Here is a 56,880-nt window from a genome sequence, read left to right as displayed (position 1 = left end):
GGGCTGACCATGGCCGCGGCCGGCATCGACGCCAGCAACGTGGAGGCGGGCTCGGTCGTGCTGCTGCCGGTCGACCCCGATGCCTCCGCGCGGCGGCTGCGAACCGACGTGCTCGACCGCACCGGCCGCAACGTCGGCGTCGTCGTCACCGACACCGCGGGCCGCGCCTGGCGGGAGGGGCAGACCGACATCGCGGTCGGCGCCGCGGGCCTGCTCGTGGCCGAGACCTTCGCCGGACGATTCGACGCGCACGGCAACCCGCTCGTCGTGACCGCCCCCGCCGTCGCCGACGAGATCGCCGGCGTCGCAGAGCTCGCCTCCGGGAAGCTCGGCGCGCGCCCCTTCGCGATCCTCCGCGGGCGCGCCGACCTGGTGCTCCCGGCCGGCGAGGACGGGCCCGGCGCGCGGGCGCTCGTGCGGGCCGAGGGCGCCGACCTGTTCGGGTACGGCGCCCGCGAGGCCGTCGTACGCGCCGTGCTCGGGCAGCCGGCCGATCAAGCGCCGTTCGGCACCGCCGTACCTGTCGAGGACCTCGCCGCCGTGCTGCGGCTCGTCCCGGGGACCGAGGTGGTGCTCGAGGACGGCGTGGTCGACGCGGTCGACGTCCGCAGCGACCGGTCCGACGCGGTCGCGGCGCTCGCGTTCGCGCACGGGTGGCGGGTGGAGAGCCCGGCTTCCGCCGCGGGATCGGCCGTCGTGGCACGGCTGCGCCCGGCCACGACCTAGACTCTGCCGCGCATCCCCGACCGTCGTACCCACCGCGAGGAAATCCGAACCGTGGCCAAGCCCGCCAAGAACGACCGCCAGGCGGTCATCGACTCGATCCGCAAGAAGCAGAAGGGCGCCGACAAGCGCCGGGGCTTCGCGATCGTCGGTGTCTGCTCGCTGGTGGCCCTGCTCCTCATCGGCGCGGCTGCGTACCAGCCGATCAAGGACTGGTGGGACCTGCGCAAGTTCAACGACATCGACATCTCCTCGATCGGCGCGCCGGCCTCGGCGTGCCAGGACATCACGACGAAGGCGGCCAACGGCAGTTCTGAGCACGTCCCGACCGGCCAGACCGTCGACTACGAGGACTCGCCGCCGGCCTTCGGCGCCCACTGGAACGAGGCGAACGTCGCCCCCGACCCGATGGAGCGCAAGCTCTACACCGCCGAGGACCGGCCCGAGGTCGAGGCGCTCGTGCACAACCTCGAGCACGGCTACACGGTGCTCTGGTACGACGAGACCGCCGCCGCGGACGACGAGATGATGGACGACATCCGCGGCATCGCCACGAAGTTCAAGGGCACCTCGAACCTCCGCCTGAAGTTCAAGGCCGTCCCGTGGACCGAGGAGGACGGCGAGGCCTTCCCCGACGGCCAGCACATCGCCTACACCCACTGGTCCATCGGCGGCGCCGGCAACGACGTCTCCGACACCTCCACGCAGGTCGGCGTCTGGCAGTACTGCGCCGAGCCCTCCGGCGAGGCGCTCGAGGACTTCATGATCGAGTACCCCTACATGGACTCCCCCGAGCCGAACGCCATGTGACCCCGGCGCTCCCCCGCGCCACACGTCGTACGCCGTCGGGCCGGCCCCTCCTCGGAGGTGCCGGCCCGTCTGCGATCTCGGGCACGGGTCGGTGGCGGGATCCCAGGTTCACTTGGGATGTGCACGCTTCTCGGCCATCGCGATGGCAGGGAACCTCCAGCATCCCAAGTTCACTTGGGATGCTGCCGACCTCAGCAGCCCCACCAGTCACAGGCGTCCCAAGCGCGCGCGTACCACCTATAGGTGGTACGCACCCCCTTCTGGGGCAATGCATCGGCCCAGAAGGTCACGCGTACCACCAATTGGTGGTACGCGTGCGGTCACACGAACCCCCTCGGCCCCAGGAGCCACACGACCCAGGGACCAGCAGGCGACGAGCCCAGGGTCAGAGCTTGGACATCTTCGAGAACGGCGAGGGGACGCGGAGGTTGCGGTCGCCGAAGTCGACGGTGACGGCGAGCGAGTCGACCGCGATGACCCGACCGAGGCCGTGGGCGTCGTGGGAGACGCGGTCGTCGACGACGTACTCCTCGATCACCTGCTCCGGGTCGGGCTTGAAGGGACTGCTGGCGAGATGGCGTGGCCGCGCCCGGTGCGAGGAAGACATTGCTAGCAGTATGCGCCCGCGGAGGCCGACCCGTGGCTTCCCGGCGACAACGGCGCTCAGGTGAGGTCGGTCCGGCCGTCGGCGGTGAGGCCGGTGACGACCGCCTTGACGTCCTGGGCGCGAGCGCGGGTGGTGACGAGCAGCGCGTCCGGGGTGTCGACGACCACGACGTCCTCGAGTCCGACCACGGCGACGACGCGCTTGGACCGCGGGACGACCAGGCCGGTCGAGTCCACTGCACGGACCAAGGCCTCGTCGCCGAGCACGGTCACCGAGTCGGACTCCTCGCGGAGTGCGTCGAGCAGCGTCGCGAGCGAGTCGAAGTCGCCGATGTCGTCCCAGCCGAAGGTCGACGGCACGGTGACGACCCGGCCGGCGTCGGCGGCGGGCTCGGCGACGGCGTGGTCGAGCGCGATCTTCGGCAGGTCCGGCCACAGCTCGTCGAGGCGCCCTGGCTCCGCGGCGATCGTCCGCAGCGCAGCGGCGAACTCCGGGTGCCAGGTGGCGAGCAGGTCGAGCAGCACCGTCGGCCGTACGACGAACATCCCGGCGTTCCAGCGGTAGCGCCCAGTCGTGAGGTACGCCGCCGCCACCTCCGTCGACGGCTTCTCGACGAACTCCCGCACCGACGCCACCCCCGGGTGACCGGGCAGCTCCTCCCCCAGGTGCACGTAGCCGAACGCGGACGACGCGAACGTCGGCTCGATCCCCAGCGTCACCAGCCACCCCTCCCGGGCCACCCGGACCGCCGTCCGCACGCACTCGCGGAAAGCCTCCGGGTCGGCGATCACGTGGTCGGCGGCGAACGACCCCATCACCGCGTCGGGGTCACGCCGCTCCAGCACCGCGGCGGCCAGGCCGATCGCGGCCATGGAGTCGCGCGCCGACGGCTCGGCGACGATTGCGTCGTCGTCGAGAACGGCCAGCTGCTCGGCGACGGCCGAGCGGTGCGGGCGCCCGGTGACGACGAGGAACCGGTCCTCGGCCAGCGGCGCGAGCCGCTCGTGGGTCTCCTGCAGCAGCGAGCGCCCGCTCCCGGTGAGGTCGCGCAGGAACTTCGGCGACGTCCGGCGCGAGAGCGGCCAGAGCCGCGTGCCGGCGCCGCCGGCGGGGATGACGGCCCAGAAGCCCTCGAGAGCGGACGGGTCGGCGGCAGCGGAGCTCATGGGCCCGAAGCCTAGGGCCGGGCCGCTGCGCCCGGCTCCGTGTCTAGGGTGACGGGTGTGACGACCTTCCCCACCGTCCTGGCCGACCTGCTGCGCCGCGAGCCCGGCCGCCCGTTGGTGACGTTCTACGACGACGCGACCGGCGAGCGCGTGGAGCTGTCGGTGACGACGTACGCCAACTGGGTGGCGAAGGCCTCCTCGCTGCTCGTCGAGGAGCACGACCTCGAGCGCGGCGACACGGTCCGCCTCGACCTGCCGGCGCACTGGCTCGGCCCGGTCTTCCTCGGCGCCGCCTGGAACGCCGGCCTCGCGGTCAGCCTCGACGACGACGTGGAAGGCGCCGAGCCGGACGCGGTCGTGTGCGGCCCGGACGGGCTCGACCGCTGGGCCGACCGGGCCGGCGACGTACCCGTCCTCGCCTGCTCGCTGCTCCCCCTCGGCGTCCGGTTCGCCGACCCGCTGCCGGCCGGCGTGCACGACGTCGGCGTCGAGGTCTGGTCGCAGCCGGACTCGTTCATCCCCTGGGACCCGCCGCAGGACGACGACCTCGCGGTCCGCGACGGCGAGGGCGGCACCGGCGGCAGGACGCAGGCAGACCTGTGGAGCGCGGCCGCCGCCGGGAGTCTCCTCACCGACGGCGGCCGGCTCCTCTCGGAGGCGAACCCGGCTTCCCCACCAGGCCTCGCCACCTTCACCGAGCCGCTCGCGCGGAGCGGCTCGCTGGTCCTGGTCGTCCGCGCCGGACGGGAGCGGCTCGAGGCGACGTACGCCGCCGAGCGCGCGACCGCCCGCTTCCCCGCGTGACCAGCCAGGACCACGTCCTCCGGCCCAGGTCTCAGCCCACCAGGTCGTAGGCCCCCGCTCCCTCGCCGATGAGCCGCCGCGCACCGAAGCCGGTGGTGGTGCCGGGCAGCAGCCACAGCTTGCCGTCGGCCTTGCTGCGGGCGATGACGTCGGCGTGCCCGGTGAGCTGCACGTCGCTGACGCCGACGAGCCAGTCGTACGCCGCCACGTCGGTGCCGAGCGCCCGCGGCGTGGTCAGCCCGCCGGGGCCGTTGCCGGGGTAGAGCGTGAGCCGGTCGCCGACGCGGTAGAGCACGTCCGGCGCCCCGTCGGCGTCCCAGCGGCCGACTGGCACCTGCTGGGTGGCGGTCACCTTCGAGCGGATGACGTACGACGCCGCGAGACCGTCGAGGCCGCGACCCGGGTAGACCCGCATCGCGCTGCCGGCGGGCTGGCCGACCAGGTCGGGCCAGCCGTCGCCGGTGAGGTCGCCGGCGGCCGCGAGCAGGCGGACGCCGCCGAAGCCCTTCGCGAGCTGCGTCGCCTTCGAGAACCGGCCGGTCCCGTCGCCGCGGCGCAGCGAGAGCGCACCGTTCTTCTTGTTGCGCGTGACCATGTCGCCGAAGCCGTCACGGTCCCAGTCGCCCACGCTCAGCAGCACGTCGGCGTTTCGGAGGTTGACGCCGGTGGGGACCGGGGCGGTCGTGTCGAAGGTGCCGGCGTTCTCGACGACGACGAGCGCGTCGCCGCGCCGGGCCACCAGGTCGGGCGTGGCGTCGCCGACCAGGTCGCCGCCGGAGGTCAGGCCGGTCAGGCCGGCGGTCCGCTTGACCGGGCCGATCGCGGAGCCGAAGGTGCCGTCGCCGCGCCCGGGTCGCACGAAGCCGTTGCCGTTGTCGGCGCGCTGGACGAAGAGGTCGGCGTGCCCGTCGCGGTCGTAGTCGCCGCCACCGGTGATCGACCCGAACTGCTTCCAGCTGCCGGCCAGCGCCTCCCGCGCGGCGGGGTCGAGACCGGTCGAGGCGCGGTGCAGCCACAGCTTGCCGGCCGTGTCGCGGGCCAACAGGTCCGCGCGCCCGTCGCCGTCGAGGTCGCCCGGCCCGACGAGCAGGTCGTAGGCCTCCCAGCCGGTCGTGCCGGCCTGGCGGGTGAAGCCGCCCGAGCCGTTGCCGCGGTAGACGTCCAGGCGGCCGTTGGCGGCGCGGGCCACCAGGTCGTTGCGGCCATCGCCGTCGACGTCGCCGGCGGCGGTGAGCAGGTCGTGGTCCGCGGTGGCCGCGGTCGTCGTGCCGGTCGCCGCGAAGGAACCCGAGGCGTCGGCGGCCCGGACCTGCGCGCTGCCGTCGCTGCGGCGCACGACGAGGTCGGGACGGCCGTCACCGGTCAGGTCCGGCGAGACGACCGCGGTCGCGGTGGCGTCCGCGGCGCTCCAGCCGGAGGCGACCGGGCGGGCGGCGCGGAAGCCGGTCAGCCCGCCGGTCGGGATGATGTAGCCCTTGCCGTCGGTCGCGTTGCGGACCAGCAGGTCCGGGTGCGGCGTGCCGACGAGGTCCGACTCGCGCTCGCGGCCGGACCACCCGAGCTGGGCGTCCGCGGCGAGGGTGCGGATCTGCGGCACCTTCGCGTAGAGGTGGCGGCCCGGGCAGGCGGTCGAGCCGGCGTCGCGGTGGCCGTTGATGGCGCGGAACGACTTCCTGCCGACGAGCTGGCTCGGCGAGGAGGCGTCGACGCCGTGCAGGGAGAGCTTCCAGGCGAAGAGGGCGCCGTACGCCTGGACCATCGCGCTGCTCGGCTGCGCCACGTCGAAGTTGCCGATCGCCGACATCGCGAACGAGCTCTCGTTGTAGCCCAGCGTGTGCGCACCGACCACAGGTCGGTCGATGCCGCCGGCGCGGCCCTCCCAGATCCGGCCGAACCGGTCGACGAGGAAGTTGTAGCCCACGTCGGACCAGCCGCGGGACTGCGTGTGGTACGCGTAGATGCTGCGCAGGATGCCCGGCACCTGCGCCCGCGTGTAGTCGTTGGCGTTGACCGTGTGGTGCACGAAGCCCGCGTGGACCTCGTAGTAGGACGGTGCGGTCTTCCCGCGGAGCTTCTCGTTCGCACCCCACTGGGCGCGCGAGTAGATCATCGGACGAGGCGTGTACGCCGCCGCGCGCAGCGCCAGCCCGTCGCCGGCCGGCCCCGTCGTCGCTTCGGCGGCGCCCGGCTCGGTCGCGTCGGCCGTCCCGCCGGTCGCACGCAGCTCTGCCCTCTCGCGCGTGACGACACCGGCGTGACCGGGGTCGACCACGGCCAGCCGCAGGTCGTCAGGGACTCCGGCCTCGGAGCGCACCCGCACCTGCACCCGGTCGACCTCGCCGACGAGCAGCTCGTCGGTGCCCGGCCGGGCCTGCCGGGCCTCGGCGCTGTCGGGGTCCGGGCCGTGCTCGTCGTGGTAGGCCAGCTCCGACCAGCCGCTCCACGCGCCGTCGGTCTCGGTCCGCACCTCGAAGGAGATCTCGTCGTCGGCGATCACCTCGCCGCGCTGCCAGGTGACGCCGACCGCGCCGTACCCGCTCACCGGCTGCGGCTCCGCCACGACCTCCGCGGCCCGACCGGCCACCCGCGTGCGGGCGTGCAGCGCACCCTTCGCGACCCGGGCGCTCGCCGGAGCGGTCAGCGCGTACTCGGTCACCACCGGGTCGACGACCTCCGCCGGCACGACCGAGGTCTTGGCCGTCTCTGCGGCGTACGCCGACAGCCGCCCGGTGACCGCCACGCCGTTGCTCTCGCCCAGGCCCAGACCCAGGCTGTGCGCCGGCGCGCCGCCGGGCGCCTCGTGCACCACGTCCAGGGTCAGCACGCGGGCCGCCGGGGTGAGCACGGCAAGCACCGCGCCGAGCGCCAGCACCTGCTGGCACCCGGTGACGAAACGGTCCTTCGACCTGGACATGACGACCTGCTCTTCGTGCGGGGGAAGTTCACACAGGGCGCAACTTTCACACGCGTCACAGGCGGTCCGGAAGAGTTGGTGAGTAACTACAACGCTGTAATTTCCACTCGACACGCCGACGTTCTTCAGATTTGTCAAGTCGGAGCATGCCTGCTGGGGAGCACCTCCGGCGGGTGACACGCCGCGCCGTGGTGTCGGTTCATCAAGGTATGCAGGCGAGCCGCCACACCCCCGGGTGGGTTCACCGTGGGGAGTGGCGGTCGGGCGACATACCTTGATGAAGCGACAGCAGCCCGTCCGGCCGAGCGTTCGAGAGCCGGACGGGAGAGGGGCAGCCGCAGGTCAGACGTCCGAGCCGAGCTCGTCGTCCTCCTGGTCCTCGGGCTTGGTGGAGTCCTCGTCGTACTTCACGTAGCGGATGCCCTCGTCGACGGGACCGTCGAAGCCGACCCGGCCCTTCTCGAGCACGATCACGCGGTCGCACATCTTCCGCACCGAGCCGGCGGCGTGGCTGACGTAGACCAGGGTCCGGCCGGACTCGCGGATCTCCTGCATCTTCTCCATGCACTTGCGCTTGAACGGCCGGTCCCCCACGGCGAGCACCTCGTCGGCGAGGAAGATGTCGGAGTCGACGTGGATGGCGACGGCGAAGCCGAGCCGCGCGAACATGCCGGAGGAGTAGTTGCCGACCGGCGTCTCCAGGAAGCGCCCGATGTCGGCGAACTCCACGATGGAGTCGAACTTCCGCTGGGTCTCCGCCTCGGTCATGCCGAGGATGGCGGCGTTGAGGTAGACGTTCTCGCGGCCGGTCAGCTGGGGGTGGAAGCCTGCGCCGGTGGCGATCAGCCCGGCGATCCGGCCGCGGGTGAGCACGGTGCCGGAGTCGGGCTTCATCACGCCGTTGATGAGCTTCAACAGGGTCGACTTGCCGGAGCCGTTGAGCCCCATCAGGCCGATCGACTCCCCCTGCTTCACGGTGAACGAGACGTCGTCGAGCGCGGAGAAGGTGTCGCTGATGTCGCGGCCCTTCACCATCGCGACCGCCATCTGCTTCGCGGTGCGGTGGTAGCGCAGCGTGAAGTCCTTGCTGACGCGGTCGACCACGATCGAGGTGTCGGCGTCGTACGCCGTGGGGTCGGTCACGACAGCCGCTCCGGGATCTTGTTCTCCAGCCGCGTGAAGACCAGCTGGGCGATCCCGAGCAGCACGACGGAGCCGAGCAGCGCGCCGACGCCGTAGACGAACAGGTCGTCGGGGATGTGCTCGGCGATCGTCGCGTCGGGGTGGTCGGTCGAGCCCACCCAGAACGCGCGCTGGACGAGCAGGACCGCGTCGGCGATCGGGTTGAACAGGTAGAGCTCGGCGAACCGGCCGAAGCGCTGGTCGACCAGCGTGTAGGGGTAGATCATCGGCACGCCGAAGCGCACGAAGTTGGTGAGGATCGTGACCGCGCTGGCGAAGTCGCGGAAGAACACGTTGGCGGCGCTGAACATGAGCGCCAACGCCGTGCCGAGGACAGCGATGATCGCCAGCGCCAGGGCGAAGGCGAGCATGCCGAGCGGGTCGGGCGTCCAGCCGCAGAACAGGCAGACCACGGTGAGGATCACCAGCTGTGGCCCCACGTGGTAGAGCGAGACCAGCATCGAGGCGACCGGGAACATCTCCTTGGGCATCGCCATCTTCCGCACCAGCGCCTTGTTCCGCACGATCGAGCGCGTGCCGGCGTTGAACGTCTCGGTGAAGAAGTGGACGACGATCAGCCCGCAGAAGACGTGCACGGCGTACTTGTCGACGGTGCCGCGGCCGATGATGTAGCCGAAGACGAACCAGAAGATGAACAGCTGGCTCAGCGGGTTGATGTAGGACCAGATGAACCCGAGGAACGACCCCTGGTAGCGCGCGCTGATCTCGCGGCGCACCAGCAGCTTGAGCAGGTAGCGACGCCCGAGGACGTCGAGCAGGCCGGCGGTGGGCGCGGGCGGCGCGAGCGGCGCGTCGACCACCCGGTGCCGGCCGGCCTCAGTCATCGGTCCTCGGCGGGGTGGTCTCGTCCAGCCACGGCGCGAACGTCCGCTCCCAGCTCTCGGGCGAGGTGATCTCGCCCAGCGCGGCGCGGTAGTCCTGCGCGAGCCGCGGCCACTCGCGGCGGTAGCGCTCGTGGATCTCGACGGTGCGCTTGACCAGGTCGCGGAACTTCTCCGGGTCGCGGCGGTAGAACGCCGCCGAGGTGCCGTCGTTCATCGAGACGATCGCGGAGTCCAGGGTGCCGAGGCGGTACCACTTGGCGTCCATCGCGCGGATCTCGGCCTCGGGGTGCTCCTCGGCGAGCTGCCGCGGCTTCTTCAGCTGCCGCAGCGGCTGCAGCCCGGCGCTGACGAGCGTCGAGAGCCGGCCTGGAATCTCGGAGGTGTCGCGGCCCTTGCGCGGCGGCTTGCTGCGGCGCACCGGCGGGAACGCGTCGGGGTCGACCTGGAGCTGGGCGTCGGTGAACTGCTTGCGCAGCGCGTTCACCTCGGCCAGCCGGGTCGGCAGCATGTCGTGCAGCCCGCGCGGGCCGGCGAGGACGTCCTCCATGGCGAGCAGGCGCAGCTCGGCGGTGGAGTACTGCATCGAGACCAGGTGGGCGATCTGGTGGTTGAGGCTCTCCCGGATCATCCGGCCGCCCTTGGGGTAGACCGAGTGCAGCAGCGCGGCGACGAGCCGGTTGCGGTGGTGGAAGTAGGCCTGCCAGTCCAGGGCGTCGTTCTTGTCGGTCCACGGGACGTGCCACACCGCGGCGCCGGGGAACGTCACCGTCGGGAAGCCGGCCTTCTTGGCGCGCAGCCCGAACTCCGAGTCGTCCCACTTGATGAAGAGCGGCAGCGACAGGCCGACCTGCTCCAGGACGGTCCGCGGCACCAGGCACATGAACCAGCCGTTGAAGTCGACGTCGATCCGCTTGTGCAGCCAGCGCGACGAGCGCAGGTTGCGGCCGGCGAAGTCCCAGTCGGTGTGCGTGTCCGGCGCTGACTGCCACCAGAAGCGCCACGGCTGGACGATCTCGCCGAAGCTGTGCAGCCGCGAGCGGGAGTAGATGTTGAACATGTGGCCGCCGACGATCGTGGGGCGCCGCGCGAGGTCGCCGAACGTGACCGCGCGGACGATGCCCTCGGGCTCGCAGACGACGTCGTCGTCCATCATGAGCGTGTACGTCGCCGTGCCCTTGCGCACCGACTCCAGCTGGCCCCGGGCGTAGCCGCCGGAGCCACCGAGGTTGCCCTGCTCGATGACCCGCAGCGTCTCGCCGAGGGCCTCCTGCGCCCGGGCGAACACCGGCGACCCGCTCACCTTGTCGGTGCCCTGCTCCATCACCATCACGGTGTCGAGGTAGGGCCGGAGCGTGTCGTCCTCGCCGATCTGGGCGAGGAGCTCGGCGCAGAAGTCAGGCCGGTTCATCGTGGTGATCGCGACGTCGACCGTGCCGTGGCCGGCCCGGTCGGCCGGGACCTCGGCGGTCCACTCGGCGGACTCCACGACGACGTCCTCGTCGCCGGCCACGACGTCGTACCAGTACCAACCGCCGTCGACGAACGGCTTGAGCGTGAGGTCGAAGGTGAAGCTGCTGCTCTCCGAGGTGGTCGTCTCGGCCGCGTCGACGCGCTGGGAGTTCCCGCGCGCCATGGACTTGTAGACGATGACCGTCGCGCCGCTGCCTCGCACCGTGACGGTCAGCGTCACCGAGGTGACGACGGTCCAGCGGCGCCAGTAGCTGGCGGGGAAGGCGTTGAAGTAGGTGCCGAAGGAGAGCCGGTCGCCGGACTTCACGCGCAGCGCGGTCCGCGACTCGATCTGGTCGGGGTGGAGCGCGCGACCGGTCGAGGTCGACTGCCGGATGGCGGCGTTGTTGAGCGCCTTGGCCGACGTGTTGCCGCCGACCTCGTACTTGTCGGCGTCAAGCTTGGCGTCCTCGGGGTCGACGTACAGCGCGAGCACGTCGGAGTCCCGGTCCAGCGGCAGGATCTGCCGCTGCAGCAGGCGGGTCACGGTGCTGGTCGTCGAGGCGGTGGCCTGGGTGGTGGCCTGGGTGGTCGGGGTGCTCATGCGTCGACTCCTCCGCTGGTGAGCGGCGCACCCTCGGAGAAGTGCGGACGCAGCTTGTTCTCGAACATCGACAGCGCCGAGCCGATCGCCATGTGCATGTCGAGGTACTTGTAGGTGCCGAGCCGGCCGCCGAAGAGCACCATCGGCTCCTTCTTCGCCAGCTCGCGGTACTTCAGCAGCTTCTCGCGGTCGGCGGCGGTGTTGACCGGGTAGTACGGCTCGTCGCCCTCCTCGGCGAAGCGGCTGTACTCGTGGACGACGATCGACTTGCCGGGCAGGTAGGTGCGCTCGGGGTGGAGGTGCTTGAACTCCAGCACCCGCGTCCAGGGGACGTCCTCGTCGTTGGCGTTGACCACGCCGGTGCCCTGGTAGTCGTCGACGTCGACGGTCTCGCGCTCGAGGTCGATGGTGCGCCAGGACAGCCGGCCCTCGGAGTGCCCGAAGTACTCGTCGACCGGCCCGGTGTAGACGACCGGCACCTTGCCCTTGTACTCGTCGGCGACCTGCAGGAAGTCGGTCTCGAGGCGCACCTCGATGTTCGGGTGGTCGGCCATCCGGTCGAGCCACGCGGTGTAGCCGTCGACCGGCAGGCCCTCGTAGGTGTCGTTGAAGTAGCGGTTGTCGAAGGTGTAGCGGACCGGGAGGCGCGTGATGATGTCCGCGCTCAGCTCCTTGGGGTCGGTCTGCCACTGCTTGGCGGTGTAGCCCTTGACGAACGCCTCGTAGAGCGGGCGCCCGATGAGCGAGATCGCCTTCTCCTCGAGGTTGGTGGCGTCCTCGGTGCGGATCTCGCTGGCCTGCTCGGCGATGAGCGCGCGGGCCTCGTCGGGGGTGTGGGACCTCCCGAAGAACTGGTTGATCAGCCCGAGGTTCATCGGGAAGGAGTAGACCTGCCCCTGGTACTTCGCGAAGACCCGGTGCTGGTAGTTCGTGAAGGCCGTGAACCGGTTGACGTACTCCCAGACCTTCGTGTTGGAGGTGTGGAACAGGTGGGTGCCGTAGACGTGCACCTCGATGCCGGTCTCCGGGTCGATCTCGGAGTAGGCGTTGCCCCCGAGGTGGTGGCGCCGCTCGAGGACCAGGACCTTCAGGCCCAGCTCGCTCGCGCAGCGCTCCGCGACGGTCAGGCCGAAGAAGCCCGAGCCGACGACGACGATGTCGGGCGCGGAGGGGGGCGTCGAGGGAGCCGGGTCAGGGGAGGACACGGTGGGTCAGTCTACGGAGAGCGGCGGGAGGGTCCGCATCGCACGCGCCGCGCCGATGGCCCGGATCACGTTGCGCGCCTCGGCCCGCCCGCCCCGCAGCGGGCTGAGCACCACGACGGCCAGCGCGACCAGCCACGGCTTGGCGCGGACGAGCGCGTTCTCGCCGTACCGGAAGTGGACGGCGAAGAGGTTGCGGTACATGTAGTAGCCCTTCCACCCAGCCAGGTCGTGCTGCTGGTCGAAGTCGAGCTGGCGGACGAGCACCGCGTCGCGCACCGCCCAGATCCGGAAGCCGGCGCGGCGGGCACGGACCGCGTAGTCGACGTCGTCGTAGAAGATGAAGTACGACGGGTCGGGCAGCCCGATCCGCTGCACGACGCCGCGCCGGCACATGAAGCCCTCGAAGGCGACGTTCTCGAGCTCGACCCGCTCGGGCATCGCCGCCCGGGTGCCGTGGTCGGTCTCGACCATCGCGGTCTTCGGCTTGATCGCCCACGGGTGGGTGAGGTCGAAGCGGGTCGCGGCCTTCTCGCAGAGCCGGCCGGAGCGGTCCTCGCGGACGGCCATCAGGCAGTCCTCGTCCTGGGCGAGCAGCACGTCGAGGCAGTCCGGCGCCGGCACCACGTCGTCGTCCATCAGCCAGATCCGGTCCCACCCGCCGTCGTACGCCTGGCGCACGCCGAGGGAGAAGCCGCCCGCTCCCCCGAGGTTCTCCTCGGTGCGGGTGACCCGCAGCCACGGCTCGGTGCGCGCCGCGAGCACCTGCGGGGTGTGGTCGGAGCTGGCGTTGTCGATGACGAGCACGGCGTCGGGCTGGGTCGTGAGCGCCGCCAGGCCGTCGAGCAAGCGGTCGAGCAGGTCGGCGCGGTTGTAGGTCACCACGACGACGGCGACGCTCTCGCGCGGCGTACCGCCGCTCATCGCAGGAACCGCCGGTGGCCGGTGAAGTCGCCGCGCAGCGCCGCTCCCCACGCCCGCGCGCTCAGCGCCAGCCGGCGGGGCCGCGGCCGGGTCACGGCGTAGAACCACAGCGTCTTGGCGACGAACGCCAGCGCGTGCGGCCAGCCGCGGTACTCCCGCAGGTTGACCAGGTTGTTGCGGGCCATGCAGTAGTGCTTGAGGTCGCTGGGGCTGTGGTTGTACGTCGTCCGCCCGCCCAGCATCGGGGTGCCGAGCTCGCCGACGCTCGGGTGGAGCACCCGCGCGCCGACGACGGTCGCGACCCGGCCGCCCGCGCGCTCGGCGCGGAGTCGGTACTCGTGGTCGTCGCCCCAGATGAAGAACTCCTCGCGCGGCAGCCCGATCCGCTCCACGAGCTCGCGGGTCACCAGCACCCCGTTGAACGGGATCACCACGTCGCGGATCAACCCCTCGCCGTCCGCCGCCGCGACGACGTCGGCCATCCGGTGCACGACCCTCGTGCCGCCGGGCAGCCGGATCGGGAACACCAACCGGCCCGGGTCGCCCTCGTCCACGACGACCGGCCCCCAGAAGTCCAGCGCCCCGCGGTGCTCCAACAACGTGTCCAGGCAGTCGGCGTCCGGCAGCCCGTCGTCGTCCATCAGCCACACCAGGTCCGCGCCCCGCTCGACCGCCCAGGCCAGCCCGGCGTGGAACCCGCCGGCCCCGCCGACGTTCTCCGTCAACGTCCGCCCCAGCACCGGCGTGCTCGCGTGCTCGTCCGGCATCTCCCGGTCCGTCAGCCCGGCCAGCCACTCCCCCGTGCCGTCGCTGCTGGCGTTGTCGACCACGAGCACCTCGACCAGCGGGCTCCCGGCGCGGGCCCCCACCTCGTCGAGCCGCTCGACCAGCCGCTGCAGCAGCCCGATCCGGTTGAACGTCACCACCACCGCCACCACCTGGGGCTGCGGCACGCTGGGCTCGGTCACGGGCGCCACCCTACGAGCCACGCCCGCGGGGAGCCGCACCGCTGGTCGAGCAGGGAGGCGCCCCATCGCCGACCCCCCGCTGGTTGAGCAGGGAGGCGCCCCAGCGCCGACCGTGTCGAAACCCAGTGAGGGACGCAGGGCCTCGACCCCAACCATCCGGCCCCGACACAGTCCCCTTGGCCGCCGCACCGCAGGCGGAACGGCGTCCCCGAGGCTGCAGCCGGCTCACGGGGTTCCGACACGCTCAGGCCTTGGCGGCCTTCGCTGCTCAACCAGCGGGAGGGGTCTCGAGACGGTTCCTAGCGGAACCTTCTCGACCAGCGGCGGGGCGGGGTCAGCAGGCGGCGCCGAGGTCGTCGGCCTGGTTGGCGGCGTACCCCTCGGACAGGGAGCCGAGCGAGCCGCCGGTGACGGCGTCGGGGGCGGGCTGGGGCTTGCCGCCGGCCTTGGCGGGGGCCTTGCCCTCGGCGCGGTCGATCGCCTGCTCGACCTTGCTGTGGACCAGGTCGATGTCGGGGTCCGCGGTCTGGATCATCGGCGGGACCAGGGAGACGGTCGAGACCTTCTGGCCGCGGGCCTTGAGGGCGAGGTCCATGAACGTGTCGAGCTCGGAGGCCGGGAGGTTGGTGGAGATCATCGCCGCGGAGGCCTGGGCGATCTTCTCGAAGTTGCGGACCGCCGACTGCGGGCTGACCTGCTGGAGCATGGCGTTCATGACGCACTTCTGCCGGGCCATGCGGGAGTAGTCGTCGGAGCCCTCGCGAGCACGGGCGTACCAGAGGGTGTCGTGTCCGTTGAGCAACCGCTCGCCGGCGTCGATGTAGTGGAAGGTCTTCTCGTGCGGCAGGCCGACCGGGATCGGCTGGCGGACGTTGAGGGTGACGCCGCCGACGGCGTCGACGAGGTCCTTGAACCCCTGCAGGTTGACCAACGCCCAGTAGTTGATGTCGAGGTCGGTGATGCCCTCGACGGCGGAGACGGTGGCGTCGATGCCGGGATTCTCCGAGTCACCGAAGAGCTCGGTGTGGTCCTGGGCCCAGGTGCTGACGCCGTTGAGGTAGCAGTCGTCGCAGTCGAAGCCCTCGGGGAACTCCTTCGCCATCGGCGAGCCCTCGCGGAACGGGAACGACGACATGTTGCGCGGCAGACCGATGAGCACGGTCCGTCCGGTCTCGGCATCGATGGAGGCGACGGTCAACGAGTCCGGGCGCAGTCCCCAGCGACCCTCGCCGGAGTCGCCGCCGAGGAGGAGGACGTTGAAGCGGCCGTCGTGCGCGCCGGTGACGGTGCTGGAGGCGAACATCGTGAGGATGCCGTCGCGGGCGACGCCGACGAGGTGCGCGCCGAACAGCAGGGTGCCGATGACCGAGAGGCAGAGCACGCCGTTGACGCCGACCACGGCGCGGCGGTGCGCGAGGCCCAGGCTGAGCGGCTGGCCGATCCGCCACGCGTCGAGGAACAGCGCGGCCCATCCGATCGCCCCGGCGGTGAGCGCCAGGCGGATCAACAGCAGCAGGCCGGTGTCGGTGAACAGCTTGAACAGCGTCTGGTGGTGCAGCAGGCCGACGAGCAGGAGGAGGGCGCCGGCGGCGAGCACGCCCAGCCAGATCCGCAGCGCGATGATGCCGATGCGGCGGTTGCCGGCGACCAGCTGCGCGGAGCCGGGGACCACCAGGGTCATCACCATGAGCGCGATCGCACGCCGGAAGCGGACGCGCGCCGCGCGTTCCTCGGCGGGGGTGCGCGGCACGCGGCCCGTGCCATCGAGCAACCCGGGGGAAGAGACGGGTGGCATCGAGGTGCCTCTTTCTGCTGGGTACTGCCGTGAGTACTGAAGGGGAAGGTCAGTGCTGCCCCGTCAGTATCACCAGTCACAGCCGTCACAGCCGGGTGCGACGCGCCGGGACCGTCCAGCAGGAGGTGTGACGCCGGTCAGCGCCGTCCGGACTCGATCTCCTCGCGGCGGGCCAGGCGGTGGGCGCGCCGGATCTCGGCCTCGCGCTGGCGGCGCACCTCGTCCGGCGTCTCGGGCCGCAGCGGCGGGATCGGCCGGGACCGGCCCTCGGGCGTGATCGCGACGAAGACGAAGTACGCCGAGGCGACGTGCACCGAGCTCACGGTCGGGTCGTCCCAGGGCTGGGCCTCGATGCGGACGCCGACCTCCATCGAGGAGCGGCCGGCCCAGTTGACCTGCGCGTAGGTGCGGACGATGTCGCCGACGTGCACCGGCTGGAGGAAGGTCACCTCGTCGAGCGCCGCCGTGACGGCCGGGCCGCCGCTGTGCCGTTGCGCGACGATGCCCGCCGCGGAGTCGGCGAGCTTGACGATCTCGCCGCCGTGGATGTTGCCGAGCAGGTTGGCCTCGCGGCTGGTGACGACCTGGCCGAGCGAGACCCGGGTGTACGACGGGGGCAGCGGCTCCGGCCGCGGCGGTTCCTCGGCGCGGCTCGGGTGCACGCTCTCGGCCATGGCCGCACGGTAGCGTCCCGCCCATGGCAGATCGTCCCCGGAACGGCGGTCCCGAGGACGGGTCCCAGGAGTTCGGCTGGCTCTACGGCAAGAAGCCCCCGCGCGAGCCGGGGCCGGAGGAGACCCGGGTCATGCCGGTCCAGCCCCGCGACGGCGGCCGCTCGCGCGCCGCGCCGGGCCGGCCCGCCCAGCCGGCCCAGCCCGCGCAGTCGGCGTCGGCCCGCGGGCAGCAGCGGCCCGCCCCGACGCCGGCCCCGACGCCCAGCACGCCGCCGCCCACGCAGGGACGCGGCCGACGCCGCTTCCGGTTCCCGCGGCCGCGGGTCCGGTGGGTGTTCCTCCTGCTGCTGGCGTGGATCGCCTACTTGGTCGTCGTGCCGGTGCTGGCGTGGAACGACGTCGACAAAGTCGACTTCGAGCCCGACGGCGACCGTCCGGGCGACCAGCCGGGCACGACGTACCTCCTCGTCGGCAGCGACTCGCGCGGCGACCTGTCGCCGGAGGAGCGCAAGCGGCTCGGCACGGGCGGCGCGCAAGGTCAGCGCACCGACACGATCATGCTGCTGCACACCGGCTCGGGGCCGAACCTGCTGATGTCGATCCCGCGCGACTCGATCGTCGAGGTGCCGGGTCATGGCACGACCAAGGTCAACGCCGCGTACGCCTTCGGCGGCCCGAAGCTGCTGGTGCGAACGATCGAGAACGAGACCGGCATCCGGGTCGACGACTACGTCGAGATCGGCATGGGCGGCCTCGCCGGCGTCGTCGACGCGGTCGGCGGCATCGAGATCTGCCCCGAGAACGCGATGAAGGACCCGCAGGCGAAGCTCGACATCGAGGCCGGTTGCCAGGAGGCCGACGGCGCGACCGCGCTCGGCTACGCCCGCTCCCGCAAGACCTACGCCCGCTTCGGCGACACCCAGCGCGCGCAGGCGCAGCGCGAGGTCGTCTCCGCGGTCGGCAAGAAGGTCGTCTCGCCGTGGACGGTGCTCAACCCGTTCCGCTACTGGGACCTCAACCAGTCCGTGCCGGGCTTCTTCGCCTTCGGCGAGGGCACCGGCCCGGTCCGCGCCGGCCTGTGGGCGATGGCGATGACGCGGGTCAACGGCGAGTCCGGGCTGACCTGCGGCGTCCCGATCAGCGACCTCGCGGTGAACTGGGACCCGGAGCGGTCGCAGCAGATGTTCGACGCCATCATCGAGGACGACACCGACTCGATCCCGCGCGGGCTGTGCACGCCGACGGGCCTGCCGAAGGAAGTGACCGGATGACCTCCTACGAGACCCTCCTGTGGGACGTCGACGACCACGGCGTCGCGACGCTCACCCTGCACCGGCCCGAACAGCTCAACGCGTTCAGCGTGACGATGGCCCGCGAGCTCGAGCAGGTCTTCCGCACCGACGCGGCCTCCGACGACGTGCGGGCGGTGGTCGTCACCGGGGCCGGCCGCGCGTTCTGCGCCGGCATGGACCTCTCCGCCGACGGCAACGTGTTCGGGCTCGACGAGTCGCTGCGTCCGGACCCGGCTGAGTTCCGCGCGGCGTACGACCAGGCGCCGTACGACGACGGCGTCCGTGACACCGGCGGCAAGGTCACGCTGGCGATCCACGCGCTGCCCAAGCCGGTCATCGCCGCCATCAACGGGCCGGCCGTCGGCATCGGCGCGACCATGACGCTCGCGATGGACCTGCGGCTGGCCTCGTCGAAGGCGCGCATCGGCTTCGTCTTCGGCCGGCTCGGGATCGTGCCGGAGGCGGCGTCGTCGTACTTCCTGCCCCGCATCGTCGGCATCCAGCAGGCGCTCGAGTGGGTCTACTCCGCGGACATCCTCACCGCCGACCAGGCGCTCGCCGGCAGGCTGCTGCGCTCCGTGCACGAGCCCGACGAGCTGCTCCCGGCCGCGCAGGAGTTGGCGCGCTCGTTCGTCGACGGCCGCTCCCCCGTCGCGCTCGCGCTCGCCAAGCAGCTGCTGCACCGCGGCGCGGCCGCGGCCGACCCGCTCGAGGCGCACCTCAACGACTCGCTGGCGATGTACTGGACCTCCCTCGGCGACGGCAAGGAGGGCGTGGCCGCCTTCCGCGACAAGCGCGCGCCGGAGTTCACCGGCCGCGCCTCGGACCTCCCGCCGGTCTTCTGATGACCGCCCGCGGCGCCGCGACGGCCGGTCCCCCGCTCCGCCGGTTCGACGGCCGGGAGAAGTGGGGTGCGGTCGCGGGCAACCTGGTCCTCGCCCTGCTCGCGGCCGGCGCGGTCGTCGGTGTCCTGGCGGCCGTCCCGCGCGACGTCACCGCGGTCATGCTGCTGGTCGGCTACACGGCGTACGCCGGTCTGCTGACCCTCGGGCTCGCGATCGCCACGGCGCTGACCGACCGGCTCCCGGCCGTCGGCGCCGGCACCGTCGACGGCGAGCAGGCGGTGGGCGTCCGGGCCCGCCCGGCGGAGTGGTGGTACGCCGTCGCGCTCGACGCGGGGCTGCTGGTGCTGGGCTGCGCGCTCGTCGGGGTCGGCCTGGCCGCCGGCGGGGAGTGGGCGCTGTGGTCGGTGCCGATCGGCCTGGTCGGTGCCTGGTTCGGCGTGCGCGCCCTGCTGGCGATCACCGGACGCCGGCGGGTCGAGGCCCTGTGGCTGACCGCGGACCACGTCGTGCACCACGCCCCGTGGGGCCGCGAGCGCGTCGGCCGGGACCAGGTCAGCGAGGTGCGACCGATCAGCGGCACGAGCTACGTCCTGCTGCGGGTCGACGGACCGGTCCAGCGGACGCTGTGCCCGCGCTGGTGGCGCGGTCCGGACCGTCGCGCGCGGCCGGCCGAGGGCACCGGCGCCGGGACCGGGACCGGGCGGATCGAGCTCCGCTGCGCGGACGTCGGTCACGACCCCGCGGACCTCGCGGCGTGGGTGCGCGACGAGCTCGGCCTCGAGCCGGGGCGGCGGCGCACCACGCGCTGACCCGCTGCCGACACTCGTCGACGTCCCGGGGTTTTCGCGGCGGCGCAGCCGGTCAGACTGCCGGGCATGACCACGACACCCGCCGACGAGCAGCCGTCGCGTCCGACGCTGCCGCCGGTCGTCTACGTGCCGACGACCGACGACCCCGAGCCCACCGCCCGCCGGGTCGTGCTCCACCAGGTGGCCGACGGGCGCACCGCCCTCTACACCTACTCCGCGCTCGACCGCCTGCACGACCACTACCTGCCCGACAGCTCGTGGGTGCTCTGCGACGGGGCGGCGCTCCAGCGCATCCACGACGCCACGCCCTACGACCTGCTCTTCGTCGACGTGGACCCGGGGCTGCGCGAGGACGCCGGGACCGCTGGGGACGCCGGGCTGGGGGCGGACCGGGTGAACGGGAGCGGGGCGCCGGCATGAGCGACGTCTACGTCGACCTCGCCGCGCTGGGCAGGATCGCGACCGCCCTGGACAACGGGGCGTCGGGCCTGGAGGACCTGGCCGACAGCGTGCCGAGCGGCATCGACGCCGGCCCCATGACCGGCGTGATCGCGAGCATGATCGCCCAGGTCACCGACAGCGCCGGCGAGGTCTCGACCTCGCTGACCTCGGCCGCCGAGCTGGTCCGTCAGTGCCGCACCTACTACCGCACCGTCGACGAGGACTCCGCGCTCGGCCTGGCCGAGATCCGCGAGGTGATGACGCCGTGAGCGTCGACACGGAGATCCAGGGCTCGCCGGCGTCGATCGAGTCCGCCGAGACCTGGTTGCGCGACCAGCTCGCGACGGCACTGTCCGACGCCTCCGACCGCCTCAACGACGCCCGCCGGGACGCCGAGTCGTCGTGGGACAGCCTCGCGGGCGACCAGTTCGCGACGGCGGTGCGCACCGGGCGCGACACCACCGACGATCTCGAGACCGCCACGAAGAAGATGGCCGACGACCTCGGGGACTTCGCCGAGAAGCTGCGGACCTGCCAGTCCGACATGGCCACCGTCCGCGCCGACGCGCGGGCGGCCGGCCTGTCGGTCAGCGGGTTCGTCATCGCCGACCCGGGCCCCGGCCCGGCCCGCCCGCCGGACGGGTTCACCGGCACCGAGACCGAGGTCGCCGCCCACAACCGCGCCGTGGCGGCGTACGACGCGCACCAGGACCTGATCCGCGCGTACAACCACGCCTCGAGCGAGGCGGGCCGCATCGACCGGAAGTACGCCACGGCGTGCCGGGAGCTCCAGGACGAGTACACGGTCGGCCAGCACGCGTCGTGGATCGTCACCATGGGTGACGTCCTCGGCGACCTCGCCGCCGGCGTGATCGGCGTCAACATCGCGCGCAACCAGTCGGCCCTGCACGCGCGTGCCCGCGACCTCCTCGGCGAGGCCGAGCGCGCCATCCGCGACCTCCAGGCGAACCCGGACCGCTACATGAAGCGCAAGTGGTTCTTCTTCCGCACCCTCGACGAGGCCCGGCTCGAGGCGGACCGGCTGGCGATCCAGGGCAAGCTGGACGAGGCCGAGGACCTGCTCCGGCGCGCCGACGGCCTCGACGAGGGACGCGCGTCGCGCTACCTCGGACGGGCGGGCAAGATCCTCGGCCCGCTCGGTCTGGGCCTCGGCATCTACAACGACTACCAGGAGGGCGAGAGCGCCACCCAGATCGCGGTCTCGCAGGGCGGCTCCCTCCTCGCGGGCGTCGGCGCGGGCGCCGCCGTGGGTGCTGCGGTCGGGTCGGTCGTGCCCGTGGCCGGCACCGCCGTCGGTGCGGCCGTGGGTGCCGTCGTCGGCGCCGGCGTGTCGATCTTCGCCGACGGCGCGATCGACTCGCTGTTCGAGAACGGCCCCGACGTCGGCGAGGCCTTCGAGGAGGGCCTCGACGCGCTCGCCGACACCGGTGACGCGATCGCCGACGGCGTCGGCAGCGCCATCGACACCGTGGGCGGCTGGTTCAGCTGACCGGGCGCGCGACGGAGCCCGCCGACGTCGGCGGGCGGTGCCGGCGGTCCCGGGTGGCCGTCAGGCAGCGAGGCTGCGGCGCAGCCGCGCGAGGATCTGGGTGATCAGCCGGGAGACCTGCTCCTGGGTGACGCCGACCTCGGCGCCGATCTGGGTCTGCGTCCGGTTCTCGAAGAACCGCAGCTCGATGATCCGTCGCTCCCGCTCGGTCAGCTCCTCCATGAGCGGGCGCAGGGCCAGCCGCGCCTCGGCCGAGGCGAAGGCCGGGTCGAGGTCCCCCATCGACCGGGTCGGGTCGTCCTCCCCGTCGAGCCCGGGCGCGTCGAGGGAGACCGGCCTGAAGCAGCCGGTCGCGTTGAGCGAGTCCAGCACCAGCTGGAGCGGTACGTCGAGGTGCGCGGCGACCTCCGCCGGACGCGGCGCGCGGCCCAGCCGCTGGGTCAGCTCGCCCTCGGCGGCGGTGACCCGCGCCTGGACCTCCTGCACCGACCGGGGCGGGCGGACCGTCCAGCCGGCGTCGCGGAAGTAGCGGCGGATCTCCCCGCGCAGCGTCGGCACCGCGAAGCTGAGGAAGTCGTCGCCGAGGGTCGGGTCGAAGCCGCGCACGGCCTTGACGAGCCCGAGGTAGGCGACCTGGTCGACGTCCTCGTCGGGGATCCCGCGGCCGTGGTAACGCCGCGCCACGTCGGAGGCGACGCCCATGTTGAGCGCGATGACGTCGTCCTCGTAGCGGGTGCGGAGCTCCCCCTGGCTGGCGCGCGCCCGGGACAGCAGCCGGGCGGTCTCCATCCGCCGACGGCTGTCGGTCATGACCGGCGGATGCGGAGGCGACGGCCGCGCGGGCGGCGTCGAGGGCGGCGTCGAGGCGGCGCCCAGCGGTCCGCCCTCGTCGTACGTCCACGCGCTTCCGGTCATCACGACCCGTCCTCCGTCATCGGCTGACCCCCCAGCCAACGCACGCATCGTCCCACGGAGCCGCTGGCACGGCTACCTGTTCGAGTGGATCGGTCCAGACGTGCGACGACCGGGGCGCGGACCTCTCGGTCCTCGCCCCGGTCGCTGGGGTGCTGTGACGCTGGGGTGCTGTGACGCTGCGGCTGCGCTGCGTCAGCCGGCGGCGCTGCGTCAGCCGGCGGCGCTGCGTCAGCCGGCGGCGCTGCGTCAGCCGGCGGCGCTGGCCGCCTCCGCCTCGGAGGTGGCGCCGGCGGTGCTGAGGTTGCCACCCTTGTCCTCGAGGTGGGCGCGGACGAACCAGTGGAAGAGCTCGATCTGGTTGGTCTGGGAGATGAACATGTCCTCGGTCACCGGGTCGAGCTCGCCGAGCTCCTCGATGCCCTTGCGGTAGTCCTCGATGACGCCCGCGTAGACGAGGTCGAGCGCGCCCAGGTGCTCCTGGGTGGTGGCACGACCGATGCTGTACTCGTCCCAGTTCCGGTTCTCCACCAGCTTGCCGGGGGTGCCGCACGGGGACCCGCCGAGGGTCGCGATCCGCTCGGCCAGCTCGTCGGCGAAGCCACGGACCGCGTCGACCTGCGGGTCGAGCATCTCGTGGACGGCGATGAAGTGCGGACCCACGACGTTCCAGTGGATGTGCTTCAGCGTCAGGTGCAGGTCGTTGGTGGCGTTGAGCCGGTCCTGGAGCAACTCCACGACGCGCTCGGCGTCGGACTCGCTCATGCCGGGAACGGTGTAGCGGAGCTTGTTGGTCATGGCGCGCAGGTACCCACCACCCGCTGGGGTGAATCGCCGCACGCCGTGGCCAGGGGCACGTCCGGGCGACGTGCGAGCGCCCGGCCGGTCGAGTGTCCTCGACCGACCGGGCGCCCGTCCCGACCGCCCTCGCGGGCGGCGGTGCGTCACTTCTTGACGGTGACCTTGACGGTCTTCTTGGCCGTCTTCGTGGAGGCGTTGCCGAGGTACTTCACGACGATCTTCTTGGTGCCCTTGCCGAGCTTCTTGACGGCGAGGGTCGCGCGGCCGCCCTGGAGCTGCTTGCTCGCGACCTGCTTGCCGCCGACGAGGGCGACGACCTTGCCGGTGGCGGCCTTGCCGTCCTGGCGGACGACCGCGGTGGCGACCTTGGCGGGCTTGCCCTTCTTGATCGTGGCCTTCTTCGCCTTCGCGGCCATGGCGGCGCTCTGCTTGTTGACCTTGACCGTGCCGACGACCGCGTTCTGGCCGTCCTTGATCTCGCACGGGAGCAGGTCGATGGGCAGCGGCAGGTTCGCCAGCGGCGACATGCTGAACGCGCTCGGCAGCTTGACGTCGTACACGCCGGCCTTCGCCGGGGTCTTGAAGCTGCCCAGCGAACCGGCGAGGCCCGCGACGTCGGACAGCCCACCCAGCGGCGCGGCGAGGTTGTCCAGCGGCAGCGGCAGGTTGCCGAGCAGCAGGTCGAAGCCGGGCAGGTTCGCGCCGAGCTGGTTGACGCCCGGGATCAGGTTGAGCAGGCCGAGCAGGCCGCTCACCTGGAGGTCACCGACGATCGGCAGACCAGCCGGGACCTCGAAGTCGGCCAGCAGGTCCGTCGGCAGGTCGGCGCCCGACAGCGACAGCGGCACGTCGATCGCACCGACGATCGGCAGCGTGCAGCTGAACGTCGCGCCGCCGCCGATCGCCTTGGCCGAGGCCGGCGTCGCGGCACCGGCCGAGGCGGCACCGCCGGCGACGAGCGCACCGGTGGTCAGGACGGTCGCGAGGCCGGTGGCGGCCAGGCGCTTGGTGACAGCAGAAGTCGTCATGTGTAGAGCTCCCTCCCAGAAGCAGACGGCGCTGCCTCCCTGCAGCGGCCACCGAGAAACGTAGGGCGGCTGTGACCGGATCGCAGCGGATTCGGGCAACCGGTCGGTCAGGGTCCGGTGGTTCACTGGGGCCATGACCAGCTGGCAGGATCCCGAGGCCGTCCGGTTCATGCTCGACGACTGCGAGACGTGGGCGGTGGTGGGCCTCTCCGGCGACCCGGGCCGCACGGCGTACCAGATCGCGCAGCTGCTCCAGCAGCGCGGCAAGCGCATCGTCCCCGTCCACCCGTCGGCGGAGACCGTGCTCGGCGAGCAGGGCTACGCGACGCTCGCGGACGTGCCGTTCCCCATCGACGTCGTCGACGTCTTCCGCCGCTCCGAGGCCGCCGGCGAGTTCGCCGACCAGGCCGTCGCCGTCGGCGCGAAGGCGGTGTGGTTCCAGCTCGGCGTCGTCGACGAGGCCGCCTTCGAGCGCACTTCCGCCGCCGGCGTCCCCATGGTCATGGACACCTGCCCCGCCATCGAGTGGCGCCGCCGCTGACCCCCGGCAGTCGAGCTACGGCCTGCGGGCCGTGGGTGGTCGCGGTGGAGGCAGGGATGAGGAGAGGTACGCCGTCGCTCACGGCGGTCTCCTGGCTCACGGCCGGCTCGTCTCGGCTGGTTGAGGAGGGCCGCCAGGCCCGTCTCAAAACCCACCGCCCCGCTGCTCGAGCAGCGAGCCCTGGCAAGCGTCGGCGAGACCCCTGCCAACCGACCTCCGGCCTCCGGTCCCTGAGTGGTCGCGGCGGGGGCAGGGATGAGGAGAGGTACGCCGTGGGTCGCGGCTGCTTCCCGGCTCGCGGCTGGCTCATCTCGGCTGGTTGAGGAGGGCCGCCAGGCCCGTCTCGAAACCCGCCAAGGACCTCCTCAGATTGCTGTCCGAATAGTGGTCTGACCTGGGAGAACAGGCCCGTCACTGTCGGTGGTCGCTGCTTGAGTAGACCCATGGCCAAGGACTCCCGACACAGCGTGCACCCGGTGTGCCGCGCGGTCGCGAAGTCCCGCAAGAAGGCCCGCTCGGCATGCAGCGCTCCGTTCTGGCAGATGTCCGACGACGAGGTCTCGACCGCCCTGCTCGAAGCCACCCGGCTGCGCGCGCAGGTCGAGGCGCTCGAGCTGCGCTTGGCCGCCGAGGCCGACCGACGGGCCGCGGGCGACGAGGTCGGCGCCACCGACACCGCGTCCTGGTGGGGCCACGAGACCAAGCAGGACCGACCCGCGGCGAAGCGACGGATGCGGCTGGCCGCATCGCTCGACCGGCACGCACCGACCTCGGCGGCTCTGGCCGAGGGTGCGATCAGCGTCGACCACGCGAAGGTGATCACCGACTGCGTCGACCGGCTGCCGGACGACCTGCTCGACCCGTCCATCCCCGAGCGGGCTGAGAAGCACCTGCTGCGCGAGGCGCTCGACCTCGACCCGAAGGCGCTTGCCATGCTCGCCAAGCACGTCCTCACCGTGGTCGCACCCGAGATCGGCGAGGAGCGCGACGCCCGTGCGCTGGAGCGCGAGGAGCGGGAGGCCCGCGCCAACGCCTGGCTGACGATGTGCCCCGACGGGAAGGGCAGCTACCGCGGAAAGTTCTCCATCCCGACCCTGCACGGCGAGATGCTCAAGAAGATGCTGCTCGCGTTCGCCGCCCCCAAGCACCAAGCCAGCAAGAAGGCCGACGAGGACGCACCGGAGGTCGTCGAGCGGCGGCCGTCACCGGAGCGGATGGGCGACGCGTTCTGCGAGCTCCTCGAACGACTCCCGACCGACAAGCTCTCACGGCTCGGCGGGTTGAACGCCTCGATCGTCGTCCTGATCGACTACACCAGCCTGAAGAGCGACACCGGCCGCGCGACACTCGAGGACGGACAACCGATCTCGGCCTCACTGGCCCGCCGAATGGCGTGCGAGGCCGGACTCATCCCCGCCGTCCTGGGCTCGAGGTCCGAGCTGCTCGACCTCGGTCGCACCGCCCGTCTGTTCTCCGGAGCCCAACGCCGCGGGCTCGCGATCACCCAACGGGTCTGCACCGCCGTCGGCTGCGACTGGCCCGCTCACCTCTGCCACGCCCACCACGACGACAGCTGGCTCCACGGCGGCAAGACCGACATGAAGAACGCACGCCTGCTCTGCCCGCGGCACCACGCCCGCATCCACGACCCACGGTTCGAGACGACCATCCACCCCGACAACCAGGTCAGCTTCCACATGCGGACGTAGACCGGCAGGTTTCGAGACGCGCGCCAGCGCGCGCTCCTCAACCAGCCGGATGGCGCCGGGGCTCGCTGGTCGACCACCGACGGGGCGGGGCGGATCGGCGGGCATGGGTACCGCGTCGCCATGGATGCGGAGATCAGCCTCACCGTGGACGGGGTGCAGCGCACCGTCACGGTCGACACCCGGACGACGCTGCTCGACGCGCTGCGCGAGCGGCTGGGGGTGACGAACCCGAAGAAGGGGTGCGACCACGGGCAGTGCGGGTCGTGCACGGTGCTGCTCGACGGGCGCCGGCACCTGACGTGCCTGTCGCTGGCGGTGGCCAACGACGGCGCGGAGGTGACCACCGCGGGCGGGCTGCGAGGCAGCGGCGGTGGGCTGCACCCGGTGCAGCAGGCGTTCCTCGACCAGGACGGCTACCAGTGCGGCTACTGCACGCCCGGCCAGGTGTGCTCAGCGGTCGGTGTGCTCGACGAGATCGAGCAGGGCCACGTCAGCCACGTGAGCGACGACCTCGAGGCCGACCCGGAGCTCACCGACGACGAGATCCGGGAGCGGATGAGCGGCAACCTGTGCCGCTGCGGGGCGTACGTCGGCATCCTCGGAGCCGTCAAGCAGGCCGCGGCCGCGGGCAGTGGCAGCGGCAGCGGGGGCGGTGCCGCGTGAAGGAGCTGACCTACCACCGGGCCGACGACGCCGCCTCCGCGGTGGCGCTGGTCGCGGCCGACCCGGACGCGCGGTTCCTCGGCGGCGGCACCAACCTCGTCGACCACCTCAAGCTGGGGGTCACCTCCCCCACGACGCTCGTCGACGTCAGCCGGCTGCCGCTCGACGAGGTGAGCGAGCTGCCCGACGGCGGCCTGCGGATCGGCACGAACGTCCGCAACAGCGACCTCGCCGCGCACCGGGCGGTACGCCGCGGCTGGCCCGTCGTCGCCCGAGCACTGCTCGCCGGGGCGAGCGGCCAGATCCGCAACCAGGCGACGACCGGCGGCAACCTGCTGCAGCGGACACGGTGCGTGTACTTCCAGGACGTCACCACGCCGTGCAACAAGCGCGAGCCCGGCACCGGCTGCAGCGCCATCGGCGGCTACGGCCGCTACAACGCCGTGCTCGGCGCCAGCGAGGCCTGCGTGACCACGCACCCCTCGGACCTCGCGGTCGCGCTGGCCGCCGTCGACGCGACCGTGGTCGTGCTCGGCCCGGACGGCGAGCGGCGAGTACCGATGAGCGACTTCCACCGGCTGCCGGGCGACCGGCCCGAGCAGGACACGACGCTGGCGCACGGCGAGCTGGTGACGGCGGTCGAGCTGCCGGCGAGCGCGGCGGCACGGCGGTCGACGTACCGCAAGGCGCGCGACCGGGCGTCGTACGCCTTCGCCCTCGTCTCCGTCGCGGCCGGCCTCGAGCTCGACGACGACGGGCGGGTGAGCGACGTGCGGATCGCCTGGGGCGGCGTGGCGCACAAGCCGTGGCGGGCGGAGGTGGCCGAGGCGGAGCTGCGGGGGCGGTTCGTCAGCGAGGAGGCCGTGCGCGCGGCGGCCGAGGCCGAGCTCGCGGCCGCGGTGACCGACGAGCAGACGGCGTACAAGGTGCCGATGGTCCGCAACCTCACCGCCCTCACCCTGACCGGCCTCGCGGAAGGAGCGACCCGATGACCGCCAACGAGGTCACCCCCGACCCGCTCCGCTCGACCGCCTCGATCGGCACCAGCCTGCTGCGCCGTGACGGCGTCGAGAAGGTCACCGGCGACGCGACGTACGCCGTCGAGCACCCGGTCACCGGACCGGCCGGCGAGCCGCCGCTCCACGCCTGGCTGGTCACCTCGACCGTCGCCCGCGGCCGCGTGGCCGCCGTCGACGCGACTGCCGCGCTCGCCCACCCGGGCGTCGTGTCGGTGCTCGACCACACCAGCGCGCCGCGCCTGGCCGACACCAGCGACGCCGAGCTCGCGATCCTCCAGGCCGACGCGATCGCCTTCCGCGGGCAGATCGTCGCCGTGGTGCTCGCCGAGACGTCGGAGTCCGCGCGCGAGGGCGCCGCCCTGGTGCACGTGGAGCAGGAGGCCGAGCCGCACGCATCGATCTTCGAGGAGGACTCGCCGACCTACGCACCCGAGCAGGTCAACGGCGGCTCCGAGACCGACACGCTCGACGGCGAGCCCGACGAGGCGCTGGCCCGCGCCCTGGTCACCGTCGACGCGACGTACACGACCCCGCACGAGCACAACAACCCCATGGAGCCGCACGCCGCGACCGCGCTGTGGGACGGCGAGCAGCTCACCCTGCACGACTCCACCCAGGGTCCGCGCCCGGTGCGCGGCACCCTCGCGCCGATGCTCGGCCTGGAGGAGGAGCAGGTGCGGGTGCTGGCGCCGTACGTCGGCGGCGGCTTCGGCTCCAAGGGGCTCCCCCACGCGCCCGAGATGGCCGTCGCGCTGGCCGCGATGACTGTGCCGGGGCAGCCGGTGCGGCTGGCCGTGACGCGGCAGCAGATGTTCGCGCTGACCGGCTACCGCCCGCCGACGCGGTCCCACGTGCGGCTCGGCGCCCACCCCGACGGCCGGCTCGAGGCGCTGCGCGACGACGCTGTCACGCAGTCCTCGCGGGTCAAGGAGTTCGCCGAGCAGGCGGCGGTCCCGGCCCGGGTCATGTACGCCGCCCCGCACCGCGCGACGACCCACCGGGTCGCCGAGCTCGACGTCCCGGTGCCGTCGTGGATGCGCGCGCCCGGCGAGATGCCGGGGATGTACGCCCAGGAGGTCGCGGTCGACGAGCTCGCGCTCCACGCCGGCCTCGACCCGGTCGAGCTGCGCGTGCGCAACGAGCCCGACGTCGACCCCGACACCGGCAACCCGTGGGGCAACCGACGGCTGGTCGAGTGCCTGCGCCGCGGCGCCGAGCGGTTCGGGTGGGCCGACCGCCCGACCGAGGCGCGGGCGACCGTGGACGGCGAGTGGTGGGTCGGCACGGGTGTGGCCGCGTCGACGTACCCGATGCTATGGATGCCCGGCAACGTCGCCCGCATCCGGTCGCTGGACGGTGGTCGGTACGCCGTCGCCATCGCCGCCACCGACATCGGCACCGGCGCCCGCACGGTGCTCACCCAGATCGCCGCGGACGCACTCGGCTGCCCGCCCGAGGCGATCGACCTCGACATGGCCGACAGCGACCTGCCGTTCGGCTCGGTCGCCGGCGGCTCGTCGGGCACCACCTCGTGGGGCACGGCGATCGTCGCGGCCGCCCAGCAGTTCCGCGCCGACCACGGCGAGCACCCCGACCCGGGGGTGGAGACGACCGCCGCGTCCGGGCAGTACGCCGACATGGACGGCCACGCGCTGCACTCCTTCGGCGCGGTCTTCTGCGAGGCGCGGGTGCACCGCTACACCGGTGAGGTGCGCGTGCCGCGCCTGCTCGGCGTCTACTCGGTCGGCCGCGTCGTCAACCCGCGGACCGCCCGCTCCCAGCTGCTCGGCGGCCTGGTCATGGGCCTGTCGGCGGCGCTGCACGAGGAGGGCTGGCGCGACCCGCGGACCGGGCACGTCGTGACCCAGGACCTGGCGACGTACCATGTCGCGGCGCACGCGGACGTCCAGCAGCTCGAGGCCGGGTGGCTCGACGACGTCGACGAGCTGTCGACGCCGATGGGCTCGCGCGGCATCGGCGAGATCGGCATCGTCGGCACCGCGGCGGCGGTCGCCAACGCGACGTACCACGCCACCGGTGTGCGGGTCCGGGACCTGCCGCTCACCGCCGACCGGTTCCTGGAGTAGGCACAGCCTGGAGTAGGCCCAGCCTGAAGTAGGCACAGCCCGGAGCAGGACCCGGTCTCCTCCTCGAGGACAGCGGTCCGGCACCTCAGGTGGACGCGGAGGAGGGTCGTCGGGCGGCAGCGTTGCCGTCATGACGATCCTCCTCGCGGACCCGCGGGTCCGTGCCGTGCCGGTCATCGAGTCGGGCGAGCCGCTGGTCCGCCTCGGCGCCGACCTCTCCCCCGCCGGCGCGGTGGTCCGCGCGGGCCTGGCCGAGCGGCTGGTGCGCGCCGACGCCGCGCTGCCCACCGGCCTACGGCTGCGCGTGCTGGAGGGGCACCGGAGCGCGGCCGACCAGCAGGCGATCATCGAGACGTACGCCGCGCAGCTGTGCGCGCTGCACCCCGGCATCGGCCCGGCCGACCTCGAACGGCTCACCAGCCGCTTCGTCGCGCCGCTCGACGTCGCCCCGCACGTCGCCGGCGCTGCGGTCGACCTGACCCTGGTCGACGTGTCGGTGGACCCGGCCGGGGTCGAGCTCGACCTCGGCACGCCGATCGACGCGACGCCCGAGCAGAGCGGGGGCCGCTGCTTCACCGCCGCCGACGACATCCCGGCCGCGGCCCGCGCTCGCCGCGACCTCCTGGCCGAGGTGCTGGGGGCGGAGGGCCTCGTGAACTACCCGACGGAGTGGTGGCACTGGAGCCACGGCGACCGGTACTGGGCGCTGGTCACCGGCGCCGACCACGCGCTGCACGGGCCCGTGCTGGTCGAGGCCGAGGTGGCGGCGTGAGCGCCCTGTGCCCCGAGCCGACCGCGGCGCGGACCAGTGCCGGACCGCTGCTCGAGGTCGACCTGGCCGCGGTCGCCGCCAACACGCGGCTCCTCGCCGACCGTGCCGCGGGCGACCTGATGGCGGTCGTGAAGGCCGACGGCTTCGGCCACGGCGCGGTCGACGTCGCCCGCACCGCCCTGGCCCACGGGGCGACCTGGCTCGGAGTCACGAGCCTCGCCGAGGCGCTCGCCCTGCGGGCGGCCGGGCTGCACGCGCCGGTGCTGAGCTGGCTGAACCCGGTCGACGCCGACTGGGCCACCGCGGTCGCGTCCGGCGTCGACGTGGCCGTGCCCGGCCTCGAGCACCTCGCCGCGGTCGCGGCGGCGCCCGGCCGCGCCCGCGTCCACCTCCACGTCGACGCAGGCATGGCCCGCGACGGCGCCGCGCCCGCCACCTGGGCCGCGCTCTGCGCCGCGGCCCGGCGCGCGGAGCGGCACGGCCGGGTCGAGGTCGTCGGGGTGATGGGCCACCTCGGCTGCGCCGACGACCCGGGCGACGGCTGCAACGCAGTCGGCCGCACCCGCTTCGCCTGGGCGCTGGAGACCGCACGCGCCGCCGGGCTGCGCCCCCAGCACCGCCACCTCGCCGCGACCGCCGCCACGCTGACCGACCCGCGCACCCACCACACGATGAGCCGCGTCGGCGCCGGTCTCGTCGGCATCGACCCGTCCGGCACGACCGCCCTGCGCGGAGCGCTGACCCTCACCGCGCCGGTCGTCTCCGTGCGGCGGGTGCCGGCCGGCACACCGGTCGGCTACGGCCACGCGCACCGGACCGACCGCGCGACGCACCTCGCACTCGTGCCGGTCGGGTACGCCGACGGCCTCCCCCGCGCCGCCTCCGGCCGCGCCGAGGCGCTCGTCCGCGGGGAGCGCCGGCCGCTGGTCGGCCGGGTCTCGATGGACCAGGTCGTCGTCGACCTCGGCGACCGGCCGGTCGCCCCCAGCGAGACCGTCACCCTGCTCGGACCGGGCGACGCCGGCGAGCCCACCGCCGCCGACTGGGCCGACTGGGCCGGCACCATCCCGCACGAGGTCGTCACCGGCCTCGGCGCGGCCACCCGTCTCCGCCGCCGCACCACCGGCGCGGCCCACCTCAGGAGCCTCGCATGAGCGCCAGTCCCACCCGCTGCGCGCGGCCCGTCCGCACCCGCGTCGCCGTCATCGGCGGCGGACGCAGCTGCGAGCACGACGTGTCGCTGGCCTCGGCCGCCTCCGTCGCCGACGCGCTCGACCCGGCGGCGTACGACGTCGTGCGGCTGACCATCGACCGCGACGGCTCCTGGTCCGCCGACGACGGGGCCCGGCTCGACCTGGCCGGCGCCGTCACGGTGCTGGCCGGCTGCGACGTCGTCCTCCCGGTGGTCCACGGCCCGCACGGCGAGGACGGCGAGCTCGCGGCGCTCTGCGAGCTCGCCGGCGTGCCGTACGTCGGCTCCGCGGTCGGCCCCGGTGCGGTCGCCATGGACAAGTGGGTCACCAAGCTCGTGGCCGAGGCGGTCGGCATCGCCACGGCGCCCGGCCGGCTCGTCACCGCCGCCACCGCGAGCGCCCTGACCTGGACCGGACCGGTCGTCGTCAAGCCGGTCGCGGCCGGCTCCAGCCTCGGCGTGAGCCTGGTCGACTCGCCCGAGGGGCTGGCCCCTGCGCTCGCGGAGGCGCTCGCGCTCGACGACCGGGTGCTGGTCGAGGAGGTCGTGCGCGGTCGCGAGGTCGACGTGGCCGTGCTGCGCCGGGCAGATGGCTCGGTCGTCGCCTCGCCGGCGCTCGAGATCGTGGTCGACGGGTTCTTCGACCACGCCGCCAAGTACGGCGGCGGCGCCGACTTCCAGGTGCCCGCGGCGCTCGACGAGGTCGACGCCAAGGCGCTCGAGGCGGCCGCGCTGGCGGCGTACGACGCCCTCGGCTGCGACGGCGTCGCGCGGATCGACTTCTTCCTTACCGACGCGGGGCTGGTGCTCAACGAGGTCAACACCGTGCCGGGGATGACCGAGCACTCGCAGGTGCCCCGGATGTTCGCGGCTGCCGGCCTGCCGTACGCTGCGCTGCTCGACGAGCTCGTGCGCGCCGCGCTCCCCACCCCGACGACCAGGGCGTGAGCGGCACGCATCCCGCCCGCGTCGAGGGGATCGACCTCCTCCGCGGCGTCGCCGTCGGGCTGGTGGTGCTGCGGCACGCCTTCCCCGACGTCCTCCCCGGCGCGGGCGTGGTCGGCGTGGTGGCGTTCTTCGCGCTGTCGGGCCACCTGATCACCGGGCTGCTCGTCGACGAGGTGGGCCGGACGGGGCGGATCGACCTGCTCCGCTTCTATTGCCGCCGCGCACGCCGGCTCGTGCCGCCGCTGCTCGTGCTCGTCGCCGGCGTGGTCGCCGTGACGCTCGTGCTCGACCCGATCGGCGACCGCGACCGCCTCGGCGACACCGTCCTCGTCGCGCTGACCTGGACCGCCGACCTGCCGCTCGGCGACCCGAGCGACGCTACGTTCCACCTGTGGACGCTCGCGCTGGAGGAGCAGTTCTACCTGGTGTGGCCGGCATTGCTGCTGCTCGCCGTGCCGCGACGACGCACCGGTGTGCTGCTGGTCGGCGCCGCTGCCGCCTGCCTGCTCGCGTGCGTCGCCACCGTCGCCTGGTTGCGCGAGGACCCCGACCTCGCCTACTCGTTGCCGACCTCGTGGGCGGTCTGCTTCGTCGTCGGCGCGGCGTCGCGGATCCACGCCGACCGGTTCCGGCCGCCGTCGTGGGCGGTGCCGGTGGCCCTGGCGGGGCTCGGGGTCCTGGCCGTGGTTCCATTGCGCGGTCACGCGCTCACCTACCTGGCGGGAGGACCGGCCATCGCGCTCCTCACGGCGGTCGTGCTGTCCTCGTGGCGCACGTGGACGACCGTCGACGCCGCCGCCCTCCGGCCGCTCGTGTGGCTGGGGACGGTGTCCTACGCGGCCTACCTGTGGAACTACCCGCTCACCGTCTGGCTCCGCCCCCACACCGACCTCGCCGGCCCGCTCGCGGCGGTGCTGACGCTGGCGTGCGCCGCGCTGTCCTGGCGGTACGTCGAGGCGCCGCTCGGACGACGGCAGCGCGCGACCCGTGCCCGGACGGCGGTGCCTGCGTGAGCCCGGTCGACGCCCCGCTGCCCGCTTGGCAGCGCTGGGCGCCGGACGTCTCCGGGGGCGTCGCCACCTTCGCGCTCGGCGTGGTCGAGGTGCGCGGCAACGTCTACGCCGACGACCGGGCGGCGGCGTACGTCATCGTGCTGGCCGTCGCCGTGGCCGTCGGGCTCTCGCGGGCGCTGCCGGCCGCGGCGCTCGGGGTGGCGTGGTTCGCCGGCGCCGTGCAGGTCACCAGCGGCGCCGGCGCGATGCTCGTCGAGGTGCTGCTCGCGGTGGTCGCGTTCGGCTGTGCCCGCTGGGGCAGCGCAGCGACCGTGTGGTTGAGCGGGCTGTCCATGCCGCTCGGGGCGCTCATCGCGGTGCTGTGGCTCGACAGCGACCTGGTGTACCGCGCGCTCGAGCTGGCCGGCGTGCGGCTGCTCGCCGAGACGGCGTACCGCGGCGGGGACTGGCGCGTGCCGGCCAGCCTCCTGATCTTCGCGCTGCTCGCGACGCCGTGGCTGCTCGGGCTCGCGCTGCGCTTCCTCGACCGCGCCCGCCGCTCGCGCGACTCCCAGGTCGTCGCCGAGGCCGAGCGGGACCAGGCCGAGGAGATCGCTTCGCTCCGCGAGGACCAGGCCCGGCTCGCCCGCGACGTGCACGACGTCGTCGGCCACTCCCTCGCGGTGATCCTCGCCCAGGCGGAGTCGGCGCAGTACCTCCCCGAGGCCGACACCGAGGCCCTGCGCCGCACCATGGCCAACATCGCCACCTCCGCCCGCACCTCGCTCCAGGACGTCCGCCAGGTGCTGAGCTCCACCGACGGCCGGCCCGCCGCCGGCGGCCAGCACGGCGATCTCGACGCGCTCGTCGAGGGGGTCCGGGCCAGCGGCCACGAGGTCGTCTCCACCGAGGTCGGCACGCCCAGGCCGCTGCCGCCGGAGCTCGAGGTGGTCGCCTTCCGCGTGCTGCAGGAGATGCTCACCAACGCGATCCGCCACGGCCGGCGCGACGAACCGGTCCTCGTCGAGCGGCACTGGGAGGGCGAGCTGCGCCTCGAGGTGCGCAACGTGATCGGCGAGCAGACCGTCCACGAGCAGGAGACCCGCCCGTTGGCGACCGTCGACCCCGCGGAGCTGGCCGCGCAGACCGGGGCCGGTCACGGGCTCGACGGGATGCGCCGCCGGCTCGAGGCCGTCGGTGGCCGGCTCGACGTACGCCGTCGCGAGGAGCCGGGCGGCGCCACCTTCACCGCGACCGCGTGGGTGCCCTTCCGGAGCGGCCGGTGAGCGGCTCGGGCGAGGACATCCGGGTGCTCCTGGTCGACGACCAGGAGCTGTTCCGCGAGGGCGTGCGGGTGATCGTCGACGCCCAGGAGGGCATGCACGTCGTCGGGTCCGCGGGCGACGGGCTCGAGGCGGTCCGGCTCGTCGACGAGCTGGAGCCCGACGTCGTGCTCATGGACATCCGGATGCCGGAGATGGACGGTGTCGAGGCCACCCGGCAGCTCTTCTCCCCCGACCGGGCCGCCCGTCGGACGCGTCCGGTGCGGGTCGTTGTGCTCACGACGTTCAACCTCGACGACCGGGCGGCCACGGCGATCCGGTACGGCGCCAGCGGGTTCCTCCTCAAGGACACCACCCCGGTGATGCTCCGCGACGCGATCCGCACGGTGCACGCCGGCAACGCCGTCCTCGCCCCCGCGGACCTCTCGACCCTCCTCGACGGCCAGTTCCGCGCCCGGGCGGCCGTGCCGCCGGCGTACGCCTCGCTGACCGAGAAGGAGCGCGAGGTCTTCGCCGCCGTGGCCCGCGGCCTCTCCAACACCGAGATCGCCGGCCTGGTCTTCGCCGGCGAGTCGACGGTCAAGACCCATGTCGGCGCCATCCTCCGCAAGCTCGGCCTCCGCGACCGCGTGCAGATCGTCGTCTTCGCCCACGAGCACGGCCTCGTCGGCTGAATCCGGGCGGCGCCCTCGTCGACCAGCTACCAGAGGTGGTCGCCGGCAGCGTCTGACGTAGGCGAAGCGGTCGGCCGCGGCACTTCTGGTAGTCCGTCGACGAACGGGAACACCAGGTCACATCAGCCCCGCAGACGCCCGCAGGTTTCGAGACAGGCGCGCTAGAAGCCGAGGCGCTGCGGAGCGGACTCGCGGCGGACGGTCTCGCCCTTGGCCTGGGCGGAGGCCTTGAGCTCGGCCTGGAAGTCGACCATCCGCTGCTGGAGGGCGGGGTCGGTGGCGGCGAGGATCCGGACCGCGAGCAGGCCGGCGTTGCGGGCGCCGCCGACGGCGACGGTGGCGACGGGGACACCGGCCGGCATCTGCACGATGGAGAGCAGCGAGTCGAGACCGTCGAGGTACCGCAGCGGCACCGGGACGCCGATGACCGGCAGCGGGGTGACGGCGGCGAGCATGCCCGGCAGGTGGGCCGCTCCTCCGGCGCCGGCGATGATCACCGACAGCCCGCGGCCGGCGGCCTCCTTGCCGTACGCCAGCATCTCCTCCGGCATCCGGTGCGCGGAGACCACGTCGGCCTCGTGCGCGACGCCGAACTCCTCGAGCGCCTCCGCGGCTGCCTGCATGGTCGGCCAGTCGGAGTCGGACCCCATGACGATCCCGACGCGGGGAGCCTGCTCGGTGCCAGCCATCTCGTTCACTCGCTCTCGTTGCCGAGGTCGCCGCGGAACCAGGCGGCGGCGTGCCGCGCCCGCTCCAGGCAGTCCTCGAGGTCGTCGCCGTAGGCGTTGACGTGGCCGACCTTGCGGCCGGGTCGCGGCTCCTTGCCGTACAGGTGCACCCGCAGGTGCGGGTCGCGCGCCATCGCGTGCGGGTAGCCGTCCCAGAGCCGACCGACCTCGGGGTCGGGGCCGCCGAGGATGTTGACCATCACCGTCCAGCGGGCCCGCGGCGCGGGCGAGCCGAGCGGGAGGTCCATGACCGCGCGCAAGTGGTTCTCGAACTGGCTGGTGACGGCGCCGTCCTGGGTCCAGTGGCCGGTATTGTGGGGCCGCATCGCCAGCTCGTTGACGAGGATCCGCCCGTCGGTGGTCTCGAAGAGCTCGACGGCCAGCACGCCGGTCACGCCGAGCTCGCCCGCGATCCGCAGCGCGACCTGCTGGGCGGAGGTCGCCAGGTCGGGGTCGAGGTCGGGCGCCGGGGCGATCACCTCGTGGCAGATGCCGTCGCGCTGGGTGCTGGCGACGACCGGGTACGCCGCCGCCTGCCCGCTCGGGGAACGGACGACCAGCGCGGAGAGCTCGCGGCGGAAGTCGACCCGCTCCTCGGCGAGGATCCGCACGCCGGTGTCGCGGGCCACCGCGAACGCCTCGGCGCAGACCGCGGCCCAGTCGTCAGCACCGTCCTCGCCGGCGTCGACGAACCACACGCCCTTGCCGTCGTACCCGCCCCTCGTGGTCTTCAGGACGCAGGGGAACCCGAACGCCTCGACCTCGGCGACGTCGGTGACGATCGCGTTGCGGGGGCACGGGACGCCGAGCTCGGCGAGCCGCTCGCGCATGACGCCCTTGTCCTGGGCGTGGACGAGCGCGTCGGGCCCGGGCCGCACCGCGACGCCGTCGGCCTCGAGCGCGTGCAGGTGCTCGGTCGGCACGTGCTCGTGGTCGAAGGTGACGACGCTGCAGCCGGCCGTGACCGCGCGCAGCGTGTCGAGGTCGCGGTGGTCACCGACGAGCTGGTCGGGGATCACCTGCGCGGCGGAGACGCCGGGCGCCTCGGCGAGCAGCCGCAGCGGCAGGCCCAGCGCGATCGCGGGCTGCGCCATCATCCGGGCGAGCTGGCCACCGCCGACGACGGCCAACGTGGGAGCGAGCTCGGGCACGACGGAACCCTAGAGCAGACCCGGGCGCCGCCCGGCCGGGGCCCGACGACCGGTCAGGCCGGCGGCTGGAGCTCGAAGCGCAGACCCTTGCCGCGGATCGTGGAGATCAGGTGGGGGTGACGGCTGTCGTCGCCCAGCTTGCGCCGCACCCAGCCGAGGTGCACGTCGATGGTCTTCGAGGACGTCCAGAACGTCGTGTGCCACACGTCGCGCATCAGCTCGTCCCGCGTCACGATCTCCCCCGCCCGGGAGATGAGGGCCTGGACGAGGTCGAACTCCTTGCGGGACAGGACGATCTCCTCCTGACCGCGCCACGCACGGCGGCTGTCGGGATCGACTCGGACGTCCTGCACCTCGAACACACCCCAACCGTAGGCCGCTCCCCCACGCAGTCGAGCAGAAACGCCCAAACGGGCCAGTGGCAACTTCGTGCCATTCGTCTCACCCTCAGGGGTGAGACGAATCTTAGTGTCTCCGGACGGCCAACGGCTCGACGATCCCGAAGCCGCGCACCGGCCGCGCGGGCAGCCGTCGGGTCTCGAACTGGTCGGAGGGGAGCAGCCCCGCGGTCGCGGCGTCGATGATGATCCGGTTGCGGCGGGCCACGGCGGTGAGCCGCGCGGCCATGTTGACCGGCGGGCCGAAGACGTCGCCGAGGCGCATCACCACGGACCCGGTCGCCAGCCCGACGCGCACGTCGGGCATCCGCTGGTCACGGCCGATGACGTTGATGATCCCCTCGGCGGTGTCGTAGGCACGGACGGGGTCGTCGTTGACGAAGAGCACCGAGTCGCCGATCGACTTGATGACCCGCCCCCGCTGCATGGCCACGACGTCGGCGCACCGCGACTCGAAGAGCTCGACGAGGTCGCCGATCCGCTCCTCGGTCAGCTGGTTCGACAGGGCCGTGAACGACACGATGTCGGCGAAGCCCACCGAGAGCGTCGTGGTGTGGAGGTCCTCCTCGTCGGCGCCGAGTGCCTCGATCCGCGCCACCGCGGCAGCGAGGTGGCGCCGCCACGCGTAGATCAGCAGCTCCTCGAACGGCTTGCCGAAGTGCTCGAGGAACCGCCGTGCCGAGCCTGCGCGGGTCCCCGTCGCCGCGTCGCCCTGCTCGAGCTCGTCGATGCGGTTGACCATCGCCGCCACCTCCCAGTCGGCGAGGCGCGCCATGTTCTGCCCCACCGCCCGGGTGATGTTCACCGCCAGGTCGAGGTCGAACAGGCCGGCCTGCACGCCCCCGACCAGCGTCCCCAGCGCGCGCAGGTCCGCAGGGGTGTACGCCGCCTCGTCGCCGCTCTCGGGGAAGCCGAGCGCGCGCCAGAGCCGGCGGGTCTCGTCCAGGCCGATGCCGGCGGCCTCCGCGACCTCGACGGCGCTGTAGACCGGGTCCTCGCCCAGGATGGTCCGGTGCAGCTCCTCGGGCTGCTCCGCCTCCTCGGGCTGTCGGTCAGGCACCTTCGTCACGGCGCCGGTCGGAGCGCGCGCCGGTGCGCGGGTCGTGGATCTCGTGCAGGAGGTCGTTGAGCCGGCGCTGCGCCTCCTCGACCCGCGGGATGTCGGGCAGGCGCACCTGGCCGTGGGTGCTGGCGTCGCTGATGACCAGCGTGCCGCAGCCGAGCATCCGGTCGGTGAGGTGCAGCTCGATCGCCACGTCGCTGATCCGGGAGAGCGGGATGTCGTGGCCGCGGCGGGTGAGGACGCCGGTGCGGGTGACCAGCCGGCGGTCGGTGAAGGTGTACGTCGCGGTCGTCCAAACCAGGAACGGCCACACGACGAACCGCAGGAGCACGATCGCTGCGACCGCCCACACGAACCAGGTGACGTACCGCTGGTCGGCGAGCACCTGCACGAACACGGCGGCCGCGATCGTCACGACCAGCGCCAGCAGCGGCACCAGCAGCGCCTTGACGTGCGTGCGCATGCTGACGACGACGGTCTCCCCGTCGCTCAACAGCTTCTGCGAGATGGCCACGGGTGGATCATGTCATCGATCACACCGCGGGGGCCCCGGTGGCCGCGCGCACGTGGACGACGTCGCCGGCGCCGACGGCGACCTGGCGGTCCGGTCCGGCGACGACGAGATGACCGGAGGGATCGATCGCGGTCGCCATGCCGGTGAGCACCGAACCGTCGGGGAGGTCGACGCGCACCTGGCGGCCGACGGTGACGCAGGCGTCGGCGTACGACTCGGCCAGGCGCATGCCGGCGAGGTCGCCGCCGGCCTGCCACGCGTCGTACGCCTCGCGCAGGCTGGCGAGCACGTCGACCAGCAGGGCGGTCCGGTCCGGCACCGGTCGCCCGGCGGCCTCGATCGCCAGCGACGTGGCGGTCGGCACGGGCAGCTCGTCGGGGCCCAGCCCGACGTTGATCCCGATCCCGACGACGGCGCACGGGCCCTGGTCGGTCTCGATCCGCTCGACGAGGATGCCGGCGACCTTGCGGTCCCCGATGAGCACGTCGTTGGGCCACTTCACACCGGCGTCGAAGCCGGCGGCCTTCAGCGCCTTGTCGACGGCGTACCCCGCCAGCAGCGGCAGCCAGGGCCAGCTCCGTGTCGGCGCGGTCGGGCGCAGCAGGAGGGAGAAGGTCAGCGCCGACCGGGCGGGCGTCTCCCAGGACCGGTCGAGCCGGCCACGGCCCGCGGTCTGGTGCTCGGTGACCACGACGAGACCCTCGGGCGCACCGGCGCGGGCGCGCTCCACGACCAGCGCGTTCGTCGACGGGGTCTCGTCCACCACCTCGACGCTGACCCCCGGAACGAGGTCGGGGCTCACGCCCGAGAGAACGGTCTCGTCAAGGGGTGGGCGTTCGGCCGAGGTCGCGGTCACGGGCACTACATTGACCCACGCCCAACCCAGATGCCAGCACCAGGCCAGCACCAAGGCCCGCACCGACGCCGACGAGGAGACGTCCCGAACGTGAGCGCTGAGAGCACCGAACGTCCCGGCCAGGGGACCGACGTCCCCGCGGACATCGACCTGCACACGACGGCCGGCAAGCTGGCCGACCTCGACCGCCGCCTCGACGAGGCCGTGCACGCCGGGTCGGCCAAGGCGGTCGAGAAGCAGCACGCCAAGGGGCGCCAGACCGCCCGCGAGCGGATCGAGATGCTCTTCGACGAGGGTTCCTTCGTCGAGCTCGACGAGCTGGCGCGGCACCGCAGCACGGCGTTCGGGCTGGAGAAGAACCGGCCGTACGGCGACGGCGTCATCACCGGCTACGGCACGATCGACGGCCGCCAGGTCTGCGTCTTCTCCCAGGACTTCACCGTCTTCGGCGGCTCGCTGGGCGAGGTCTACGGCGAGAAGATCACCAAGGTCATGGACCTCGCGATCAAGACCGGCTGCCCGATCATCGGCATCAACGAGGGTGCCGGCGCCCGCATCCAGGAGGGCGTGGTCTCGCTCGGCCTGTACGGCGAGATCTTCCGCCGCAACGTGCACGCCTCGGGCGTCATCCCCCAGATCTCGATGATCATGGGCAACTGCGCCGGCGGCCACGTCTACTCCCCGGCGGTCACCGACTTCACGATCATGGTCGACCAGACCTCGGCGATGTTCATCACCGGTCCCGACGTCATCAAGACCGTCACCGGCGAGGACGTCTCCATGGAGGAGCTCGGCGGCGCGCGGACGCACAACACCAAGTCCGGCAACGCCCACTACATGGCCTCCGACGAGGAGGACGCGATCGAGTACGTCAAGGCGCTGCTCTCGTTCCTCCCGCAGAACAACCTCGACGAGCCGCCCGCCTACGACGCCCCCCATGGGCAGGGTGCGGACCTCGAGGTCAACGACGCCGACCGGGCGCTCGACACGATCATCCCGGACTCCCCGAACCAGCCCTACGACATGCACGACGTCATCAAGGCCGTGGTGGACGCTGATGACGATGGCGTGGGGGACTTCGTCGAGGTCATGGAGCTGTTCGCGCCGAACATCATCATCGGCTACGGCCGGGTCGAGGGCCGGCCCGTCGGCGTCGTGGCCAACCAGCCGATGCAGTTCGCCGGCACCCTCGACATCGACGCCTCCGAGAAGGCCGCCCGCTTCGTGCGCACCTGCGACGCCTTCAACATCCCGGTCCTGACCTTCGTCGACGTCCCCGGCTTCCTGCCCGGCACCGACCAGGAGTGGAACGGCATCATCCGCCGCGGCGCCAAGCTCATCTACGCCTACGCCGAGGCGACCGTCCCGCTGGTCACCGTCATCACCCGCAAGGCCTACGGCGGCGCCTACGACGTCATGGGCTCCAAGCACCTCGGCGCCGACATCAACGTCGCCTGGCCCACCGCGCAGATCGCGGTCATGGGCGCCCAGGGCGCGGCCAACATCGTGCACCGCAAGACGCTGGCGCAGGTCGAGGCCGAGGGCGGCGACGTCGAGGCCAAGCGGGCCGAGCTCATCGACGAGTACGAGACCACGCTGGCCAACCCCTACATCGCCGCCGAGCGCGGGTACGTCGACGCGGTCATCCAGCCGCACGAGACCCGCTCCGAGGTCGTCCGGGCGCTGCGGCTGCTCCGCTCCAAGCGGGCATCGCTCCCGCCGAAGAAGCACGGGAACATCCCGCTCTGATGGCCGCCGACGAGCAGACCCCCGACGCCGCCCCGGAGCAGCAGCCGACCCGGCCGCTGCTGCGGGTGGTCAGCCCGAGTGCCACGCCGGAGGAGGTCGCGGCGCTCGTGGCCGTGCTGTCGTCGATGGGCGGCGGCCAGCCGCCCGCGAAGCGACCGCGGCCGGAGTGGAGCGCTCCGCACCGGCTCGTCCGGCGCACGCTCCCGCACGGCCCGGGCGGCTGGCGGGCCAGCGCGCTGCCGCGCTGACCCCTCCACCGCGAACCTTTCGCGAATCCCACCGCGCCGCCGGCGTACCTCCGCCAGAATCCTTGAGCGGAAGTTGAGGTTCGCGGTGCCCACCCCTTGAGGTGAGCCTTAAAGACTCGGCCAGGAACGACGACCGGGTCGGTGGCCAGCACGGGCACCGCCAGCGATGGGACAGCGGTGGACGCGAACGACATGGGACAGCACGAGGGGATCGGGCTCGCGCCCGGGACAGTGCCCGGAGCAGTGCCCGGGTTCGACGACCCCCGCTACGTGCGCATGCCCGACCCCTCGCTCGAGGCGTACGCCGAGGAGTTCCTCGAGGCGGTCGACGAGCTGCCGACGCTGCGCCCGACCGTGGGCTGCGTGATCCCGGCGTACAACGAGGCCGAGACCATCGCCGGCGTCCTCGACTCCCTGCTCCAGCAGACCCGGCTCCCCGACGCCATCCACCTCGTCGTCAACAACACCAGCGACGACTCGGTCGAGATCGCCAGCCACTACGCCGGTCCGCACACGCGGATGACCCCGACCGGGGAGCAGTCGACGGTCATCTACGTCCACGACATCGGCAAGAACCCCGACAAGAAGGTCGGCGCGCTCAACTACGGCTACTCCCTCGTCGAGCACATGGACTACCTGCTCGGCGTCGACGGCGACACCACGCCGGAGCCGGACGCCATCCAGCACCTCGTCGACGAGATCGCCAGCGACGACCGCATCGGCGGCATCTCCGCTATCTACTCCATCGACGACTCCGCCCTCGACGGGCTGATGGCCAAGTTCCTCATCGCCGGCCAGCGCGCGCAGTTCTCCGCGTTCAACATGCAGAACCTGCTCAAGGGCCGCAACATGGCGGTCCTCGGCGGGCAGTTCTCGATCTTCTCCACCCAGGCGCTGCGCGACGTCATGCGCGACAGCCACCAGCGCACCCCGTGGGTCAGCGACTCCGAGGTCGAGGACTCGCTGCTGTCGCTGCAGATCAAGTCCGCCGGCTACCTCACCAAGATCTCCGCCCGCGCCCGGGCGCACGTCGGCGGCATGACGACGCTCCGCTCGCTGGACGCCCAGCAGGTCAAGTGGAACTTCGGCGCCATCGACCTGATGTGGCCCGGCCAGCGCGGCGACACCAAGGGCCAGCCGTTCCACCCCAACCTGCGGCTGCGGTGGTTCGAGCACCTCTCGATGGTCGTGAACATGGCCTCGCGCATCATGTTCCTGGTGCTGCTCATCGGCGCGCTGACGATCGACGCGTTCGTGTTCCAGGCCTGGTGGCTGATCCCGCCGCTGGCCGCGGTGTGGTTGAACTTCCGGGTCGCGCACTCCATGGAGTTCGCGAACCGGCGCGACTACCTCTTCGTGCTCCTGGTCTTCCCCGCCGAGCTCTACATGTTCATCCGGATGGGGCACTTCGTCCGGGCGTGGCTGAAGTTCTTCAGCCGCCAGCAGACCGACAACTGGGCCGCGCAGGCCAAGGCCGAGCGCGGCAAGGGCGTCGCGTGGACCTACCCGTTCGTCGCGCTCGGCGTCTTCTTCGTCGGGGCCTGGATCGCCTGGCAGCAGGTGCCGATCCGGACGACGTCCGACCTGCTCGAGCTCGGCTGGCCGATCCTCGGCGTCATCACCGTCCTGCAGACCGTCTGGATGCTCATCAAGGCCTCCAAGCGCTACCGCGGCTTCAAGGCCTGATCCCTCATGAGCACCCCGCCCGCACCAGTCCTCGGGAGAACCCCACCATGTCCGTGCGCCCCGCCCGGCCCCCGCGCCGCCTCCGCACCCTCGCCGCGTCGCTGGCGCTCGTCCTCGCCGGCTCCCTGTCGGGGTGCTCGCTGGTCGACAAGATCGGCGGCGGCGCCGAGCCCGTGGAGGCGGAGAACCCGACCGCCGCGGCCACCGAGGCGGCGTACGACTCGCAGTTCACGCGGGACGGCACCTTCCAGTCCCACATCGACATCGACGGGATGGACTTCGTCTACACGCTGTGGCCGACCAAGTCGACGCCGCGGACCAACGAGTGGTACCCGAAGGGCAACAAGTTCTTCTCCTTCACCTTCCAGGTCTACGACCTCGACCGGAAGCTGCGCGACCCGTTCCGCACCAAGCGCAAGGCCTACCTCGGCAACATCAAGGTCACCTCGCGGACCATCACCTCCGACGGCGGCCGCACCCAGCGCCCCTACAAGCTCGACGCCGAGGCCTCCCAGATCACCTTCGACCCCGAGGCCGTCACCCACCCCGTCCACGGCATGCTCATCACCTCGCCCAAGGGCTCCTTCGAGCTCCGCAACCAGAAGATCGGCCCGATGTCCGACGACACCCGCGGCCTCGAGCTGACCTTCGTCGCCGACGTCCACTACGAGACGGCCCCGGGGTCGGGTCGGTTCGTCGCCAAGAAGGTCAAGCAGACCGTCCCCATCGCCATCTTCGAGTCCGACACCCCCACCCAGGTCGCCGAGATCCCCGTCAACGCCAACTGACCCCGCCTCGTCCCCGGGGTGGTCGAGGAAGGCGCGGCGCCTCTCTCGAGGCCCGTCTCGAGACCCGCCGAGAACTCACCCGGTTTCGACACGGCTCGCTGGCGCTCGCCTGCTCAACCAGCGGACGGGGTCTCGACACGGCTCGCTGGCGCTCGCCTGCTCAACCAGCGGAGGGCTCGGTGCTCGCCCAGCGAATGGGCCGCGGTGGGTCAGGCGGTCTCGGCGAGGCGGTAGCCGACGCCGCGGACCGTCTCGATGAAGCGGGGGGTGGCACCGTCGTCGCCGAGCTTGCGGCGGAGGTTCGCGACGTGGACCTCGACCGAGCGCTTGTCGGCCTCGTTGACGAAGTACGAGGTGACGTACTGCTGGCCGCGCATCGTCAGGACCAGGTCGGCCTTGCTGCGGACCCGGCGGCCGGTGCTGAGCAGCGAGGCGAGCAGGTCGAACTCGGTGCGGTTGAGGTCCACCGCTCCCCCACCGACCGTGACGACCCGGCTCTCGTGGTTGAGGGCGAGCCCGTTGAAGCGGACCCACGACCCGTCCGCCGACGGACCCGGCGCCGCCGGCGGCACCGGCGCCGGTGCCGCGTGCGCGCCGCCCTGCGGCGCGACCGGCTGCTGCGGGGCAGGCGGCACGTAGGGCGGCGCCTGCGGGTAGGAGGGCTGCGCCGGCGGCGGCTCGTAGGCAGCCGGTGCCTGGTGCTGAGGCTGGTAGGGCTGCGTCGGCGGCTGGACGACCGGCGGCTGCACGACCGGCTGCTGCACCTGCGGCTGGTACGTCGGCTGCGGCGGCGGCGCGACCGGCTCGGGCTGCACCGGCGGGGCCGGCTGCGCGGGCTCGTCGCTGCGGACGACGCGCAGCGGGGCGTTCTGGGTGAGGTCGCGGGCGGCCGCGGCGGCCCACGACTCCTGCTGCGGCGGTGGCGCGGGGGCGGCAGCAGGCGCAGGGGCAGCAGCGGTGGTGGCCGACGCGTCGTCGTCCGCCCAGCCGACCGGCTGGTCCGAGCGCGAGCGTGGTCGGCGCAGCATCGAGTCGGCACGGGCGCGCAGCTCCCGCGGCCGGAACGGCTTGACCAGGTAGTCGTCGGCGCCGGCCTCGAAGCCCTGCACGACGTCGATCTCGTCGGCCAGCGCGGTGATCATGATGAGGTAGGTGTTGCTGAACTCGCGCAGCCGCCGGGCGACGGCGAACCCGTCCATCCCCGGCATGTTCACGTCGAGGGTGGTGATGAGGGGGTTGTGCTGGCGCACGGCCTCGACGCCGGAGGGGCCGTCAGGCGCGACGAACGTCGAGAACCCTGATTGCGTCAGCACGATGTCGATGAGATCCCGAACGTCCGGGTCGTCCTCGATGATGACCGCGGTCCACGGATCCCCCTGCATGGTCGAACCCTAACAACGGCCGAGGCGCGCCCGTGCTCATCCGCGGCAGCGGCCCCCGAACTTGTCCGAACGGCTGAGGGTGCAGGGGCGAGCGGGTCAGGACCGCCCAAGCAGCTCGAGCGCGCGTTGTCCCCAGAACTCCCCGGCCGGCGGACCGCCGTTGCACTCGCCGTCGCTGTCGCCGGGCGGCTTGACCCACAGGTAGGCGTCCAGACCGGTGCCGTCGTCGACGTACCCCGGACGCTGCCCCAGCGCCTGCCCCGAGGGGTTGCACCACTCCTCGGTCGACCCCACGCCGTTGCGGCCGCTGTCGACCACGTACGACGCCCCGCCGACGAGCTCGCTGAGCCGCTCGGCCCAGCGCACCTCGTCCCGGTCGGTCTGGTAGTTCGACACGTTCGTCGCGAAGCCACGCACCCGGTCCACGCCCACCTCCCGCAGCAGGCCGGCCACCTCCTTGACCGGGACCCAGTCCGAGTGGCCGCCGTCGACGTACGTCGTCACGCCGGCGTCGGCGAGGACGTCGACCGCCTGCGAGAGCAGGTCGACGCGCTCCGCCCGGCGGTCGCACTCCACCGCCGAGGCGAGCGCGTCGGGCTCGAGCACGACAGCAGCGGCGTACGGCGCCACGGCGCCCGCGATCTCCTCGACCCAGGGCACGTAGGTGTCGGCGCGGAGCCCGCCGCTGGAGTAGCCGCCGGTGCAGTCGCGGTCGGGGATGCCGTAGACGACGAACAGCGGCACCTCGCCGGCCTCGTCCGCCGCGCCGCCGACCCCTGCGACGTACCCCCCGACGTCGCCGACCGGGCGTTCCTCGGGCGTCAGCCAGATGCCCTGCGGGACCTCGGCCAGCTCGGCGAAGGCGGCGGCCTCCTCGGTGCGCCCGTCGGCCTCCGCCTGCCGGGCGGCCTGCGCCGTGCGCGAGTCGGGGTCGGCGTACTGCGGCTGCTCGGCGAAGCGGTTGCGGTCCTGCGGACCGAGCTCCCACGGGCCGAGGTGCTGGGCGCGCGCGACGAGGACCCCGACCACCGCGAGGACCACGACCGCTGCGACCACGCCGGCGGCGAGGAACGGCATGCGGGAGCTCCGGGGGGCGTCATCAGGCACGCGGTCATTGTGCCGACCGACCGGTGCGCGATGCTGGTCCGGTGCCGACGTTCGTGCTCGCCTCCGCCTCCCCCGCCCGCCTCACCACGCTCCGCAACGCCGGGCTCGACCCCCAGGTGGTCGTCTCCGGCGTCGACGAGTCACAGGTCGTCGGCGTGCCTCCGGCCGAGCTCGCCCTGCGCCTGGCCGAGCTCAAGTGCGCGGCGGTGGTCGGCCGACCGGAGGTGCCGGCGGGCGCCCTGGTGCTGGGCTGCGACTCGGTGCTCGAGCTCGACGGCGAGGCCCTCGGCAAGCCGGCCGACGCCGACGAGGCCGTCGCTCGTTGGCGCTCGATGCGCGGCCGGTCCGGCGTCCTGCGCACCGGCCACGCGCTGCACGACACCGCGAGCGGCCGCACGGTCGCCGCGACCGCGTCGACCACCGTCCACTTCGCCGACGTGGAGGACGGGGAGGTGGCGGCGTACGTCGCGACCGGCGAGCCGTTGCACGTCGCCGGCGCGTTCACCGTCGACGGCCTGGGCGGCGCGTTCGTGACCGGGATCGAGGGGGATCACCACAACGTGGTGGGCGTCAGCCTTCCGCTGCTCCGGACCCTGGTGAACGACCTGGGCCACTCGTGGACGGGTCTCTGGGCTCGCTGACCGGCCCGCCGGGCAGCGACGTGCCGTCCGGGTCCACGGTCTCGCCGAGGTGGTCCGGCTCGGCCGGCAGCACCGGCTCGGCCGGGTCGTACATCTCGGTCAGGTGGATCGGCCGGCGGAAGATGAACCGCCGGAACAGGTAGAACCGCGACGCCAGGCCCATGACCAGGCCGATGACGTTCGCGGAGACGTTGTCGGAGATCGGGTCGTCGAGGCCGAGGACGTTCCGGCTGATCGTCAGGCAGGCGATCGGGATCAGCATGGTCACGGCGTTGATCGCCACGAACGCCGTCAGCCCGCCGTCGGCCTGCCGCGGCGGCCGGTCGCGGAAGGCCCAGGTGCGGCTGCCGCGGTAGCTGACGAACATGCCGACGGTGTTGGCGATGACGTACGCCAGGATCGGCTGGTCCGGCAGCACCGCGTGGTCGCCGGTGTTGAACCCGTGCACCAGCACGTTGAAGATCACGAGCGCGACGACGGTCGCGAGGCCGCCGACGGCGACGAACCGACCGGCCTCACCGAGGAAGCGCCGGTTCGACATGGGTCTCAGGCTAACGAACGCAGCGCCCGCACCCCGCCTCGACGGGGCCGCGGGCGCCGCGACGGGTGACGACCGAGGTCAACCGGTGAACAGGTTCGCGGCCCGGCGCAGCGTCTCCACGACGCCGTACGCCAGCGGGACACCCACCAGCGTCCAGGCCACAGCGATCCGTGCACTCATGCGCGGCTCTCCTCTCGCTCGGGGTTGCCGGGCGTCGCGGACGGCTCGTGGAACCTCTCGGCGACCGGGCGGACCAGCAGGTTGGCGACCAGGCCGACGGCGAGCAGCCCGACCATGGTGAACAGCGCCGGCCGGTAGTCCGCGGCGACCAGGTTGCCCGGCTCGCCCTGCGCGTCGAGGAAGCCGTTGACGATGAGCGGACCGGCGACGCCGGCCGCCGACCACGCGGTCAGCAGGCGACCGTGGATGGCGCCGACCTGGTAGGTGCCGAAGAGGTCACGCAGGTACGCCGGGATGGTGGCGAAGCCGCCGCCGTAGAAGGAGATGATCACCGCGGCGAAGAGCACGAACAGCACGGTCGAGCTCGGGCCGACGGTCGCGAGCAGGACGTAGCAGACCAGCCCGACGCCGAGGTAGACCAGGTAGATCGGCTTGCGGCCGATGACGTCGGAGGTCGAGGACCAGACGAAGCGGCCGGCCATGTTCGCGATCGACAGCAGGCCGACGAACCCGCCGGCGGCCGCGGCGGCGACCGACGACTCGCCGTTCTCGCGGAAGAAGTCCTGGATCATCGGCTGCGCCTGCTCGAGGATGCCGATGCCGGCCGTCACGTTGCAGAACAGCACCGTCCACAGCAGCCAGAACTGCGGGGTGCGGATGGCGTTGTTGGCCGACACGCTCGCGGTGGTGACCAGCGCCTTCGAGCGCACCGTCGAGGGGTCCCAGCCGTCGGGCTTCCAGCCGTCGGGTGGCACGCGCACGGTGAAGGCGCCGAACATCATGAAGACGAGGTAGACCGCGGCGAAGGTCAGGAACAGCATCATCACCGCGTCGCCGCTCGGCACCGAGGAGGAGTCCCCGGAGTCGTAGGACGAGTCGTAGAGCGACATCAGCCGCCCGGAGAGCGGGGACGCCACCAGCGCGCCACCGCCGAAGCCCATGATCGCCATGCCGGTCGCGAGCCCCGGCCGGTCCGGGAACCACTTGATCAGCGTGGAGACCGGAGAGATGTAGCCGATGCCCAGGCCGATGCCGCCGATGCCGCCGTAGCCGACGTAGACCAGCCACAGCTGGTCGGTGGCGATGCCGAGCGCGGCGACCAGGAAGCCGGCGACCCAGAAGCAGGCGGAGACGAACATCGCCGCGCGCGGGCCGTTGCGGTCCACCCAGGTCCCGAAGAGGGCCGCCGAGAGGCCCAGCATCACGATCGCCACCGAGAAGATGACGCCGATCGCGGTCAGCGTGCTGTCGAAGTGCTCGACCAGCGCGCTCTTGTAGACGCTGGTCGCGTAGACCTGGCCGATGCACAGGTGCACGGCCAGGGCGGCGGGCGGGACCAGCCAACGGCTGTAGCCCGGCCCGGCAACGGTGCGCTCACGCGCGAGGAACGACGGTACGGCCATGCACTCCACCTCCAGTGGTCGCGGTGCAGGTACCCACCTTGTGAGCGCCGTTACAGGCGAACCCGGACCGAGGGCCTCAGGCGGTGGTCCCCGGCTCGAGCCTGCTGCCGGCCGCGAGGACCACGCCCTCGCCCACCACGCTGTGCCGGCCGACGATCGTCACGGCGTCCGGGTCGTCGTACGCCGGGGCGTCGGGCTCGCCGACCCGGGCGCCGGGCCCGACCTCGCAGCGGGTGTCGACGATCGAGCGGTGCACGGCCGCCCCACGGCGTACGACGGTGTCGGAGAAGACGACGCTGTCGACGACCTGCGCCCCCTCCTCGACCACCACCCCGGGGCCGAGCACGCTGCGGGTCACCTCGCCGGCCACGCGGCACCCCGGGCTGAGCATGGAGTCCGCGACGGTCGCGCCGTCGAGCACCCGGGCCGGCTGCCGCTGCGGCTGGCGGGTGAGGATCGTCCAGCCCGGTACGCCGAGCACGTCGCGGTCGTCGGTGAGCAGCTCGCGGTGGGCGGTCAGGTAGAGGTGGGGCTGACCGAGGTCGCGCCAGTAGCCCGGCATCCGGTGCGCGACGACCTTGCCGCGCTCCACCAGGTGCGGCAGCAGGTGGTCGCCGAAGTCGCCCAGGCCCGTGTCGCCGGGCTCGCTGTCGGCCGAGATCTCGCGGTGCAGCTCGCCGAGCACCTCGACGAGCACCTCGGGGTCGTAGACGAAGATCTCCGTGGCCACGGTGCCGGTCGTCGGCTCCTCGGGCTTGTAGTCGAGCCGGGTCACCCGCCCCTCGTCGTCGTGCTCGACGGTGGCATGGCTCGAGGCCTCCTCGAGCGGCACCTCGGTGGTGACGACCGTGCACTCCGCGCCCTGCTCGTGGTGGGTGACGATCGCGTCGCGGTAGTCGAAGCGGTAGACGTGGTCGGCGCTCATCACAAGCACCACCTCGGGGGCGAACTCCTGGACCTGGTCGCGGATCCGGAACAGCAGGTCGGCGTTGCCCTTCGCGAACCCGTCCTCGTCGAGCGTGCCCGTCCCCTCCTGCGGCATGAGCAGCCGCAGCCCGCCGACGTTGCGGTCGAGGTCCCAGGGACGCCCGTTCGCGACCTGCTCCTCGAGGGTCGACCCCTGGTACTGCACCGAGAGCCACACGTCCGTACAGCCGGAGTGGGTGAGGTTCGACAGCGGGAAGTCGAGCAGCTGGAAGACCCCCGCGAACGGCAGGGCCGGCTTCGCGCGCTCCCGCGTCAGCACGTCCATGCGCCCGCCGGCGCCTCCGGCCTGGACGATCGCGAGCACGCGGTGAGCCACCATCTCGTCATCGTGACAGGCGGGTGCACGCGGCCGCCCTCACGTCACTCGACCGGCAGGCCCAGCCCCCGGGCGATGAGCATCCGCTGGACCTCCGAGGTGCCCTCGCCGATCTCGAGCACCTTGGCGTCGCGGTAGAAGCGCGCGACGGGGTACTCCTCCATGAAGCCGTAGCCGCCGAAGACCTGGGTGGCGATCCGGGTCGCGGTGACCGCCGACTCGGTGGAGTAGAGCTTGGCGACGGCCGCCGCCTGCTTGAACTGTTGGTACGGCGCCCCCGCGTCCTTCATGGCGGCCGCGCGGTAGGTGAGCATCCGGCTGGCGTGCAGCATCACCTCGAGGTCGGCCACCTGGAACGCGACCCCCTGCTTGCGGCCGATCGGGCCGCCGAACGTCTGCCGCTCCCCCGCGTAGGCGAGCGCCATGTCGAGGCAGGCCTGGATGCAGCCGACCGACAGCGCGGAGATCGCGACCCGGCCGTCGTCGAGCGTGGCGAGGAACTGGGCGTAGCCGCGGCCGCGCTCGCCGAGCAGGTGGTCGGCGGGCACCCGGGCGTCCTCGAAGGACAGCGGGTGGGTGTCCGAGGCGTGCCAGCCGAGCTTGTCGTAGGCCTTCTCGGCGGTGAAGCCGGGCGTGCCGGCCGGGACCATGATCGCGGAGATCTCCGGGCGGCCGTCCTCCCGCGTGCCGGTGCGGGCGGTGACGGTGACCAGCGAGGTGATCGAGGAGCCGGAGTTGGTGATGAACTGCTTCGAGCCGTTGACCACCCACTCGTCCCCGACGAGCTCGGCCTTCGTGCGGGTGGCGCCCGCGTCCGAGCCGGCGCCGGGCTCGGTCAGCCCGAAGCCGGCGAGCTGCTCGCCGGCGACCAGCGCGGGCAGCCACTGCTGCCTCTGGGCGTCGGTGCCGTAGGTGAGGATCGGGTTGATCCCGAGGCCGACGCCGGCCTGCAGGGTGATGCCCATCGACTGGTCGACGCGCCCGATCTCCTCGATCGCCACGCAGAGGCTCGTGAAGTCGCCGTCGTCCCCGGCGCCGCCGTACTCCTCCGGCGCGGTGAGCCCGAACAGCCCGAGCTGCCCCATCCGCTGCACCACGTCGACCGGGAAGTGGTGGTCGCGGTCCCACTGCGCCGCGTGCGGCGCGATCTCGGCCTCCGCGAACTCGCGGACGCTGCGGCGGAACTCCTCGTGCTCGCGGGACAGCTCGAACGTCATGCGCGGCATGCTAGTCCGCTGGTTAACGGTTGTTAACCAGCCTCGGCGGAAGCGAGCGCACGTCGCGTGGCTGAGACCACAGCGGCGGGACCGCCGCGGGGCGATAGCCTGCCCGCCGGGTCGCCCGACCCGTGTTCTGAACACGAGCTTCCGAGAGAGCCAGGAGTGCCCACGGTGCCGGAGAGCAAGCCCCTCACGAAGGTCCTCGTCGCCAACCGAGGCGAGATCGCGGTGCGGGTCATCCGCGCCTGCAAGGACGCGGGCATCGGCAGCGTCGCCGTGTACGCCGAGCCAGACCGCGACGCCATGCACGTCCGGCTGGCTGACGAGGCGCACTCCCTCGGCGGCGCGACCCCGGCCGACTCCTACCTCGACATCGCCAAGCTCATCGCCGTCGCGGAGAAGTCCGGCGCGGACTCCGTGCACCCCGGCTACGGCTTCCTCGCCGAGAACGCCGACTTCGCCCAGGCCGTCATCGACGCCGGGCTGACCTGGATCGGCCCCCCGCCGGCCGCCATCGAGGCGCTGGGCGACAAGGCCAAGGCCAAGCACATCGCCGACAAGGCCAACGCCCCGCTCGCGCCGGGCACCAAGGACCCGGTCAAGGACGCCGACGAGGTCGTGGCGTTCGCGCAGGAGAACGGCCTGCCGGTCGCCATCAAGGCCGTCTTCGGCGGCGGCGGGCGCGGCCTCAAGGTCGCCCGCACCCTCGAGGAGATCCCCGACGCCTACGAGTCCGCGGTCCGCGAGGCGGTCACGGCGTTCGGCCGCGGCGAGTGCCTGGTCGAGAAGTTCCTCGACAAGCCGCGCCACGTCGAGACCCAGTGCCTGGCCGACCAGCACGGCAACGTCGTCGTGGTCTCCACCCGCGACTGCTCGCTCCAGCGCCGCAACCAGAAGCTCGTCGAGGAGGCGCCGGCGCCGTTCCTGTCCGAGGAGCAGCTGACCGAGCTCTACGAGTCCTCCAAGCGCATCCTGCGCGAGGCCGGCTACCACGGCGCGGGCACCTGCGAGTTCCTCGTCGCCCAGGACGGCACGATCTCCTTCCTCGAGGTCAACACCCGGCTCCAGGTCGAGCACTGCGTCTCCGAGGAGGTCACCGGCATCGACCTGGTCCGCGAGATGTTCCGCATCGCGGCCGGCGAGGAGCTCGGGTACGGCGACCCGGAGATCCGCGGGCACTCCATCGAGTTCCGCATCAACGCCGAGGACGGCGGCCGCAACTTCATGCCCGCCCCCGGCACCCTGTCCGCGTGGAGCCCGCCGAGCGGCCCCGGCGTGCGCCTCGACGGCGGCTACGAGAACGGCGAGACCATCCCCGGCTCGTTCGACTCGCTCATCGCGAAGCTGATCGTCACCGGCCGCGACCGCACCCAGGCGCTGGAGCGCTCGCGCCGCGCGCTGGACGAGTTCGTGGTCGACGGCATGCCGACGGTCATCCCGTTCCACCGCGCGGTCGTCTCCGACCCGGCGTACGTCGGCGCCTCGAACCCGTCGGGCGAGGGCTCCTTCGACGTCTACACGCAGTGGATCGAGACCGAGTTCGACAACCAGATCGAGCCGTACGCAGGTGACGTCGCCGAGGCCGACGAGCCCGAGGAGCGGCAGAGCGTCGTCGTCGAGGTCGGCGGCAAGCGGCTCGAGGTCGTGCTGCCCGCCGGGCTGGGTGGCATCTCCGCCGGCGGCGCTGCCGGGGGCGCCGCGAAGAAGCCCAAGCGCAAGAAGGGTGGCGGCTCGGGTGCCGCGGCCAGCGGCGACGCAGTCACCAGCCCGATGCAGGGCACGGTCGTCAAGGTCGTCGTCGAGGAGGGCCAGGAGGTCGCCGAGGGCGACACCGTGGTCGTCATCGAGGCGATGAAGATGGAGCAGCCGCTCAAGGCCCACAAGGCCGGCACCGTCACCGGCCTCCAGGCCGAGGTCGGCGCCACCGTCACCAACGGCGCCGTCATCTGCGAGCTCAAGGACTGACGCTTCTCCACGCGCCCCGGTCGGCCGGAGTTCTTCCTGCCGGCCGGGGTGTGAGCATCCCAGGTTCACTTGGGATGTTGCTGCTCTGCTGCCATCGCGATGGCCGAGAAGCATGGACATCCCAGGTTCACTTGGGATGCTGACGCCGGCCCGGACAGGAAAATTTCCGGATCCGGCGAACCGACCGCGGCCGGCGAGCGTCGGAGCCAGCATGAACATCAAGAACACAGCAGGACGAACGACCGCGGCGGCCCTCCTGGGTGGGGTGCTGGCGCTGACGACAGCGTTGACGACCGCGGTGCCGGCGGGTGCCGCCGTCGGGGTGGTGAAGGACCCGGCCGGTGACGGCCGGACGTCGTTCAAGAGCGGTGACGTCACCAAGGTGCGCGTCAAGCACGGCCCGAAGGCGCTGCGCCTGACCGTGAGCCACGCGGCCGAGAGCGGGCTGGCCGACGTCTACCGCTTCAACATCGACACCCGGCCGAAGGTCGCCGGCCCCGAGTACGTCATCGGCGCCGGCATCGAGGTCGAGGAGTGGAGCGTCTACCGCGCCCGGGGCTGGAAGGGCGTCCAGGGCGAGGAGCTCTGCGACGGCGGGGCCGACGTGGACTTCGACGGCCAGAAGATGCGGGTCGTCGTGCCGCGCGGCTGCTTCGGCTCCCCGGAGCGGGTGCGGGTCAACCTCGTGACGTCCAACGACTACCCCGGCACCCCGGTCGACCACGCGCCGGGCAAGCGGAAGTACGGCGGCTGGGTCGCCGCCGGCTGACGCGCGCCGGGGCGTGGCTAGCGTGGCCACGTGACCGACGCCCTGATGACCTCGCCCCTGTTGCGCGAGCCGCGCCACCGGGTGAGCCCGCGGGCCCGCCTGATGTGGCAGGTGACCGCGCTGGTCGAGGGTGCAGTGACGATCGGCGTGCTCCTGCTGGTCGGCCTCGCCGTCGACGCGGTCGACGTGCGCTGGTGGATGGTGGTCGCGGCAGCGGTCGCGGTGCTCGTCTGGGTCGCGGTGGTGCCGCAGTGGCGCTACGCCGTGCATCGCTGGGAGGTCACCGAGACCGCCGTGCACACCCAGACCGGCTGGTGGGCGCGCGAGCAGCGGATCGCGCCGCTCTCCCGGATCCAGACCGTCGATCGCGCGGAGGGTGCGGTCGCCCGGCTCTTCGGGCTCGCGACCGTGACGGTCACGACGGCCTCGGCCGCCGGGGCGCTGGAGATCGACGGCCTGGATCGTCGGCAGGCGGTCGCCCTGGTCGCCGAGCTGACGGCCCGGGCCGACGCGGTCGAGGGCGACGCCACGTGACCGACCCGCAGGACCCGCTCAGCCCCGGGGACTGGCAGCGGCTGGACCCGCGGATGCTCCTGGTCCACCCGGTCCAGGAGACCGTGCGGCTGCTGCCGGTCCTGCTCGGCCTCCTCGTCGCGGGTACGGCGTCGGGCGCACGCGGCTGGCAGCTGCTCGGCCTCGTGATCCCCGTCGTGGTCGGCCTGCTGCGCTACTGGACGACCAGCTACCGGGTCGGCAGCGGCCGGGTCGAGCTGCGCCGGGGGCTGCTCGAGCGGCACGTCCTCTCGACGCCCGTCGACCGGGTGCGCACCGTCGACCTGACCGCCTCGCCCGTGCACCGCCTGCTCGGCCTGGTCACCGTCCGTGTCGGCACCGGGACCGCGTCGACCGACGGGGACGAGCGCCTGGACCTCGACGGCCTGCCCGCCGCGGACGCTCGGCGGCTCCGCGAGGACCTGCTGCGAGCGGCCCGCGCCGCCCGCCC

Annotated in this window: 55 protein-coding genes (1 of these 55 only partly in view); 29 read left to right on the top strand and 26 right to left on the bottom strand. The window is 72.8% G+C overall.

The window, feature by feature from the left end:
- Both cofE and G6553_RS11365 read left to right on the top strand, forming a co-directional pair.
- Positions 1-726, top strand: partial view of a coenzyme F420-0:L-glutamate ligase gene (cofE, locus tag G6553_RS11370; protein ID WP_166192473.1) — the 3' portion only. Its footprint begins 252 nt before the window's first position; 726 of the gene's 978 nt are visible here — the last part of the coding sequence; its start codon lies off the left edge, out of view; its stop codon occupies positions 724-726.
- A 51-nt stretch (positions 727-777) separates the two neighbouring features.
- Complete coding sequence (locus G6553_RS11365) at positions 778-1,533, top strand: DUF3105 domain-containing protein (protein ID WP_166192470.1); 756 nt, start codon at positions 778-780, stop codon at positions 1,531-1,533.
- 385 nt (positions 1,534-1,918) lie between these two features.
- Here G6553_RS11365 and G6553_RS11360 read toward each other — a convergent pair whose 3' ends face one another.
- Together G6553_RS11360 and G6553_RS11355 are read right to left on the bottom strand one after the other, a co-directional pair.
- The gene (locus G6553_RS11360) at positions 1,919-2,140 is read right to left on the bottom strand and encodes a hypothetical protein (RefSeq protein WP_166192467.1); all 222 of its coding nucleotides are present in this window, start codon (positions 2,138-2,140) and stop codon (positions 1,919-1,921) included.
- 56 nt (positions 2,141-2,196) lie between these two features.
- On the bottom strand, positions 2,197-3,306 hold the full coding sequence (locus G6553_RS11355; protein ID WP_166192464.1) for a mannose-1-phosphate guanylyltransferase: 1,110 nt from the start codon (positions 3,304-3,306) through the stop codon (positions 2,197-2,199).
- Positions 3,307-3,363: 57 nt separating this feature from the next.
- Between G6553_RS11355 and G6553_RS11350 the strand changes: the two genes are divergently transcribed.
- Positions 3,364-4,110, top strand: a complete 747-nt coding sequence (locus G6553_RS11350; protein ID WP_166192461.1) for a TIGR03089 family protein — start codon at positions 3,364-3,366, stop codon at positions 4,108-4,110.
- Positions 4,111-4,141: 31 nt separating this feature from the next.
- On the opposite strand, the gene G6553_RS11345 is transcribed toward G6553_RS11350, so the two are convergent.
- The 9 genes from G6553_RS11345 to G6553_RS11305 form a co-directional block, all read right to left on the bottom strand.
- Positions 4,142-7,024, bottom strand: a complete 2,883-nt coding sequence (locus G6553_RS11345; protein WP_166192458.1) for an FG-GAP-like repeat-containing protein — start codon at positions 7,022-7,024, stop codon at positions 4,142-4,144.
- Positions 7,025-7,366: 342 nt separating this feature from the next.
- On the bottom strand, positions 7,367-8,167 hold the full coding sequence (locus tag G6553_RS11340; RefSeq protein ID WP_347565656.1) for an ABC transporter ATP-binding protein: 801 nt from the start codon (positions 8,165-8,167) through the stop codon (positions 7,367-7,369).
- Positions 8,164-9,051, bottom strand: a complete 888-nt coding sequence (locus G6553_RS11335; RefSeq protein ID WP_166192455.1) for an ABC transporter permease — start codon at positions 9,049-9,051, stop codon at positions 8,164-8,166. The genes G6553_RS11340 and G6553_RS11335 overlap by 4 nt, the downstream gene beginning before the upstream one ends.
- On the bottom strand, positions 9,044-11,104 hold the full coding sequence (locus tag G6553_RS11330) for a glycosyltransferase (RefSeq protein WP_166192452.1): 2,061 nt from the start codon (positions 11,102-11,104) through the stop codon (positions 9,044-9,046). The genes G6553_RS11335 and G6553_RS11330 overlap by 8 nt, the downstream gene beginning before the upstream one ends.
- A complete protein-coding gene (glf, locus tag G6553_RS11325; RefSeq protein ID WP_166192449.1) occupies positions 11,101-12,309 on the bottom strand; it encodes a UDP-galactopyranose mutase in 1,209 nt (402 codons plus the stop codon). The genes G6553_RS11330 and glf overlap by 4 nt, the downstream gene beginning before the upstream one ends.
- 6 nt (positions 12,310-12,315) lie before the next feature.
- Positions 12,316-13,230, bottom strand: a complete 915-nt coding sequence (locus G6553_RS11320; RefSeq protein WP_166192446.1) for a glycosyltransferase — start codon at positions 13,228-13,230, stop codon at positions 12,316-12,318.
- Complete coding sequence (locus G6553_RS11315; protein WP_347565655.1) at positions 13,227-14,198, bottom strand: glycosyltransferase family 2 protein; 972 nt, start codon at positions 14,196-14,198, stop codon at positions 13,227-13,229. Before G6553_RS11315 ends, G6553_RS11320 begins: the two co-directional genes overlap by 4 nt.
- A gap of 334 nt (positions 14,199-14,532) precedes the next feature.
- Positions 14,533-15,993, bottom strand: a complete 1,461-nt coding sequence (locus G6553_RS11310) for an LCP family protein (protein WP_166192440.1) — start codon at positions 15,991-15,993, stop codon at positions 14,533-14,535.
- Between the two features lie 137 nt (positions 15,994-16,130).
- Entirely contained in the window at positions 16,131-16,667 is a 537-nt protein-coding gene (locus tag G6553_RS11305) for an acyl-CoA thioesterase (RefSeq protein ID WP_166192437.1), read from the bottom strand.
- Positions 16,668-16,690: 23 nt separating this feature from the next.
- Between G6553_RS11305 and G6553_RS11300 the strand changes: the two genes are divergently transcribed.
- From G6553_RS11300 to G6553_RS11275, 6 genes are all read left to right on the top strand, one after another.
- Positions 16,691-17,938, top strand: a complete 1,248-nt coding sequence (locus G6553_RS11300; protein ID WP_166192434.1) for an LCP family protein — start codon at positions 16,691-16,693, stop codon at positions 17,936-17,938.
- Positions 17,935-18,804 carry a crotonase/enoyl-CoA hydratase family protein gene (locus G6553_RS11295; RefSeq protein ID WP_166192431.1) on the top strand — a complete coding sequence of 290 codons (870 nt, stop codon included), beginning with the start codon at positions 17,935-17,937 and terminating at the stop codon, positions 18,802-18,804. Before G6553_RS11300 ends, G6553_RS11295 begins: the two co-directional genes overlap by 4 nt.
- Positions 18,804-19,613 (top strand): hypothetical protein, encoded by an 810-nt coding sequence (locus tag G6553_RS11290; RefSeq protein WP_166192428.1) that lies wholly within the window; start codon positions 18,804-18,806, stop codon positions 19,611-19,613. Before G6553_RS11295 ends, G6553_RS11290 begins: the two co-directional genes overlap by 1 nt.
- A 66-nt stretch (positions 19,614-19,679) precedes the next feature.
- Entirely contained in the window at positions 19,680-20,033 is a 354-nt protein-coding gene (locus G6553_RS11285) for an SAV_915 family protein (RefSeq protein ID WP_166192425.1), read from the top strand.
- The gene (locus G6553_RS11280) at positions 20,030-20,323 is read left to right on the top strand and encodes a hypothetical protein (protein ID WP_166192422.1); all 294 of its coding nucleotides are present in this window, start codon (positions 20,030-20,032) and stop codon (positions 20,321-20,323) included. The genes G6553_RS11285 and G6553_RS11280 overlap by 4 nt, the downstream gene beginning before the upstream one ends.
- On the top strand, positions 20,320-21,564 hold the full coding sequence (locus tag G6553_RS11275) for a hypothetical protein (RefSeq protein WP_166192419.1): 1,245 nt from the start codon (positions 20,320-20,322) through the stop codon (positions 21,562-21,564). Before G6553_RS11280 ends, G6553_RS11275 begins: the two co-directional genes overlap by 4 nt.
- Positions 21,565-21,624: 60 nt before the next feature.
- Here G6553_RS11275 and G6553_RS11270 read toward each other — a convergent pair whose 3' ends face one another.
- From G6553_RS11270 to G6553_RS11260, 3 genes are all read right to left on the bottom strand, one after another.
- On the bottom strand, positions 21,625-22,374 hold the full coding sequence (locus tag G6553_RS11270) for a sigma-70 family RNA polymerase sigma factor (RefSeq protein ID WP_242680317.1): 750 nt from the start codon (positions 22,372-22,374) through the stop codon (positions 21,625-21,627).
- 351 nt (positions 22,375-22,725) lie between these two features.
- On the bottom strand, positions 22,726-23,274 hold the full coding sequence (gene dps / locus G6553_RS11265) for a DNA starvation/stationary phase protection protein Dps (protein WP_166192417.1): 549 nt from the start codon (positions 23,272-23,274) through the stop codon (positions 22,726-22,728).
- 146 nt (positions 23,275-23,420) lie between these two features.
- Positions 23,421-24,305: an Ig-like domain repeat protein gene (locus G6553_RS11260; protein WP_166192414.1), complete on the bottom strand. Its 885-nt coding sequence runs from the start codon at positions 24,303-24,305 to the stop codon at positions 23,421-23,423.
- 133 nt (positions 24,306-24,438) lie between these two features.
- Between G6553_RS11260 and G6553_RS11255 the strand changes: the two genes are divergently transcribed.
- From G6553_RS11255 to G6553_RS11205, 11 genes are all read left to right on the top strand, one after another.
- Positions 24,439-24,846: a CoA-binding protein gene (locus tag G6553_RS11255; RefSeq protein ID WP_166192412.1), complete on the top strand. Its 408-nt coding sequence runs from the start codon at positions 24,439-24,441 to the stop codon at positions 24,844-24,846.
- A 443-nt stretch (positions 24,847-25,289) separates the two neighbouring features.
- A complete protein-coding gene (locus G6553_RS11250) occupies positions 25,290-26,555 on the top strand; it encodes an HNH endonuclease signature motif containing protein (protein WP_166192409.1) in 1,266 nt (421 codons plus the stop codon).
- Positions 26,556-26,675: 120 nt separating this feature from the next.
- Complete coding sequence (locus G6553_RS11245) at positions 26,676-27,218, top strand: 2Fe-2S iron-sulfur cluster-binding protein (RefSeq protein WP_166192406.1); 543 nt, start codon at positions 26,676-26,678, stop codon at positions 27,216-27,218.
- Positions 27,215-28,210: a xanthine dehydrogenase family protein subunit M gene (locus G6553_RS11240; protein WP_166192403.1), complete on the top strand. Its 996-nt coding sequence runs from the start codon at positions 27,215-27,217 to the stop codon at positions 28,208-28,210. Before G6553_RS11245 ends, G6553_RS11240 begins: the two co-directional genes overlap by 4 nt.
- A complete protein-coding gene (locus tag G6553_RS11235; protein ID WP_166192400.1) occupies positions 28,207-30,324 on the top strand; it encodes a xanthine dehydrogenase family protein molybdopterin-binding subunit in 2,118 nt (705 codons plus the stop codon). Before G6553_RS11240 ends, G6553_RS11235 begins: the two co-directional genes overlap by 4 nt.
- Positions 30,325-30,454: 130 nt before the next feature.
- Positions 30,455-31,096, top strand: a complete 642-nt coding sequence (locus G6553_RS11230; RefSeq protein ID WP_166192397.1) for a M15 family metallopeptidase — start codon at positions 30,455-30,457, stop codon at positions 31,094-31,096.
- Positions 31,093-32,250, top strand: coding sequence for an alanine racemase (gene alr / locus G6553_RS11225; protein ID WP_347565654.1), 1,158 nt, complete (start codon positions 31,093-31,095; stop codon positions 32,248-32,250). Before G6553_RS11230 ends, alr begins: the two co-directional genes overlap by 4 nt.
- The gene (locus tag G6553_RS11220; RefSeq protein ID WP_166192394.1) at positions 32,247-33,236 is read left to right on the top strand and encodes a D-alanine--D-alanine ligase; all 990 of its coding nucleotides are present in this window, start codon (positions 32,247-32,249) and stop codon (positions 33,234-33,236) included. The genes alr and G6553_RS11220 overlap by 4 nt, the downstream gene beginning before the upstream one ends.
- Positions 33,233-34,249, top strand: a complete 1,017-nt coding sequence (locus G6553_RS11215) for an acyltransferase (RefSeq protein WP_166192391.1) — start codon at positions 33,233-33,235, stop codon at positions 34,247-34,249. Before G6553_RS11220 ends, G6553_RS11215 begins: the two co-directional genes overlap by 4 nt.
- Positions 34,246-35,514 (top strand): histidine kinase, encoded by a 1,269-nt coding sequence (locus tag G6553_RS11210; RefSeq protein ID WP_166192389.1) that lies wholly within the window; start codon positions 34,246-34,248, stop codon positions 35,512-35,514. The genes G6553_RS11215 and G6553_RS11210 overlap by 4 nt, the downstream gene beginning before the upstream one ends.
- A complete protein-coding gene (locus G6553_RS11205) occupies positions 35,487-36,185 on the top strand; it encodes a response regulator transcription factor (RefSeq protein WP_347565653.1) in 699 nt (232 codons plus the stop codon). Before G6553_RS11210 ends, G6553_RS11205 begins: the two co-directional genes overlap by 28 nt.
- Positions 36,186-36,346: 161 nt before the next feature.
- Here the strand turns inward: G6553_RS11205 and purE are convergent, their stop codons facing one another.
- The 6 genes from purE to G6553_RS11175 all read right to left on the bottom strand — a co-directional run bounded on the left by purE (position 36,347) and on the right by G6553_RS11175 (position 40,841).
- Positions 36,347-36,874, bottom strand: a complete 528-nt coding sequence (purE, locus tag G6553_RS11200; RefSeq protein ID WP_166192515.1) for a 5-(carboxyamino)imidazole ribonucleotide mutase — start codon at positions 36,872-36,874, stop codon at positions 36,347-36,349.
- A 5-nt stretch (positions 36,875-36,879) separates the two neighbouring features.
- Positions 36,880-38,064: a 5-(carboxyamino)imidazole ribonucleotide synthase gene (locus tag G6553_RS11195; protein WP_166192386.1), complete on the bottom strand. Its 1,185-nt coding sequence runs from the start codon at positions 38,062-38,064 to the stop codon at positions 36,880-36,882.
- Between the two features lie 53 nt (positions 38,065-38,117).
- Positions 38,118-38,426 (bottom strand): winged helix-turn-helix domain-containing protein, encoded by a 309-nt coding sequence (locus tag G6553_RS11190; RefSeq protein WP_166192383.1) that lies wholly within the window; start codon positions 38,424-38,426, stop codon positions 38,118-38,120.
- A gap of 103 nt (positions 38,427-38,529) precedes the next feature.
- A complete protein-coding gene (locus G6553_RS11185) occupies positions 38,530-39,522 on the bottom strand; it encodes an adenylate/guanylate cyclase domain-containing protein (protein WP_166192381.1) in 993 nt (330 codons plus the stop codon).
- Positions 39,515-40,039, bottom strand: coding sequence for a PH domain-containing protein (locus tag G6553_RS11180; protein WP_166192379.1), 525 nt, complete (start codon positions 40,037-40,039; stop codon positions 39,515-39,517). The genes G6553_RS11185 and G6553_RS11180 overlap by 8 nt, the downstream gene beginning before the upstream one ends.
- A gap of 19 nt (positions 40,040-40,058) precedes the next feature.
- Positions 40,059-40,841: a biotin--[acetyl-CoA-carboxylase] ligase gene (locus G6553_RS11175; protein ID WP_347565652.1), complete on the bottom strand. Its 783-nt coding sequence runs from the start codon at positions 40,839-40,841 to the stop codon at positions 40,059-40,061.
- 144 nt (positions 40,842-40,985) lie between these two features.
- Between G6553_RS11175 and G6553_RS11170 the strand changes: the two genes are divergently transcribed.
- From G6553_RS11170 to G6553_RS11155, 4 genes are all read left to right on the top strand, one after another.
- Positions 40,986-42,644, top strand: coding sequence for an acyl-CoA carboxylase subunit beta (locus tag G6553_RS11170; protein ID WP_347565651.1), 1,659 nt, complete (start codon positions 40,986-40,988; stop codon positions 42,642-42,644).
- Complete coding sequence (locus tag G6553_RS11165) at positions 42,644-42,892, top strand: acyl-CoA carboxylase subunit epsilon (RefSeq protein ID WP_166192370.1); 249 nt, start codon at positions 42,644-42,646, stop codon at positions 42,890-42,892. Before G6553_RS11170 ends, G6553_RS11165 begins: the two co-directional genes overlap by 1 nt.
- A gap of 192 nt (positions 42,893-43,084) precedes the next feature.
- Positions 43,085-44,578 carry a glycosyltransferase family 2 protein gene (locus G6553_RS11160; protein ID WP_242680316.1) on the top strand — a complete coding sequence of 498 codons (1,494 nt, stop codon included), beginning with the start codon at positions 43,085-43,087 and terminating at the stop codon, positions 44,576-44,578.
- 47 nt (positions 44,579-44,625) lie between these two features.
- Positions 44,626-45,366 carry a hypothetical protein gene (locus tag G6553_RS11155; protein ID WP_166192367.1) on the top strand — a complete coding sequence of 247 codons (741 nt, stop codon included), beginning with the start codon at positions 44,626-44,628 and terminating at the stop codon, positions 45,364-45,366.
- A 209-nt stretch (positions 45,367-45,575) separates the two neighbouring features.
- On the opposite strand, the gene G6553_RS11150 is transcribed toward G6553_RS11155, so the two are convergent.
- Together G6553_RS11150 and G6553_RS11145 are read right to left on the bottom strand one after the other, a co-directional pair.
- Entirely contained in the window at positions 45,576-46,748 is a 1,173-nt protein-coding gene (locus tag G6553_RS11150; RefSeq protein WP_166192364.1) for a response regulator transcription factor, read from the bottom strand.
- Between the two features lie 96 nt (positions 46,749-46,844).
- The gene (locus tag G6553_RS11145; protein ID WP_166192361.1) at positions 46,845-47,855 is read right to left on the bottom strand and encodes a glycoside hydrolase family 6 protein; all 1,011 of its coding nucleotides are present in this window, start codon (positions 47,853-47,855) and stop codon (positions 46,845-46,847) included.
- Between the two features lie 41 nt (positions 47,856-47,896).
- On the opposite strand from G6553_RS11145, the gene G6553_RS11140 reads away from it, so the two are divergent.
- Entirely contained in the window at positions 47,897-48,496 is a 600-nt protein-coding gene (locus G6553_RS11140; protein ID WP_166192359.1) for a Maf-like protein, read from the top strand.
- On the opposite strand, the gene G6553_RS11135 is transcribed toward G6553_RS11140, so the two are convergent.
- The 4 genes from G6553_RS11135 to G6553_RS11120 form a co-directional block, all read right to left on the bottom strand.
- Entirely contained in the window at positions 48,426-49,037 is a 612-nt protein-coding gene (locus G6553_RS11135) for a GtrA family protein (RefSeq protein WP_166192356.1), read from the bottom strand. The two genes, G6553_RS11140 and G6553_RS11135, sit on opposite strands and share 71 nt — an antisense overlap.
- Positions 49,038-49,213: 176 nt before the next feature.
- A complete protein-coding gene (locus G6553_RS11130) occupies positions 49,214-50,620 on the bottom strand; it encodes an OFA family MFS transporter (RefSeq protein WP_166192353.1) in 1,407 nt (468 codons plus the stop codon).
- Positions 50,621-50,696: 76 nt separating this feature from the next.
- Positions 50,697-51,926, bottom strand: a complete 1,230-nt coding sequence (locus tag G6553_RS11125) for a sugar phosphate nucleotidyltransferase (RefSeq protein ID WP_166192350.1) — start codon at positions 51,924-51,926, stop codon at positions 50,697-50,699.
- 41 nt (positions 51,927-51,967) lie between these two features.
- A complete protein-coding gene (locus G6553_RS11120; RefSeq protein WP_166192347.1) occupies positions 51,968-53,140 on the bottom strand; it encodes an acyl-CoA dehydrogenase family protein in 1,173 nt (390 codons plus the stop codon).
- 174 nt (positions 53,141-53,314) lie between these two features.
- Here G6553_RS11120 and G6553_RS11115 point away from each other — a divergent pair, with 174 nt between their 5' ends.
- From G6553_RS11115 to G6553_RS11100, 4 genes are all read left to right on the top strand, one after another.
- Positions 53,315-55,108, top strand: coding sequence for a biotin carboxylase N-terminal domain-containing protein (locus G6553_RS11115; protein WP_166192344.1), 1,794 nt, complete (start codon positions 53,315-53,317; stop codon positions 55,106-55,108).
- A 211-nt stretch (positions 55,109-55,319) separates the two neighbouring features.
- On the top strand, positions 55,320-55,877 hold the full coding sequence (locus G6553_RS11110) for a hypothetical protein (RefSeq protein WP_166192341.1): 558 nt from the start codon (positions 55,320-55,322) through the stop codon (positions 55,875-55,877).
- 30 nt (positions 55,878-55,907) lie between these two features.
- Complete coding sequence (locus G6553_RS11105) at positions 55,908-56,411, top strand: PH domain-containing protein (RefSeq protein WP_347565650.1); 504 nt, start codon at positions 55,908-55,910, stop codon at positions 56,409-56,411.
- The coding region (locus G6553_RS11100; RefSeq protein ID WP_166192338.1) for a PH domain-containing protein at positions 56,408-56,880 on the top strand (473 nt) is incomplete at its 3' end. The genes G6553_RS11105 and G6553_RS11100, both read left to right, overlap by 4 nt.

The sequence above is a fragment of the Nocardioides sp. IC4_145 genome (genome assembly GCF_011250565.1).
Lineage (GTDB): Bacteria > Actinomycetota > Actinomycetes > Propionibacteriales > Nocardioidaceae > Nocardioides.
The sequence above is the reverse complement of the archived record's forward strand: the minus strand, read 5'-3'. Positions and strand labels throughout refer to the sequence as shown.

Bases quoted from the DNA above. Each gene is read 5' to 3' on its own strand.
- G6553_RS11270 (WP_242680317.1), bottom strand. From the start codon at position 22,374: ATGACCGACAGCCGTCGGCGGATGGAGACCGCCCGGCTGCTGTCCCGG.
- G6553_RS11245 (WP_166192406.1), top strand. From the start codon at position 26,676: ATGGATGCGGAGATCAGCCTCACCGTGGACGGGGTGCAGCGCACCGTC.
- G6553_RS11260 (WP_166192414.1), bottom strand. From the start codon at position 24,305: ATGACGACTTCTGCTGTCACCAAGCGCCTGGCCGCCACCGGCCTCGCG.
- G6553_RS11155 (WP_166192367.1), top strand. From the start codon at position 44,626: ATGTCCGTGCGCCCCGCCCGGCCCCCGCGCCGCCTCCGCACCCTCGCC.
- G6553_RS11285 (WP_166192425.1), top strand. From the start codon at position 19,680: ATGACCACGACACCCGCCGACGAGCAGCCGTCGCGTCCGACGCTGCCG.
- G6553_RS11330 (WP_166192452.1), bottom strand. From the start codon at position 11,104: ATGAGCACCCCGACCACCCAGGCCACCACCCAGGCCACCGCCTCGACG.
- G6553_RS11125 (WP_166192350.1), bottom strand. From the start codon at position 51,926: ATGGTGGCTCACCGCGTGCTCGCGATCGTCCAGGCCGGAGGCGCCGGC.
- G6553_RS11110 (WP_166192341.1), top strand. From the start codon at position 55,320: ATGAACATCAAGAACACAGCAGGACGAACGACCGCGGCGGCCCTCCTG.
- G6553_RS11300 (WP_166192434.1), top strand. From the start codon at position 16,691: ATGGCAGATCGTCCCCGGAACGGCGGTCCCGAGGACGGGTCCCAGGAG.
- G6553_RS11230 (WP_166192397.1), top strand. From the start codon at position 30,455: ATGACGATCCTCCTCGCGGACCCGCGGGTCCGTGCCGTGCCGGTCATC.
- G6553_RS11220 (WP_166192394.1), top strand. From the start codon at position 32,247: ATGAGCGCCAGTCCCACCCGCTGCGCGCGGCCCGTCCGCACCCGCGTC.
- G6553_RS11165 (WP_166192370.1), top strand. From the start codon at position 42,644: ATGGCCGCCGACGAGCAGACCCCCGACGCCGCCCCGGAGCAGCAGCCG.
- G6553_RS11255 (WP_166192412.1), top strand. From the start codon at position 24,439: ATGACCAGCTGGCAGGATCCCGAGGCCGTCCGGTTCATGCTCGACGAC.
- G6553_RS11150 (WP_166192364.1), bottom strand. From the start codon at position 46,748: ATGCAGGGGGATCCGTGGACCGCGGTCATCATCGAGGACGACCCGGAC.
- G6553_RS11320 (WP_166192446.1), bottom strand. From the start codon at position 13,230: ATGAGCGGCGGTACGCCGCGCGAGAGCGTCGCCGTCGTCGTGGTGACC.
- G6553_RS11250 (WP_166192409.1), top strand. From the start codon at position 25,290: ATGGCCAAGGACTCCCGACACAGCGTGCACCCGGTGTGCCGCGCGGTC.
- G6553_RS11295 (WP_166192431.1), top strand. From the start codon at position 17,935: ATGACCTCCTACGAGACCCTCCTGTGGGACGTCGACGACCACGGCGTC.
- G6553_RS11160 (WP_242680316.1), top strand. From the start codon at position 43,085: ATGGGACAGCACGAGGGGATCGGGCTCGCGCCCGGGACAGTGCCCGGA.
- dps (WP_166192417.1), bottom strand. From the start codon at position 23,274: ATGACCAACAAGCTCCGCTACACCGTTCCCGGCATGAGCGAGTCCGAC.
- G6553_RS11135 (WP_166192356.1), bottom strand. From the start codon at position 49,037: ATGTCGAACCGGCGCTTCCTCGGTGAGGCCGGTCGGTTCGTCGCCGTC.
- G6553_RS11345 (WP_166192458.1), bottom strand. From the start codon at position 7,024: ATGTCCAGGTCGAAGGACCGTTTCGTCACCGGGTGCCAGCAGGTGCTG.
- G6553_RS11235 (WP_166192400.1), top strand. From the start codon at position 28,207: ATGACCGCCAACGAGGTCACCCCCGACCCGCTCCGCTCGACCGCCTCG.
- G6553_RS11305 (WP_166192437.1), bottom strand. From the start codon at position 16,667: ATGGCCGAGAGCGTGCACCCGAGCCGCGCCGAGGAACCGCCGCGGCCG.
- G6553_RS11310 (WP_166192440.1), bottom strand. From the start codon at position 15,993: ATGCCACCCGTCTCTTCCCCCGGGTTGCTCGATGGCACGGGCCGCGTG.
- G6553_RS11120 (WP_166192347.1), bottom strand. From the start codon at position 53,140: ATGACGTTCGAGCTGTCCCGCGAGCACGAGGAGTTCCGCCGCAGCGTC.
- G6553_RS11280 (WP_166192422.1), top strand. From the start codon at position 20,030: ATGAGCGACGTCTACGTCGACCTCGCCGCGCTGGGCAGGATCGCGACC.
- G6553_RS11130 (WP_166192353.1), bottom strand. From the start codon at position 50,620: ATGGCCGTACCGTCGTTCCTCGCGCGTGAGCGCACCGTTGCCGGGCCG.
- G6553_RS11335 (WP_166192455.1), bottom strand. From the start codon at position 9,051: ATGACTGAGGCCGGCCGGCACCGGGTGGTCGACGCGCCGCTCGCGCCG.
- purE (WP_166192515.1), bottom strand. From the start codon at position 36,874: ATGGCTGGCACCGAGCAGGCTCCCCGCGTCGGGATCGTCATGGGGTCC.
- G6553_RS11290 (WP_166192428.1), top strand. From the start codon at position 18,804: ATGACCGCCCGCGGCGCCGCGACGGCCGGTCCCCCGCTCCGCCGGTTC.
- G6553_RS11360 (WP_166192467.1), bottom strand. From the start codon at position 2,140: ATGTCTTCCTCGCACCGGGCGCGGCCACGCCATCTCGCCAGCAGTCCC.
- G6553_RS11355 (WP_166192464.1), bottom strand. From the start codon at position 3,306: ATGAGCTCCGCTGCCGCCGACCCGTCCGCTCTCGAGGGCTTCTGGGCC.